The following is a 57,671-nucleotide window of genomic DNA, read 5'->3' as shown; positions in this document are numbered from 1 at the left end:
TTTTCCTTCTACAAAATAACTTGTCAGCCAGCTAACAGTTTCACCGCTGCCTCCGCCATTTTCGCGTAAATCGATAATTAGCGCATCAACGTCACTCAGCATACCCATTGCGCTCGCAATCTTTTTCTTAGTGTGAGCATTAAGCTCAGCAAAGCCCCAAAACTCTAGCACGCCAACGTTGGCCTTTTTGACAACCACCTCCCTAAAGCCCGCATTGTTACGCGCCAATCGCTGAAACCAGGGTTCTTTTTTTGTCACTTGCTCTGACTGGGATTGATTTTGTTGCTCGGATAATGGCACATACTGCACGGTAAAGTGTTTATCGAATTGCGCTAAGTGTTCAGTGAGTAACTCTGCTACTTGCTTTTTAGATGCTGCTTGAGAAATAGTTTGTTGCAAAGTAACGTTGTCTAAACTTGTGTTAATCGCTGGAATGTTTTCAGATAGCACGTAGTATTCTTGAATTGTGCTTTTGATGTTGTTTAGCAGTGCGTTGTGATTATCAGCAACAGCATGCCCTGCCATAAAGAGCAGCCATAGGCTTGACAGGTAAGTGGCTATTTTCATTGCGTAGTCCTCAAAGCTGTTGGCATGTTAAAACCAACAGAAGTATATGAAAACCTTACAATATCATGTTCGAAGTGAACAATAAGTGAATAACCAATACCGTAAGTCATCGTCTCCATCATTTGCTGCGTTTCTTTGTGCGGCTTGCTTTATTGTGGGCTTTATTATGATTTTCTATATCGAGCCCGGTATTCACCTTAATCCCCATCAACGGTTGGCATTTATTTTATCGAACGGCCGTTTTTTCCAAGCTTGGTATTTAGTTATTTTTGTGGCATTTGGTACCAGCTTACTCGTATTGGTAAATGGCATTAATAAAATAATTGCTCGCTACCAAACCTTAACCTATTACCTAAGTATGATGTTCGGTTTTATTTGGGCGTGTTACACCATTGCCTGTGGTTGCATTGCTATCTTCTCAATTGAATATTTGCTTTCGCTACCAAGCGAACAGCAAACGTCAATCTGGTTTGCTTTGTATAGTATACAAATGGGACTGGGTGACGGTGTTGAGTGGGTCGGCGGATTGTGGTTACTCACATTAAGCTTGCACGGCATTAAGCACAACCTGCCAACCCAATCACTACATCGATTTGGGGCATTTGTTGGTCTATTGGGCTGCCTAACATTGATACCCGCTCTATCTACTATTGGCGCTGCCTTTGGCATAGCAAGCATTATCTGGTTTGTATGGGCAGGCGCACTTTTTTACAGGGCTCGCCATAGCCTTAACACTTTGGGTACACCGTTACCGCGTACGTCTTAGCAGTGCTTTTAATGTCAACACGCCACTCCATTACCTGCGCAATGCGGTGCACTAAATACTGACCATGCCCTAAACCTTGATAATTGGACGACGGCGAGTTGTCGATAGCATTTTCAAACACGATTGCCTGAGAAAAGTGCTCAAGGGTATCTTGCTCTGTTTCGTCAACGCGATCACTCATCGAAACTTTTGGCGTGATTGAGTATATGCGCATTGCGACGTTAGCTGCGCTTTTGCCGCCATGGTAAAAGCCGTTATTAATTAGGTTTTGAAACAATAATGTGATGAGGTGGCCATTTCCCACGCCACTAATCTTGGCACTGACTTCCACATCAACTTCAAACTGATTATCTGGGTTTGCGCCGTAAAGCGACAACAACGTTCGCTCAATAAACGGCAACAGGGGTTGTGATTCGAAAACAAGGTTTTCTTTGCGCGCCAACGCTAACAATACTTCAACTGTGTTTTGCAGGGTATGCGCTGACATCACAAGTAATTGTTTGTCGTCGTCAGACATAGGGGTTTGATTGCCTTTTTCATCTTGGTTTAGCACCAATGTATTTTGAATAAGGGCTATTGGGGTTCTCAGTTCATGGCTTACGTCACTGGCAAAATCGTGCTCTCGTCGCCACGCTTGTTGCAAGGCGCGATAGGTCTGTTCAAACGTTCTAGCAAGCTCACCAATTTCATCTTGTCGTGAAGACTCATCAATATCGCAGGGGCTTTGTACTTCTTGTGACGCAACCTTCTCGGTTAACGAGATAATAGGGGCTGAAAGCTTACTTGCAACAAACCATGTGCTCAGTATTGTAAGCAAAATAACGCCAACCGCAGCACTAAACAAAAACACACCGAACACCGATGAGAAATTTGCCAGTGCGAGCGTGTTTTGCGTATTTAATGCTATGTATCTATCTGTTGAGATCGCGTACGCGAAGCCCCTTACACCCTGAAACTCAAATTGAAATAAAGCGCTATCAAAAAGGCTTCGATTGAGTTCACCCATAGACGTAAGCGTCGCCTCACTTAATAAAACAATGTCATTACTCAGAAAGTCCGCTGATGATGCAGGCGCTATAGCTTGATCGTTAAAGCGCTCTTTTTCTCGTTCAAGGATATAGTTCGACACCCAACTTTCTGTCACCTCAACAAACAAGCTTGTCATTCTGAAATAGAATAAGTTAATGACAACCACCAGTGCACCAAAGCCAAAAAATAGCTGGGCGCGAATGCCTTTAAGCATTGCCAAGCCCCTCTAGCTTATAACCAATATTGCCTATAGTAGCGAGAGTCAACGCTGAGCTTGATTGCGCAAGTGCCTTGCGCAAATTGTAAATGTGGGACTTCAGTGGATTACTCTCCGGTAATTCGTCATTGTATAACGTGCTTATCAAATCACTGCGTGCCACAGGATTGGGATAAGCTTTTGTCAATTCGTAAAGCAGTTGAAAGCCAACTTTAGTAAGTTTGATTACATTGTCGTTGAAGGTGGCTGTGTACGCTTTGGTATCAAGTCGTAAGGGGCCTTTTTCAAGTACCGTATTGGTGTGTAATGCAGGTCGGCGAGCCAGCGCTTGGCAACGGAAAGCCAACTCACGAAGGTCGCAGGGTTTTGTCAAATAATCGTCTGTCCCAGACATAAACCCCTTGGCTTTATCTTCAAAAGCATCCCGTGCAGTAAGCATTAAAATGGGGGTGATACGCCGCTGTGCAGCCTTTATTTGCTGGCAAACCGTAAGTCCATCGCAGTCGGGTAAATTAAGATCTAGCACAATCACGTCGTAGCTGTTTTCAGTTGCAAGGGATACGCCCAACTTGCCTTTGTCTGCAAAGTCGATATGCCAGTTAAGTCCTTCAAGAAAACGGCAAACTTGTTTTGCTAACGCCAAATTATCTTCAATGAGCAATATTGATAATGACTGCTCAGACATCCCTTCCTCCCATTACGTTATCGCGATTAATCAAACTGGTTTGATTATGTACCAAGCAGAGTGAACAAACAGTGAATTATCGGCACTTAGCGCTACACGTTACGAAAATGCACGCACGCTATTTCGACCATCCGCTTTGGCTTGATACAGCGCAATATCGGCTTGCTTGTAAAGCTCGTCATAACAGGCGCTTTGCGTATTACCTACCGCAACGCCAATGCTCACCGTAACACGAGCCTTCGCTTTGAACACACTTTCTTCTGATTTGTGTCTAATCCGCTCAGCAATTGTCATTGCCGCGCATTGGTCGGTATTAGGTAGCAAGATAACAAACTCTTCGCCTCCAATGCGTGCTAGAACATCGTCTTTGCGGCACAACGCTTTTAACATAATTGCCAGCCGCACTAATACGTCGTCGCCCACATCGTGACCGTAGTTATCGTTGAGGGTTTTGAAGTGGTCAATATCCAATAGTAAAAACGCCATTTCCATTGAGGTTTGGCGCAGTACAGCTAACTTTCTATCGAGAAAACGTCGGTTGCCCACTTGAGTAAGAGGATCAGTTTCAGAAGCCACCAGCAAAGTCTCATTGGTTTGCTCAAGCCTGAGTAACTTCTGTTGCCTTAGTCTGAGCGCTAAGAACAGTACCAAGCAGAAGAGTGATATGACAATTGACGTAAACAAGAAGAAAGTTGAGTGCTTGGCTTCTCGCTCGCGTTGCAGCAAGTCTTCTTGCAGTTGTATTAGTTCTCGCTCGGTCTTTAACTGGGTTTCTAGCTTTTTAATAATGCCGGCTTGCGTTACTGGCTGAATGGCATTTCTGCGCGCTATGTACTCAGCCTGCGTGTTCGCGGCATCTTCATAGTTTCCCAGTTTAAGCTCAAGCAGCGCTAAGCTTTCATAAAGTGCAATTTCACTTTCTACCGAGGTTTTGTTTTTCACCTTAACGATGCCGCTACGATATAAATCCAATGCTTCGTCGAATCGTTCAAGCGAGGTGCAGAGCTTGGCTAAACCAAGGTACGCCGATGCCAACGCCTGTGGATAAGAGCCACCGCGTTCATCTTCTATCACATGGCGATACATCTTTACTGCAAGTTCGTGTTTACCTAATGCTTGGTATACGTGCGCTAAATTCACGCTGGCTTCGCTGTACGTAAAATCGTAAATAAATTCGTCATTTTCTAGCACAGCTTTAAAAATATTGAGCGCCTGCTCGTATTGCTGTGAGTTTAAGAAGGTTGTGCCTAGTCCGACCGTGGCATTCATTGCCATATCAGTATTGCCAAGGCCTTGGTGAATACTTGCCGCTTGCTTAAAATAATCCGCCGCATCATCGTAGTCTCCTTGGGAATTCAGCACGTTCCCCAAGTTGTTATACACCATGGCAAGGTCGGCAGCGTTGTCACTTATGCGCGCGTATTTAATGGCTTCAATGTAGTATTTAACGGCATTATCAAAATCGACTACAAGCTCGTAGTACACGCCTATAGAACGATGACAAATAGACAGCAAGTGCGCGTCATCCGTTACTTCTGCGGCGCTAAGCGCCTGCGTTAAATACGTAAAGGCTTCGTTGTTTTTGCCTTGATATATACTCGACATACCTAAAAGGCGAAACGCTCTCGCCCGACTTAAGTCGTCTTCTTCTTGAACGCTAAAAGGCAACGCCTGCTTAGCATATTGCTCTGACAACGCTGGGTCTTGATACAAGTAGGAGTCTGCGAGTTCTAGCAATAATGGTAACTGCGCCTTATCGCTTGGAGCTAAGGCGGTTAACTGTGCCTTTAACGTGGTAATACGCGCTTCGTTTGCTACTGCCTTAACCGTTGCCACGAGCAACAGCATTAGCATCACAAGTCGTATAATCGTTAAATTGTTCGCTACCATATCACCAGAAAAATTATTGTTATTATCAAAGCATTGACGGAACAGAAGCGATCTCGTTTTTATAAACGCCCCATAGTTGGGTATATGCTTTTGCCATTTCTAAGTCAAGCAAAAGCCCGTCTTAGCGGGCTATTTTTAGTATTACTTTTGAACACTTCTGAATGTAAAAAACCCGATGAACAATTTCATCGGGCTTTTGAACGTAATCACACTATAAGACGCTGGTATAGTTATTCGTGTCTCAGTGCACTAATAGGGGCACACCGCGCAACACGAGCGGCGTTTCCACCTACCGTCAGCCAAGCAATCAGTACCGACATTAAACCCGCCCCAATACAGATAGGTATGAGCAAGAAGATATCGATACGATATGGAAATTGCTGAAGCCAACTTAGCATCAGCCATACTGCAACTGGCCAAGCAATTACGTTGGCAAGTGCAACTGGCTGAGTGAACTGCCACACTAACAACTTCACAATATCACTCACTTCAGCCCCCATCACCTTGCGAATACCAATTTCTTTGGTTCGTCGCTCTGCGCTAAATGCGGCTAATCCGTATAGACCTAAACATGCAACAACAATCGCTAACACAGCAAAGGCACTAAACAGTTTCATTTGCGCATTTTCTTGCTGGTATTGGCGCTCTAACATGTCATTTAAGTAGCGAATATTCACTGGCTCTAGCGGTACAACGCTACGCCACACTTGCTCAACTGCTTCACGCACTGCTTTGTCGTTGTTTGACGAATAGGTAATAGTCGCGACTCTAAAGCGGTTGGGATCTAGCAAATAGATTGACGGGCGAATATCAAACTTTACAGAGCGGAAATAAATATCGGGGATTACGCCCACCACCGTTAATTCAGACATACTGCCGGCATACGAGCTATGAATTGCAGCGCCAATGGCACTTTCTGGCGAATCAAAACCCAATTTAGTTACCGCAGAGCGATTAAGCACAATACTACCTTTGCCCATTGTATCGCCCTCTTGCCCTATGAAAACATCGCCACTGTTGGCCTCGTTAAACAATCGGCCAGCGATAGGGGTAACGTTATAGTCGTCAAAGAAGCCATAACCCATTGAATAGTAGTTGAGCAATGCAGTTACAGGTTCATTGTCATCATAACCAGGGCGCGTAAAGTTTGTATTATTTTCATTGTCTTGAGACGGCGCTTCAGATGAAAAACTCACGCCCTTCACCTCAGGAATTGCCTCTAGCTGACTTTTAAGGGCGTCTCTGTTGTCACGCGCAGCGCTTATATTCAGCACCAGTTTGTTATCTGATGTATAGCCCAAGTCCATGTTGTTGGCGTGCTGGGTTTGCAAGTACACCACTGACGTACTAATCAGCAAGGCAATCGAAATTGCAAACTGCCCTACCACTAAGGCCGAACGTAATTTAGATGAACCACCTGCATCACTACTTTTGCTCGCCTTTAACACACGACCTGGCATATACCGACTTAGCACTAATGCTGGGTAACTACCTGCTCCTAGGCCTACTACAAGCACAATACCCGCTAATAAAAGCAATAAATCTGGTGATGAAAACAAATCGAACGTAATACTTTTATCAAGCACTTGGTTATAGAACGGCAGAGCAACTTCCACACCCACAAGTGCCAGCAATAGCGAAATAAACACTAGGCACACGGCTTCTACTAAAAATTGCACCGCAACTTGACCACGGCTTGCCCCAAGGACTTTGCGCATCGCGACTTCGCGGGCACGCAGACCTGCTCGAGCGGTAGACAGGTTCATAAAGTTAATACAGGCAATTAGCAGTATTAACATTGCCACCAGCGAGAATGTAAAGACCATACGGTCGTTACCTAACTCAGTAAAATCGCCCATGTTACCCGCATGCTTATAGGCATGAAGATGTAAGTCTTCTAGAGGCATAAAGCGCAGCTGCACAGAATCCGTGACTTTTCTATCGCCCATCACGCCGCCCATGTCCTTGGCGTTTTGCGCGTAGGGGCTTTCATTGTTTAACCAGTAATTTAAACGCGCTTGTACTTGTTCAAGCTGCACGCCCTCGCGTAGTTTGAAGTAAGAATACACATTTACACTATTCCAAGTATTAAGGAGTCCATCAAAGGTACTAAACAGTTGCACGTCCATGTAAACCAGCATGCTAATATCAAGGTGCGTGTTCTCTGGTAAGTCTTTCAGAACACCTGAAATCGCCAGCTCAATAGGCCTGCCTGCTACGCAGCATAATGTAAGGGTTTCGCCAATTACGTCGGTGCGTCCGAAGTAACGAATGGCAGTTTCTTCAGTAACTAATAGATCGTTCGGCTTGGCAAAGCTCTGCTCAATTGAGCCGTGAACAAGGGGTAAATCGAAGATGTCGAAGAAGTACTCTTCACCCACCAGCACACTGTCTTCAAAACCTTCACCGTCTTTTCTGATAGTGGTATTCATTGAGAAGATGCGTGCGCCCACTTCAATTTCATTTGGCATAAAATCGCGTACAGCAGGCATTACCATGCCGGCACTGCGTACGGTAAGAAACGAAGGCCTACCGGGGTTAATGTACGCTGTATGCATGCGCACAACACGGCTACTGTCAGTCATCCATGCATCATAACCCGACTCTGAACGCACAAATAACATGATCAGAATGCAGCTCATTAAACCAATCGCAAGGCCTATGATATTAATCGCAGAAAACAGTGGCTTTTTGATGATATTGCGCCAGGCAATAAGAATATAATTACTAAACATAGTGCTACCCTGCCGTTATGCCGCTTTCACATTTTCGGTAACCACGTGGCCATCGAATAAGTGGATTGTGCGTCGTGCGTAGTCAGCGTGTGACGGGCTGTGTGTCACCATGACAATAGTGGTTCCTTCGTCGTTGAGTGCCTGCAGCATTTCCATTACTTCTTGACCATGGGCACTGTCTAGGTTCCCCGTTGGTTCATCGGCAAGGATCATCGACTGCCCGCCAACCACGGCGCGTGCAACTGCAACTCGCTGCTGCTGACCGCCTGAAAGTTGCCCCGGCATGTGCTTGGCACGATGGGCAATGCCAACCTTGTCCATAACCTCAGCAACGCGCTTCTTGCGCTCACTTGCACTGATGTTGTGATAGAGCAGCGCAAGCTCGATATTCTCTTGCACGGTAAGTTCATCAATCAGGTTAAAGTTTTGAAAAATAAAGCCAATGTGGTGCTTTCTGATTTTCGAAAGCTGAGATTCGTTATAGTCAGCAATGTTTTCATCATTAAACCAGTACTCGCCCGTACTTGGGTTATCCAGCATACCAATTATGTTTAACAGCGTTGATTTTCCGCAGCCCGAGGGACCCATAATGGCCACAAACTCGCCTTTTTCTATTTCGATATTGACCCCGTTGAGGGCAAGTGTTTCAACTTCGTCAGTTTGGTAAATTCGCTTAAGATCGTTCATTTTCAACATTGTTCGTCCCTCATTTCTGGTCAATATATAAAACTTGCATGTCTAGATAGTCGGCGTATGAGCTCGTTATCACTTGTTCGCCAACCGATAAGCCTTCAATAACTTCAATAGCGTTGTTGTTGCGTCTGCCCAGTCGTACACTGCGACGAGTAGCCTGTGTGCCATCGCTACTCACAACAAATACCCAGTTCCCCCCCGTGTCTTGATAAAACGCACTGTTGGGAATAAGTACGGCTTCACTGGCATCCCCCAAAGTGAGCTTCATTTGTAAGGTTTGGCCACGGCGAATATCTGATGGCTGTTGTTGGTTAAAGGTAAGGTCAACTTCAAACTGGCCGTTTTGCACCTGCGGATAAATTTTGCTGATAGTGAGCTGATAATCGTCAAACACCGCTTGCTGCCCTAAATCGATACGCGGAAGATAAAACTCGTCCACCAGCACACTCACTTTAAAGTCGTCTGGTGTATCAATTTGACCTAAGCGTTCACCGCGACCAATGCTTTGGCCCACTTCAACACTAAAACCAGACAATTTGCCGCCCACTGGCGCGCGTACATTCATGTTCTCAAGGTTTTTGCGTGATATTTCTAGATTGTGCTCTAGGCGTTCGCCTGTACTTTTTAAGAAGGCGAGTTGTGACTCTTGCATTCGCGCATCAGATGCCTGGCTTTCTTTGGTAAGTGCTAAGCGCTGTTTATACCAATACAACTCGTCTGCGGTATCGTCGTATTGAGATTGACTAATAGAGTTAGTCGCTAACAGTGACGCTTCGCGTTCTAGCTTGCGAGTAAGTAGCTTAATTTGGTATTCGATATCGACCAAATCACGCTTATGCTGCAAGCGATTTTGTTCAAGGTTTAATTCAATACTGCGAATATTGTTAAGCTGCTCGGCAACCCGCGCCTCATTGCCTAGTACATTCAGTTGTAGGCTGGCATTTGACAGTTCTACAATGAGATCGCCCGCCGCTAGCTGCGCACCGTCTTCAACTAAAATGCGCTCAACTCTACCGCCTTCAATGGCATCTAAATACAGTGTACGACTTGGCACTACTCGCCCTCTAACGGGAATAAAGTCTTCAAATGTGCCGCGTGTCACGCTAGCTACAGATAAACGCTGCCCGTCGACTGACAAGCTTTTACTTTCGAAAGTGAACGCCTTATAAAAACCAAACAATACAAACAAGGCTACGGCAATTAGCACGTATGGCGTGGTGTACCACGGCTTTGCTTTCTTCACCTTTCTGTCCATAGTTGCGCCTGAATGTGCTGACTTGGCTTTCGCGTCTATGCTGCTAAGTTGAGTCATGGCTACTCTTTTTCATTGGTTAACGGTTATATGTGTTCGTCACAACTCGTTCAGCTAGGTACAGCCTTTGCTATATCAACCTACAGTGATGGACGTTATCTTGTGATGACTAACACAAGAAGCATTCCATAATCACAAGGCACTGATTTTTAATAGATTTAATGATTAAGCACGAATATTTGAATTACATCAGGTGTACGTTTATGAACAGTTGGTGTACGTTAATGAACACTAGGACAGCTATGGGGATAACATGAAGCAACAAGGAAGCGTGTTACTGGTAGATGATGATGAAGATATCTTGGTGGCAGGAAAACTGCTGCTTAAGCGCTTTTTTTCAGACGTTAGAATTTGTAACCAACCCGAACACATCCCTGTATTACTGAGCGAACATCAATTTGATGCCATATTGCTTGATATGAATTTTGGGCCCGGCGAGAGTACTGGCGAGCAAGGGTATAATTGGTTAGATAAAATCATTGCTATCGATCCACAAGCGGTAGTTATTATGATTACGGCACATGGCGGTATTGATACCGCTGTTGAAGTTATGAAACGCGGCGCAACCGATTTTATTGCTAAGCCATGGCAGAACGAAAAGGTAATAGCGACAGTTTCTTCTGCGGTAAAATTAGGACAGTCACGCGGTGAAGCAAGCGCGCTACGCCAAACGAACCAAACGCTCACCAAGCTAACAAGCAAAAACAGTCAGCCTTTCATTGCCAGCGCAAGTGCAATGAAACCCGTAATGAATATTGTAGAGCGCTGCGCCCCTACCGATGCCAATGTGTTGATACTGGGTGAAAACGGCACGGGTAAAGAGGTTATAGCACGGGCTATTCACGATAGAAGCACGCGTAGCGACAACGTTTTTATTACGGTGGACTTAGGTGCGGTGCCAGAGTCGTTATTTGAAAGTGAATTATTCGGCCACAAAAAAGGGGCATTCACAGGCGCGATGGACGATCGCGTAGGGCGAATTTTAGCTGCCAATGGCGGTACGTTGTTTTTAGATGAAATTGGTAATTTACCAATGCATTTGCAAGCCAAACTGCTTGCAGTACTTGCCCAGCGCGAAGTTACACCCGTTGGCGCAAATAAAGCAACGCCCTTTAACGTACGGATATTGGCTGCCACCAATATGCCCATAGACCAATTACGCGACGAACGCCGTTTTCGCCAAGACTTGTTATTTAGACTCAACACCGTTGAACTTACATTACCCGCTTTGCGTCAACGACAAGAGGACATTATCCCCATTGCCACTATGTACTTGGCAGATTACGCACGAAAATATGTCAAAGACGGTATTCGTTTAAGCGCTGCGTTACAAGATGCATTTCTTGCTTACTCGTGGCCCGGCAATATACGCGAGCTTAAACACGCCATAGAGCGCGCTGTCATTTTATGTAATGGCGATGAATTGCGTGTAGAGGACTTCCAGCTTAGCCATGCTGTAACATCAGTAACATCACAAATACCTGCCTTGCAAAGCGAGCATGCAGTACAAGACATAGCATCTGCTCATTCAACGGCACCACCAGAATTAACACAACCCACCAGCGCGGCGGGCGAACAATTTAACTTAGAAGAAATTGAAAAGCAGACTATTGCCAAGGCACTCAAAGCCTACCGCTATAACATTAGTCATGCCGCAAAAGCACTTGGGCTTACACGGGCTGCCCTTTATCGACGGATGGAAAAACATGGGCTTTAATCGATTTTCGCTATTACTAAGCATACGCGTGTGCTGCTTAATGGCATCGGTAGCCTTAGCAGCATTTTTGTGGTTCACCCCAGGCTACACAGCAACATTTGTACTTACCGTAATAGTGGCTGTAGGCCTTGGCTTTGAAACCAGAAAGTTTGTTAGCAAAACCAATGCTGAACTTACCCGCTTTTTGGAATCGGTACGCCATGGCGAACTGACTCAACGCTTTGCGTACCCTGAGTTTGGAAGCGGTTTTGAAAAACTGGGCGAGACCTTTACTGGTATTTTAAGCGACCTTCAGCAAAAACGTACCGAACAAGAGCAAACACTTCGGCACTTAAAAGCACTCGTTGAACAAGTGCCTGTACCGCTGTTAAGCCTATATGAAAATGGCGAAATAGTGCTGTGGAATCACAATGCTCGTAAGTTATTTGGCACCGTTCTGGTAAAAGACAAGCATGACTTAGCACATTTTTCTTCGCACTTAGCCACCACCTTGGTCAATATTAGGCCCGGCGAAAAAGAGCTTGTTGAATTTGAAGCCGATGGCAGCACTCATAAACTGACCGTGTCGGTATCGCATATTATTATTGCCGGTAAACAAGAAAAGCTTATCAGCTTACAAGATATCAATAGCGAGTTGGGCTTAGCGCAGTTACAGGCATGGCAAGCACTGGTTCGCGTGCTTACCCACGAAATCATGAATAGTATTACGCCCGTTGCGTCGCTAGCTGATACCACATCGCACTTAGTGAAAGATATTAAGCAAAACTACCAGCACAGCGACATGCTGTTGGCCGACTTGGATGATGTAGAACATGCTGCTGATACCCTATCTCGCCGCAGTAACGGGTTAATGCAGTTTGTAGGTAGTTATAAAAAACTCACGCGTTTACCCGCCCCCAATTTGCAATCTGTGAAGGTCAACGAGTTACTAGAGCAAACGATTGCCGTGTTTGCTCAATCTTGGCAGCAAAAAGGCATAACTATTGATATGCAGCTGGGCTCAGCACCTATTTTGATAGACGCCGACAGAAGCATGATTGAGCAAATCATCGTGAACATTATGCATAACGCAGAGCATGCGCTTAGTCAAAGTAACAACCCCAAGGTAACCATTGGTGTCCACCTAACCAAGCGCAGTAGATGTGTGATTGAAATAGCCGATAACGGGCCTGGTGTAGCCGATGACATTATCAGTAAAGTGTTTGTACCGTTTTTCACTACCAAGCGTGAAGGCACAGGCGTTGGGCTTGCGCTAACTCAGCAAATAATGGTGGCGCATGGCGGTCAAGTTAACGTAAGAAACCTTGAAAGTGGCGGCGCGTGTTTTAGTTTGGTGTTTTAATTTATCGCTTTGCTTTGATATTGGGTAGAACGTGACTTGTTACGATACTGCTTACGCCATGTAGACACATTCATACCGAATGTTCGCTTGAACAACCGGTTAAAGTGACCAGGGTCTTGATACCCCACGGCCCACGCGATTTCTTCAGCACTTTTGTCACTATGCTTTAGGTATTCTTTGCCTTGTTCAATTCGCAGTTGCTGCAAGTAACCAAGTGGCGTTTCGCCCGTTGCGTCTTTAAAACGACGCTTGAAAGTTCGCTCTGTCATATTCACTTTCGCAGCCATATCCGCAACACTGATCTGCTCAGTGAAATGGATTTCTAACCATTGCTGCACAGTTAGAATATCGTCATCTTGGTGATAAGTTTGGTGATTAATTGATGCCATATCGCTGGTAACGCCTCGACGGAAGTCCACCAAGAATGTTTGCTCTATCGCTTCGCCTACTTTTTCGCTCGACATTCGAGACACCAAGTAGACAATAATTTCTATGGCTGCATTTAAGCCAGCTGAGCAATAAAGCTCACCCGTTGCGGTAATAAAGCGATCGGTTCTTACGTCTACTTTGGGGAACGATTTTGCAAAATGCGCTTGCTTATGCCAGTGCGTTGTACTCATCCGGTCATCAAGTAAGCCAGCTTTTGCGAGAAAGTATGCGCCCGTGGCAGCAGCCATAATAGGTATACCCTGTTCATGCCACAATCGAAGCTTTGGATACAATTCTTCTTGCTGAGTCAATAAAGTATCAACGTCTCCCCATACGCTGTGCAGCAGCACCAAGTCAGTTTCAGTAATATCAGCAAGTGCGCAATCGGGAATGATTGCTAGGCCGCTAAAGGTTTTCGTGGGTTTTCCGTCAATGGTTACCAGCTTAATCGCGATAGGCATTCCAAATAGTTTTTCTTGCAAATCTGAAGCGAACTTTAGTACATCGTGAGTCAGACCCATACTAAGGCCCATGGTGTTCTCGCTGGCAAATAGCGTGACGTGATTTAGCATGCTTGTCCTTTTTTGCATAACCCTTTTGCGTATGGCCGTAATAGTAACTGCGCATCTAAGTGGTATTAACCTGCCCGAAGTCACACTATTGCCAAAATCACATTAGTGGCCCGAATGGCCAATTAATTGTCCCAAGTCACACTGTTAACATTATTTTCACAAAATTACTATGAATACAGGCTCAATTTTGTGGAGACAAGGGATGCAATTTACTGAAGAGCACGATGCCTTAAGAAAAACCGTTCATGATTTTGTTAACCAAGAAATGGACCCCTTCATCGACGAGTGGGAGCACGAAGGAATAGCACCACTTCATGCCCTCTTTAAGAAAATGGGTAACTTGGGGCTATTGGGTATTCAAAAGCCTGAAGCATACGGTGGGTCAGGTTTAGATTACAGCTACAACCTTGTATTTGCTGAAGAAATTGGCCGTGCTTATGGTGGCTCTGTACCCATGGCGATTGGCGTACAAACCGATATGGCAACACCCGCATTGGCGCGTTTTGGTAGCGATGAACTCAAGCGAGATTTTTTAGCGCCGGCGATTGCAGGCGATATGGTGGCCTGTATAGGTGTCAGTGAGCCCGGAGCGGGCTCTGATGTAGCAGGGCTTAAAACCACTGCCAGAACCGAGGGCGACGACTATGTCATCAACGGTACAAAAATGTGGATAACGAATGCTACACAAGCCGATTGGATTTGTCTTCTCGCCAACACCAGTGATGGACAAGTTCACGCCAATAAATCGCTAATTGTAGTACCGCTCAACACCCCTGGCATCACTATCAGTAAACCACTCAATAAACTTGGAATGCGCGCCAGTGACACTGGGCAAATTTTCTTTGACGACGTGAGAGTGCCAAAACGTTTTCTAATTGGTGAAGAGAACAAAGGTTTCACCATGCAAATGATGCAATTTCAGGAAGAGCGAATGTACGCGGCGGCGAGCGCGCTTAAAGGCATGGAACGCATCATTACCGACACTATTGAATGGACTAAAGAGCGTCATACCTTTGGGCAGCCGGTAATTAACAATCAAACTGTTCACTTCAAGCTAGCCGAATTACAAAGCGAAGTAGAAGCACTTCGCGCGTTAACGTGGCAAGCCTGCCAAGAGCACATAGATGGTAAAGACGCCACATACTTAGCGTCTATCGCGAAATTGAAAAGCGGCCGATTGTGGCGACAAGTTACTGATGGGTGCCTGCAGTATTGGGGGGGTATGGGCTTTATGTGGGATAACCCCGTAGCACGCGCGTATCGCGACACCCGCATACTGTCGATAGCGGGCGGCAGTGACGAAATGATGCTTGGCATTATTGCTAAGTACATGGACATATTCCCTAAACGCAGATAACGCTCTGGTGCACTATGAATGCGGTAAACACGCTTTTAAACAATAATCTAAAACTCCCCGTTATTTGTGCGCCTATGTTTTTGGTGTCTACACCAAAGCTGGTGATTAGTGCCTGCAAAAATGGCGTGGTCGGGAGCTTTCCGGCATTTAACACGCGTACGCAAGCGGCACTGGATGAATGGTTAACGACTATTGCGACAGCCCTTGAAGCAGAGAAAGTTGCAAATCCCAGCGCACGTATCGCCCCCTATGCCGTCAATATGGTGGTTCATCCCTCTAATAAGCGGTTAGATGCAGATTTCGATGTGGTAAGAAAACACAAAGTTCCTTTCGTGATCACAAGTCAGGGCAACCCAAGTGCCATTACCCAAGCCGTGCATGAGTGGGGCGGTATTGTATTTCACGATGTCATTAATGTTGCCCATGCCAAAAAAGCGATAAAGGCAGGCGTAGATGGTCTTATTTTGGTGGCTTCTGGCGCAGGGGGGCACGCAGGAGAAGTGAACCCATTTGCTTTGGTGCGTGAAGTGCGCGAGTTTTGGCACGGCCCAATCGTGTTAGCGGGTTCAATAAATGATGGGTTTGGCATACGAGCGGCTGAAGTATTAGGCGCAAATTACAGCTATATGGGTACCCGCTTTATCGCAACTGAAGAAGCGGAAGTGGACCCTGACTACAAGGCAATGTTAGTTACATCGAGCGTAGATGACTTGGTATTCACTGACACGTTCACTGGCGTAAAGTGCCACTTTCTAAAGCCTTCTATTGCTCGCGCCGGCGTTGATTTAGGGGATATTGAAGGCAAAGACAGTGTTGATTTAGATCTTGGTGGCAGTAATGCATGGAAGGACATGTGGAGCGCAGGCCACGGTGTGAGTGGCATTCACAGTGTGATTTCAGTAAAGCAGCTTGTCACTCAGTTGCACGAAGAGTACCAGCGCGCGGTGGGAACTGAACCGTTTCCCCACACTCATTCAAACCATCATGTTAAGAGCGCATAAATTATGGCTGTTATCTCTTCAACAATCGATACACAAAGTCATGAGTTTCAAGCCAACTTCGCGGTAATGCTAGATGCAGTAAACGAATTTAAAGAGATAGAAAGGCGCGTTGTTGTAAAAGCTCAAAAAAAAGCACCGCGGTATGAACAAAAAGGGCTTTTGTCGCCAAGAGACAGGTTGTCACTGCTACTGGATGCAGATAAACCCTTCATGCCATTGGCAAGTCTGTGCGGCTATATGCAAGAGGGCGATAAGGATGGCAGCGCCGCGGGCGGTGGTGTAATAGCGGGTATTGGCTATGTTGCGAACACGCGCTGCATCGTTATGGTGGATGACTATCTCACTAGGGGTGGCAGTATTACTGAACTTGGTAGTAAAAAGCGTCTTCGCATGTACCACATAGCGCTTCAGCAAAAGCTACCGGTTATTGCACTTTCACAAAGCGGTGGCGGTGATTTGACATCTCTTGGTGACTGGTTTGGTTTTTCCGCTGCCGGCTTTGCCATGCAGGCGCGTTTGTCTGCAGCAGGTATTCCACAAATTACGGTAGTCCATGGAAGCGCTACTGCAGGCGGTGCTTACCAACCTGGGCTATCAGACTACGTGGTAATGATTAAAGAGCAGTCTACCGTCTATCTTGCGGGTCCGCCTTTGCTCAAAGCAGCCACTGGCGAAATTGCTACCGACGAAGAAATTGGTGGGGCACAAATGCACGGTGAAGTGTCTGGCGTAGCCGATTTTATTGCTCAAGATGATGCCGACAGTATCCGTATTGCACGCGAGATAGCAGCATCCCTTCAGTGGGAGCACAGCGTAAGTCAATCGCAAAACCAACATCACAACCCACCTATCTACGCCTCGTCAGAATTACTTGGCGTGGTGCCTAAAGACGCTAAAACCCCTTACGATGTGCGCGAAGTCATTGCTCGTGTGGCAGACAACTCAGATTTTGTCGATTTTAAACCCGAATTTGATATGGGCACAGTTTGTGGCTTCATCACCATCGAGGGACAACGCTGTGGTGTGGTTGGCAACAACGCCCCCATTACCGCCAATGGTGCTGCCAAAGCGGCTCAGTTTATTCAACTATGTGAGCAAGCGGGCACCCCCATTACATTTTTGCATAACACTACTGGCTTTTTAGTTGGTACAGAGTCGGAGCGAGCGGGCATCATCAAACATGGCGCAAAGCTTATTCAAGCTGTAACTAATTGCACAGTACCCAAGGTAAGTATTGTACTTGGTGGTTCGTTTGGTGCTGGCAACTATGCTATGGCGGGGCGAGGTATAGAGCCTGACTTCATGTTTGCTTGGCCAAGAACAGTGGTGGCGGTAATGGGGCCCGCACAAGCTGGTAGTGTGCTGCGCACCGTTGCCCACGCCAAAATGGCGCGCAGTGGCGAAGTTGACGACGCAAAGCTAACAGCGCTTGAGCAACATACTGTCAGCGTAATGGAAGCCAAATCCCGAGCACTGGCAAATTCAGCCAGATTGTGGGACGACGGTATTATCGACCCTCAAGACACACGCGCAGTACTCGCGTTTGTGCTGTCGATTTGCCGAGCAGCGAAAAACAAACACCTAAATCCAACAAGTTTTGGTATTGGTCGGCTTTAAACACTAAGCCTGATAACGGAATACGCTATATGACACAGTTTGACACGCATTCGTTTGACGAAATCACCACCGCAGTCACCAACAACGTACTGCATATTCGTTTCAACCGGCCTCACAAGAAAAATGCAATGAATTTAGCGCTAGTCAACGATGTGGTTACGTGCTTTGACATGCTTGAATCTAGCGGAATACGCGCCGTAGTGATTGAGGGTAGCGATGGCAATTTTTGTGCGGGTGGCGACATCTCTGACATGCACTTATCTGCCCTTGGCGAGCAGGAGCGCGACCATACAATATGGCAATTTAATCGCAGTTTTGGCCACATGATAACGAAAGTAAAACATGCTCCCACTGTGGTGGTGGCCGTGGTAGAAGGTGCTGTTCTAGGGGGCGGATTCGGTCTTGCCTGTGTTGCGGATATTACGCTTGCCAGTGACACCGCTTTTTTCGCATTACCTGAAACAGGATTAGGTGTAATTCCCGCCCAAATTGCGCCATTTGTCGCGATGCGCCTCGGCGTAGATCAGGCAAAGCGCTTAGCACTAACCGGAGAAAAGCTAAATGCTCAGCAAGCTCTGCAATTAGGTTTAGTGCATCAAGTAAGTTCAACGACAACATTAGGCGCAACCCTTGATGACTTGCTCAGCAAAATAAAGCGTTGCGCGCCAAAAGCGAATGCCATCACCAAAAAGCTCTTGCTGGAAGTGAATGATCAACCATTAGAACCTTTGCTTGATCACGCTGCCTCGCAATTTGTTCAGTCGCTTTCTTCTTCAGAGGGCGTGGAAGGAACCCAGGCGTTTATGCACAAACGCGCCCCCTCATGGTACGAGTAAATCAATTATGACAACGTTAATTCGAAAGATAGTAGTGGCTAACCGCGGAGAAATAGCCTGCCGCATTATTCGTACCGCCCATGAGCAAGGTTTTTTTACCGTTGCTCTTTACAGCGACGCCGATGCTAACGCACTCCATGTAAGGCAGGCAGATGAGGCCGTGCGCATAGGTGCAGCTGATGCCGCCTCTTCGTATTTGAACATTGACAGTATTATTCGTGCAGCGAAATTGACTAATGCAGATGCTGTTCATCCGGGCTATGGCTTTTTGTCGGAAAATGCCGATTTCGCAAACGCATGCGAAGCGGCGAACCTAATATTTATAGGTCCAAGTGCTAGTGCTATTGAGTTGATGGGCAGCAAGCGACTATCGAAATTAGCAATGATTAAGGCGGGTGTACCCTGCGTTCCGGGGTATCAAGGCGCTGAGCAAAGTAATGCCACACTACTTCAAAAAGCCAACGAAATAGGCTTCCCCATTATGGTAAAGGCCAGTGCTGGGGGCGGCGGAAAAGGAATGCGCTTGGTACACGATGCCGCAGACCTAGCATCGCAAATTACTATGGCACGCTCGGAGGCTCTGAATGCTTTTGGCAGTGATGAGCTTATTTTAGAGCGAGCGTTGATATCGCCACGGCATATTGAAATTCAAGTGTTTGCCGACAACAAAGGTAACACTATATACCTAGGTGAGCGTGACTGTTCTATACAACGCAGGCATCAAAAAGTTATTGAAGAGGCGCCCTCCCCCTTCATTGATACTGAACTTCGCAAGCGCATGGGCGACGCCGCTGTTAACGCAGCGAAAGCGTGTGGTTATCGGGGAGCGGGTACAGTTGAATTTTTAGTAGATGAAGACAGGCAGTTCTACTTTTTAGAAATGAACACACGCCTGCAAGTCGAACATCCGGTTACTGAAATGGTCACTGGCATTGACCTAGTAGCGTGGCAACTCAGCGTTGCCTGTGGTGAACCACTACCGCTATCACAAAACGACATAACTATAACAGGTCATGCCATCGAAGCACGCTTGTATGCTGAAGATCCTAGGGAAGATTTTATGCCCCAGACTGGAAACGTTCATTGCTGGCGCGAGGCAGACAACACTAGAACTGACCACGGCATCTATACAAATCAAAAAGTAAGCACTCACTATGATCCAATGCTCGCCAAAGTTATAGTGTGGGCGGAAAACAGAAACACAGCTGCGCGCAAACTCAGCCGCGCCCTGTATCAAACGCAACTGCTTGGGGTAAACACCAACAAACACTTCTTGCAGAATATACTTACCAGTACGGCATTTCTTAGTAGCGAGGTGACCACTGATTTTATCAGTAAATATGCTGATACCGATGAAATGCGTGGTGCCTCCTCGCCCTCTTTTGCGCTGTTAGCCATCGCAACCATACTCTTTAGTACGCAACATGAAATTCGCGCTGAAAAATGGGAGAACACCACTCCACTAGATTACCCAATAAAGCTGCTGTGTGACGGCGAAACCACGTTACTCACTGTTACACATCAATCAGGGCAGTTTGTTGTGCGCTGTAAGCAAACTAAACAACAAGCGACCATTTATTTGGTTAGCCAAACCCCAAACACCGCTGTTATAGGGTTTGATAACCGACGACACTTGATTAGCTACGCAATAAAACAAAACAGCCTGTTTATTGATGATGGAAGCGGACATTTTCACATTGAGCAAGTAACTCACCAGCCCACACAACCTTTATTAGGCGATGATCCACAGCAGTGCACCGATATTTGCGCTGTGATGGATGGCGTTATTGTTGCGCTTATGCTGGAAAATGGCGCCGACGTTAAGGCAGGCGATACGGTTGCCATTATGGAAGCGATGAAAATGGAACATCCGCTAAAAGCCAAGACTAGTGGATTAGTAAGCCTAAGTACTTTACGCGCTGGCGATCAGGTTAAATCTAAGCAGGTAATAGCAACCATTTTGCCGAATAAGGAGCCATCTGATGCGTAGTAATACTGTGCGTATTGGCGGGGCATCCGCCTTCTACGGAGATAGCCAGTTATCTGCACGACAACTGGTGGACAAGGGAAACATTGATTACCTCGTTTTTGATTACTTGGCTGAAGTAACGATGGCTATTTTGTCTCAAGCTCACAAAAAAGATCCTCGTCTAGGTTACGCCATTGATTTTGTCACCGTGGCGATGAACGACGTACTAAGAGATTGCGCAGAAAAAGGTATTAAAGTTATTGCGAATGCGGGTGGCGTGAATGTACCAGGTTGCATCGCCGCACTTAAAGCACTGTGCGCTGAAAAAAACGTAAACCTAAATATTGTGGGCATATATGGCGACAACTTACTGCCACTGCATCACGACATAGATGGCAAACAACAACGTCTTAATGCCGTTAGCACAGATACTAGTGATCTGGATTCAGGTCGCGCGCTTCCTGAACACCTTTCGTCGATGAATGCCTATCTTGGTGCCACTCCAATCGCCGATGCTTTAGCGGCGGGCGCCGACATTGTTATCACAGGGCGTGTAGTTGATAGCGCCTTGGTACTAGCGCCTTTAATTCACGAGTTTAACTGGCAAACAGACGATTATGACCTATTGGCGCAAGGTGCACTTGCAGGGCATATTATTGAATGTGGTGCGCAATGCACTGGGGGAAATTTTACTGATTGGGAAACTGTACCCAACTTTGCCAACATGAGCTACCCCATTGCAGAAGTGAATGCCTCTGGAGAATTTACCCTTTCCATTGCCCCTAATACTGGTGGCATTGCAACTACGGCGAGCGTTGCTGAGCAACTTGTTTATGAAATTGGTGATCCTGCCAACTATTTGCTGCCCGACGTGGCCTGCGACTTCACAAACGTACAGCTTACTCAAATTAGCCAAGACAACGTTATGGTGTCAGGCGCTAAGGGGCGAGCGCCGGGGAATAACTACAAGGTGTGCGCGACCTACGTTGATGGCTTCAAACTTACGGGCACTTTTTTTATTGCCGGGTTAAACGTTAAAAATAAAGCGCTCGCTAATATCAATGCCTTAGTCTCGCGCACTGAGCATGCCTTACAACAAAAAGGAATGCCCCCCTACATCGATACTTGCATTGAGATATTAGGCACCGAAGCGACTTTTGGCCCTCATGCCACGGCGCAACATGCCAAAGAAGTAGTGGCCAGATTTACACTTCACCACAACAACATTAAAGCGCTTTATTTTGCTGCTAGCGAGATGGCGTACTTGGCGACGTCGGCAGCGCCAGGAATGGCAGGATTTGGCGCTGGCCGGCCCAAACCTCAGCCGCTTATTCGTATTCATTCGTTTCTTATCGATAAAAGTGCGGTGGACGTTCAAATTCAAAAAAACGACACCGTAATCAGTAGCAAAATATACGACGCTGCACAGTTCAGTGAACCTGCCGAGGGTACCACTTATGCTTTATCTGACAGCCGCTACGGGCCTATTGATAAGAGCACTGACACTACTTCGGTGCCGCTTATTGAACTGGCTTATGCGAGAAGTGGTGACAAGGGAGACAACTTGAATATCGGTGTTATTGCGCGCCACCCTTACCTAGTGCGTTTTTTATATCACGCGTTAAGTGAATCAGTTGTTCAGGCGTTTTTCGCTTATGCCGTAAAGGGAGGCGTTAAACGCTACAGCCTTCCTGGAATAAACGGGTTCAACTTTTTCATAACCCAAGCACTTGGTGGTGGTGGCACAGCCTCGCTTCGAACGGATAGTCAAGGAAAGTCAGCGGCTCAAACTCTGCTAACTATGATGCTAGAGGTTCCCACATCGCTTATGCCTTACACCAAAAGCGGAGGTCGTTAAATGCCTTATCAATCAAGTTTAGCCGCTGATAGCTTTATCAATACAACCATTGTCATTACAGGCGGCGGTAGTGGTATTGGTAGATGCACAGCACACGAATTGGCGTCGTTGGGCGCTACTGTTGTACTTATAGGAAGAAGCGAAGACAAACTCATTTCAACTGTTGAAGAAATAAAGGAAGACGGTGGCTCTGCAAGCTACTACTGCTTAGATATTCGTGACGAAGAGGCTGTAAGCGCAACCTTAGACGCGATATTAATAGAACACCCAAGAGTGCATGGACTCGTGAATATGGCCGGCGGCCAATTTAGAGCACCACTTAGCGCCATATCACAGAAGGGCTTTGAGCGAGTAGTGCAAACCAACTTATTAGGTGGTTTTTTATTGTCAAAGAACCTATTCAATAAACACTTTGAGGCGCACGGCGGCAACATAGTGAATATTACGGCAGACAACAAGAACGGTATGCCTGGTATGGGTCATTCCGGCGCTGCACGCGCAGGAGTAGAAAATCTTACCAAAACTGCCGCATGGGAGTGGGGACCGCACGGCGTTCGCGTCAATACCGTTGCGCCAGGTTGGGTGGCCTCATCAGGTTTAGATACCTACCCAGACGACATGAAGCAGACATTGCGTAATCTAAAACACGCCGTTCCGCTTGGCAGGATTGCCAGTGAAGCAGAAATTTCAGCCACGGTGTGTTTTTTACTTAGTCGAGGCGCAAACTTTATAACCGGACAAACACTTTTTGTGGATGGTGGTGCGAGTATGGGCTCAGCCCCTGCACTGTATCCGTTAAAGCACTCTGACAAGCCCACCAGTGAAACATGGAATGGCTTTCATCGCAGCGCAATCCCACGCGTATTGCAATAACCGCAAGGACATCAGCATGAACCAACAAAAACTCGAAAAAAATTTAGTGGAACGCGTGGCAATGGGTGATCTTCTGCGACGACGAGCTAGAGACAGTGCCACCCTACCCGCGTTGGTCGATTACTATGGCGGCGCACGCCGTGAAGTAAGCTATGGCGAGTTAAACAACAAAGTAAATCAATTGGCACACGCGCTTATACAAGAGGGAGTAAAACAAGGCGATAAACTGGCCATATTAGCCATTAATCAGATAGATGTAGTGGTTACTTATTTTGCCTGTTACAAACTTGGCGTTATTGCAGTTCCTATCAACTTTATGCAAAGCGTTGACGATGTGCGCTTTAATTTGGAACACAGCGAAACTCGCGTTATTGTTTATGACCCTATGCTTGCTGATCTGGTGCACGCGAGCACACAGAACAATAACAACCTTGCTTTTACCATCGCGTTAGGCGAAGACAAAGGCCGCGCAACCTTCGCGTTTAAATCCTTTATTGCACAGCGTGACACTACTGAAGTTGAAGACAGAATCATCGCCGACAGAGATACCGCCCATATGATTTACACATCGGGCACCACTTCAAAGCCAAAAGCGGTGGAAACCTCTCACCTATCGCTGACTATCGCGGCGTTAACTGGCGCACTTGAGCTATCACTAAATGTGCAGTGCAAAATGTTGCTGGTATTACCCATGTTTCATTGCACAGCGCTTTCTATTTTATACCCCACAATAATGCGCAGCGGTTGCTGTGTATTGCACGCCGCTTTCGATCCAATGCTGATAGTAGATAGCCTTGAAAAAGAAAAGGTTGAGACATCAGTGTTGCTACCTATGATGTGGAACGCGCTGATGGCAACACCAGACTTCGATAAACGTGACTTTAGCCGTTTTGAGCTGGCCATATACGGCATGGCTCCAATGAGCCAACAGAATAGACAGCAAATTCGTGATGCGTTTGGCTGTAAAATCCACTTAGGCAGCGGTCAAACAGAATTTAGCCCAGTGTCGTGCCTGTTCAAAGACGGCAGCAGCACTGAATTTGAAGAAGGGAACTATTGGGGTGTACCACTTTGCTTCACCGAGCAAGCCGTTATAGATGAGAACGGAAATGAAGTGGCACAAGGGGAAGTGGGTGAAATTGTATGGCGTGGCCCGCAAGTGATGAACGGTTATTTCAAAAACCCGACAGCAAGCGAGTCGGCGTACAAGTATGGTTGGCATCATACAGGCGATCTGGGCTTTATTGATGCCGAAGGCCAACTTATGTTTATCGACAGAGTAAAAGACACCATAAAATCGGGCGGTGAGAATGTATCATCACAAAAAGTAGAACAGACAATGTGCTTGCTACCCGAAGTCGATGCTGCTGCAGCCATTGGCGTGCCCCACCCGCACTGGGGAGAAGCAGTATGCGCTTGTGTTGTTGGAGCCAACTTAGACGAAGAAGCGCTGCCTGCTATAGTCGCATTTTGCAAAACCAAGCTAGGCAAATTTGAAGTACCAAAACAGATTTTTATTTGCGAATCGTTGCCGATGACTAGCACAGGGAAAGTACGCAAAGTCGAACTACGTGAACAGTACAGAGAATTTTTCCAAAAAGAAGCGCTACATTCGTAGCGCTTAATTTAAAAAAACTGCGAACCCAATCTCCCCTTGCTCCGTCTTTATGTAAAAAGATAAGGGCATTCAATGTTAATACCTCTACTATTACTGATACTGACCTTTCTAATTGGTGTACTTGAGATTGTTATAAACCAATGACAAATGCAGACATAGAGCTACTGGTTATCGAGCTTCAATTTGGCAATCGAACAGCCCTTGGCACGCTTTATCAACACTTTCACATCGCCATGCGCAAGTACGCAGTATTGCGGGTAAAAGATGCCATGGTTGCTGACGACCTCGTGCAAAATGTGTGGTGTAAAGTAGCCAAGCGCGTAACCAAGCTAAACGATGTATCGCTTTTTAAAAGCTGGCTTTACAAAGCGCTGCGTTGGGAAATTATCGACTGGTACAGGGCATCGAGCAAAGAAGTGGTAATGGACAGCGATATCCCAGAAAAAGCCATTGAACTGGTATACAACGAACCTTTATCACCGTTAAAGCAACTGTTTACGCTGCCAGCTAACGAACGTGATGTGGCTGAGCTGTATTACTTAAACGATTTAAACACAAAAGAAATAAGCCTAGTAGCGGGCATTCCATTAGGCACAGTAAAGTCGCGCTTACACCGCGCTCGGGCTTTACTAAAGCAACGCATTTCAAATACGGAGTACGGTTATGACGACTAAATCAGACGATGACATTAAGCACTACTTAAAACAACAGTCGCAAGAGTTAGACAACATGTTAGGCGATGGCTTAACCGATTACTTAAAACTGGGATTTGCCAGTAACTTCTCCGGCATTATGAAACTGGGCTATGCCATAGCAATAGCACTTACTTTGGCGCTGTTTTATTGTGGGTATCAGTTCTTCACTGCACCAGAAGTAAATCAAGTATTTTGGGGGGTACTGCTGATACTGAGCTTTAACGCACAGGTAGCCACTAAGCTTTGGATATTCATGCAAACTAATCGCAACATGCTTTCAAAAGAAATGCGCATGATAGAAGTACGACAGCGCGCATGGTTTGCGGCCCAAAACGCAAAAATGCATGAATAACAGCATGGTTAGCCTGCATTGTTCTTGGTAATTGAAGGTGATAGTCTGAGCTTACTAAAAGGACTTGGTAAGTAATCTTGTTATGAAAAACCTTATTTGGATTGTGTGTGTCTTGCTTGCGTTTACCGCAGGCTATTTTGTTAATCATTTTTCTTCTGAAACGCTTTCTTTGGATGATCAGTCCCAAGCACCTATATCAGCCCCAAAAGATGCTACTGACAACAATAACGTTGTTACTTCCAATACAACCGCACTTACGTCATCGACAAATACTGTAGAAAACGAAAACGACGTTGGAGTGCCTACTACCGACGAAATTGCCCAACAGCTTAAGGCACTCATCGGTAGCAACCCTATGGCGCTTACCTTTTCTGAAATGGCTAACTTTTACAGTTTTGTAGGGGAATTATCTGAAGTGCAATTGTTGGCGGTTATTCAAGAGTTATCAAATACAGGTGTTAAAGAGAACCAATCAGCACTTATGATGTTGTTTAGTCGGTATACCGAAATTAACGCAGCCGCGGCCATCGACTTTGCCAAAACGGAAATAGGCGATGAACGGCTTCAAAGTGTCATGCTGAACATAAGCTTGATCAGTCTAGCCCAGCAGGACCCCTTAGCTTCTTATGACCACTTTATCAGGCTAACAGACGCACAACAGAACATAGCGAGGGCTAGCAACATGCACCTCACTGGTAGTTTGATGCCAATTTTCTCGAGCTTGGCAAAGCAAGATTTGTCGCTCGCGATTGATAAGTTGTACGAGCTAAACAAACTCGGACACAAACTTATGTTGCCAATGTGGGGACTAACTCAGAACCTTGAGTCGAAACAAGAGTTCGTTGATTTACTGACACTGACTAAATCTTTAGATAACCATGAAATTGAAGAAGGCATTATTAGTAATTGGACTAGGCATAACCCTGAGGAAGTGGGTGCGTGGCTTCTTGAAGATTATGATGGTGAACGCCTTGAGCAGCTAAAAGATAATTTTATTTTGACCTGGGCTTCGAACGACAGAGAGAAAAGTGGAAACTGGCTTATAGACAATACGGCGCCCGACAAGGTGCAAAGAAAAGTTGTCAACTTCCTGCGCTCTTGGGCTTGGGACGAACCTAAGGCCGCTATGCAATGGTTCTCTAAACAACCGAATGCAATTTACAACCAAAAAACGTTTGCGGAATTCATTAATGATGCAGCCTCTTCAAACCCTCAATTTGCAATGAACTACATGAGCTATCTTGATAGTAAAAAAGACCAACAACGACTTTCAGAAACTATATATCAGGGTTTAAAACGCAAAAGTACTCAGCAGGCCAAGGACTTTTTGGAGCAATCGCCGTTTAAGGATGAAATTCTTGAATTTGATGAACACTTGAAAAAATCGCTATAAGATCGAGCCTAACAAAGCTGCGAATTAGTAAACATTTTGACGAAGAATATTACCTACTATTCCGCCAATGCTTCTGAGCTGGCAAGGCAATATAACAGCCTTCCGTTTGAAGCTGTCCATAAGGATTGGCTTAACGAAATCCCTAAAGACGGAATGGTGCTTGATGTAGGTGCGGGTTCAGGCCGTGATGCTCGCTACTTAGCAGCAAAAGGCCTTGGTGTGGTAGCCGTTGAACCGTCAAATGGCATTCGCGAACTTGCCCAGCAGTATACAGTTTCTAACCCCATTCATTGGATTGCTGACTCACTACCAGAACTTACTGAAGTATTTAGGCTACAAACCAAGTTCGACCTTATTTTACTAAGTGCTGTGTGGATGCACATTGCGCCATCGTCACGAGAACGCGCCTTTAGAAAGCTATCTTCACTGTTAAAACCCAACGGCAAATTGATTATTTCTCTGCGCCACGGTATTTGTGACGATGAGCGCACCATGTACGACGTTTCAGCAGATGAGTTAGCGAAGTTTGCTAGCCAATTCGGCCTTACTTACCGACTGCTTACTAACGAACAAAGCGCAGATGTATTAGGGCGTGATGGTGTGACATGGCAAACGGTTATGCTTGCTTTGCCAGATAATGGCACGGGCGCATTTCCACTTATTAGAAACATTGTAGTAAACGACAGTAAATCATCTACCTACAAGGTTGGTTTGCTTAGAGCGTTACTGAGAATAGCTGAAGGTCACCCAGGGGCCGTTATTGAACAAACCAGTGAATATGTTGTACTGCCTGTTGGGCTTGTTGCCCTTTACTGGTTGAAGCTTTACAAGCCCCTTGTTGATCAGTTTGGTATGCAGCAAAACAGTAACTCGAGAAAAGGGCTTGGATTCATAACAGAAAACGGCTGGGAGCGCTTTGCTGGTTATTCGAGTAACGACTTTTATATCGGCGCACATTACACAGACAACGAAAGCGTGCAGGCACTGTATCAGGCGCTGAAGGATATAGCCTCAACCATCAAAACCATGCCAGCCAAATACACTACACTACCAGGCACGAAAGAAAGTGTATTTCACGTAGAGCTTAACAAAACTAAACGCCCCACAACTGACCTACGTTTAGACTTCAACTTCTTATCTTCACTGGGTAAGTTTTGTGTTCCGGTACATATTTGGGATTCGTTAACGCAATTTAGCGTATGGATAGAGCCTGCGTTAATCAATGAATGGTCTTCGTTGATGGCGGGTTACGGGCGCAACAAAGAACAGAAATTTACCAAGTTAGACTACTTAAATGCACTGAAATGGGAAGACCCTGAGCGTACTACCGCAAAAATTCGCAGGCGAGTAAGTGAGCTAATGGCCAATGAAGACGTGGCATGTTGTTGGTCTGGCAAAAAGCTGATGGCAAAAAATTACGCCGTTGACCATGCCTTCCCTTTCGCGCGATGGCCCAACAACGACCTATGGAACCTGTTGCCAACCAAGACCCAAATAAATGCCAAAAAGTCAGACAAGCTTCCTACAGGCCTAAAGCTTTCAAGTTCTAGAGAACTGATAGTGCACTGGTGGAAACAAGGCTGGCAGCACGACCAAAATGAGTTTTTCAGCCAAGCAAATTTAGCGCTACCAAACCTACGCCCAGATAACACAAACTTTGAAGATGTTTTTGAGGCATTTACGCTTCAACGCGATCGAATAAAAGCGTTGCAGCAGCTGGAGGACTGGTAGCAGTAATAGCGCGTCTTTTGCCTTACCAACTTAAGTATTCAGGTCGATCAACTCATGAAAAGCCTCAATCGCCTTTTCAAACGATTCATCATGTTCAAAATAGAGTTTGCTTAAGCGGCTCTTTTTTATCTGATAGGCGTTGCTTGCGAACGCTAACGCCTCTCTAAAACTCTCGAACTCTTGTTCAAATACTGTAAACACTTGGTGTTGCGGTGCAGCAACGCGCGTAAAGCTGCCATTCACTTCATAGTCGAAGCCTGCAAAACGAATTCTTGAAAGGGCTTCTTTACCTAAACGCATACCGCCTTTAAGGCTTATTTGAAATGCGGCATCCATTTCTTCAATTTCGTCCATGCTCCAATGGTTAAACACCCTAATTGCTTTGGCATATTTTTCTGATAGGAGCCTTTTTAAAACACTTACTCTGTGTTCCAAAATACCGTTGTTTTGATTTTTCAGAAGGTCACAACATTCATTACACGCAGGAACTGAAATAAAGTCCGCCTCTTTACTCCCCTCGCGCCAGTCGTGAATGAACTTCATCGGTGGAATAAAGTCGTTTTGAGCCGACTCGCAGCCACAATAGAAGCAGAGATAAAAGTCCGCAGAATGCACTGCGCGCAGCGGTGAATAATACTTTTCATAATTCATATGTGTTGCCTTTTAAGTGGCACAAGGAATAGATGCCACTTATTGCGCCCACTATTCTTCAATTTGAATACTGAACTCTGGCATTGCTTGAATCACTTTTTTCACTGTGCAGCTATTCGCGGCAGCTAAAAGTGGCTTTTTATATTTTTCAGGAAAGCCTTCAGGCAAGGTAACTTTAATAGAAAACGCTTTATGATATTTATCTTCACCAATCGTACTATGCTCTTGGGTTAAACTTATACCGTCTGTGCTTATGTCTCTTGCCTCACAGAATTTGCGAATATAGAACGCCGCACATAACGGCATGCTAGCTAAGAAGTAATCGAACGGTTCAGGATAAGCCTCTTCGCCTCCAGCTGATACACTTTGATCGCTTATAATTTGATGCTTACCAAAACTCGCCTGCAGCTTTTGACCTTCTAGAAGTGCGATATCAATTTTCATCTCTGCGTCCTTATATTCAATTAACGTTATAAACAATACATTCATCCTACGTGAAGTACCAACAGGCGTTAATATTATTTATGAAAGTCTATTGTCTTGGTTAGGTAGGAAGTCACATTCTATTTGTAGTTTACTTTTCTTTTGCTGCTGACATCTCAACAACTTTCATAATAGCTTGCGCTACTTCCTCCGGAGCTTCAATGTGCACCGAGTGCCCCCACTTGTTTGAGCGAATATGCTGTCCAGTTTCCACCTGCTGAAATAGTGCATTGTGTAATTGTAGCCAAAGCGCTTTGCCTTTTTGAGTTTCCTCAATAAACATTGGCTTTTCATATATTTTTGTTGAAGTGAAAAGAATAGTCGGAAGCGCGGCAGGTAATGGAATTAAAGCTTCTTGCGCCTGATCTAATGTGTCGGTTAACCGCTGATACTGCGCCTGAAGATGAGGTGGCATGTACTTCGCGATAACGACGTCGTCAGCAACAACGCGCTCCTCGTCTAATGCTTTGAAACGCAATCGATGTACTAACGTCGTCGGCTCAATAAGCACCATACCATCAATTTCTGACACGCTGTTTTTTAATGTTTGCGTTGCAACCAAGCCACCATAGGAATGCCCTACCACAATCACATTTCCGTTTTGGCTAGCTTGTTTTATTCTTTTTTGCATTGCAGCTACATCCTGAGCCAATGTTGTTGGTTCAGCATCGGGCGTCATCAAGCTGCTTCGGGTCTCGTTTATGACTTTTACGTTATTGGGTAGCAGCGCTATCACAGGGTCCCACACTTGACCTTTGGTTCCAAAGCCTGCCTCAAAAATAACGGTGGTATCAGCAGCCATTGATACTGCTACTTGAAAGAAACAGAGAATAATTGTGACTAGTTTCATTAAACGCATTGCTAGTTCCTTATGATATAGAAGCAAATTTGCAACAACGTTAACAATGGCAGGGTGAATTTAGAGTCAATATTTCTTCATAAGGCTTGAGGGGGAAAACGGCTACACATTCTCACAGCTTGCTATCAGTTCGCTTCCATTCTTCTCGGAGTAATGAGTACATCTCTAAGTCTACAAGATTACCCTTAAACCATCTTCCCTGCCTAAGCGTGCCTTCATAAACGAAGCCTTGTTTTTTGAGCATGGCTGACGACACTACGTTTTCACATACTGTAACCGCTTGAAGCCGGTTGAAGTGTGTAGACTCAAAGAAAAATTGCGTAAACAAGCAAAGTGCCTTTTTTGCATAGCCTTTTTGTCTGTGGCCAGCGAAAATGCGGTAGTAAACTTCTCTTCCGTTCATGTAATGCGCGGTTTTAAAGCTTCCAATTTCTCCCACTATATTGTGCTGACTATCTTCAATAACGAGCCTGCCACAACTGTCTTGCCAAAATCCATTTTGGTCAAATGTGTCATAAAATTCACTTTCTGAAACCAGCGACACTGGCATGAATTCACCTGCATTACTGAAGTCTTGGCTTAAGGCGTAAAGCAAGGGTAAATCCTGTCTACGTACTGTTCTTATGGCTATATTTTCTGACGCTATCATAATTTATTGCTTACTTGGTGCAGCAGCACTACCCGCTAAAATGCCACCGTCTACGTTAAGCTCGATACCCGTAACATATTGAGACTCGTCGCTGGCTAAATAGAGTGCAGCATAGGCCACATCTTCGGGCTCACCCATTCTGCCGATGGGGATATCTGCAGCAATACTTTCAATTGCCTTGGCGCGCTCCTCTCCCTGTGGAAGCATTTCCTCCCACATAGGCGTTAGTATTGCCCCTGGATGTATTGAATTACAACGAATTGGATAAGATTGCTGCGCGCAATAAAGTGCTACTGATTTGGTATGATTTCGAACCGCCGCTTTGCTAGACGCATAAGCGGCCGCACCTGGAATACCGACCAAGCCAGAACGAGATGATATGTTAACTATGCTTGCTCTGACTGCTGATTTCATAAGGCTTATAGCGTGCTTACACCCCAGCATAACGCCATCCAGATTAGTGCTATGTACTTTACGCCAGGTATCCATACTGACGTGTTCAGGATCAAAAGGCCCAGATGCCTCCATAAACCCTGTAATGCCAGCGTTGTTAATAAGAATATCAAGGTGGCCATGCGCTTTTGCGATAGCCTGCATAGCATCTATCCAATCTTGCTCGGAAGTAACATCTAAATACACGAACGAGGCATTAGCACCGATGGCCGCTGCCGCTAGCTGCCCTTTTTCACGTTCAATGTCGGATAGAATGACAAAGGCACCTTCCTTAGCGAAAACCTCTGCAATCGCTTTACCAATACCTTGCGCGGCCCCTGTTACCAGCGCGACTTTATTGTTTAACCTTGCCATTGTCTCTCCGAGGTAAGCTATCTTTTGTTTTTAACAATACTTCATTCAACACGCGGTCGTAGTTGGCTCTAGTATCCACAAGCGAGGTACAAATATTGTTTATGGAAAGCCAAACTCCTAGCGTATAGCGAGTTTTAAGTGTAGAGCATGAGAAGTGAAATTAGGGTGAAGCACTTAAAAATGGCACACCCGGCGCGATTCGAACGCGCGACCTTTGCCTCCGGAGGGCAACGCTCTATCCAGCTGAGCTACGGGTGCGTAGTTGACGTTTACAAAGATGAAAATACGCTAATAAACGTATCCTGCAAACGGGGCGTAATAATACTTAGGCCATGGGCTGTCATCAACTGATTTATGCAAAAGTCTTTTTGTTGAGCTTATCAGTTTGTTAAAAATCCTTACTTTTTATGGGTAATTGAGCGCAAATAGTTGTTCAGCCCTAATTTACCGTTATAATCTGGCCAGTTATATTTTAAACAAATTCATCATTGCCTGGAGACAGATGTGAAATTAAAGACTTGGTTAACTGTTGCTGCTACTGCGCTAACCGTTTTTGCAGCACAAGCACAAGAAATGAGTAACGATGAAATTGCTGAGCGCATTAAGCCAGCAGGTCAGGTTCACGTAGCAGGCGCAGCGGCAGCGGGTAACGCTGGTGCAGCAGGCGGTGCTAAGTCAGGTGAAGAAGTGTACAACTCTGCCTGTGTTGCATGTCACTCTGCTGGTGTACTAGGTGCGCCTAAACTACACGCTGCAGCTGATTGGCAGCCTCGCCTAGACGAGCGTGGCCTTGACGGCGTGTGGCAAAACGCGTTGAACGGTATTAACGCAATGCCTCCTCGTGGTACATGCGGCAACTGTTCAGACGACGAAATTAAAGCTGCAATTGAATATATGATCGAAGGTATCTAAACCTTTAATAATTCTTCAAATTGCTTGAAAAAGTAGCGTTTTCTCGACTAATCGGTTAATTTAACCGCTCGGGGAAACGTTCTTTTTATATTGGCGATAGGAATGTCATCAGATTCAACGCAATATGAGTTGACAGAAGAAGAACTGCGAGAGTTAATTCCGCAGCTTCAACAACTTACAGAAAAGTACAAGCGCGCTGAACGTGTTCAGAAAGCGCTTTTTGACATTTCTGAATTAGCCAGTTCTGTAAGTCACCTAAATCGCCTTTACACCGCTATTCATGAAATTATTGCTGATTTCATGAATGCTGATAACTTCTTTGTTGCCTTCTACGAACCCGAAAGTAATGTTGTCGACTTTGCCTACTTTGTTGATGAGTTCGACGAACAAGCTGTAAAGCAACTTCCTGCCGAGTCGTTAATGAACGGCATGACCGGTTACATTTTAAAAACCGGTGACCATCTATTTTATAAACGCGACGACGAACAAACCTTTGCCGAGCAGCACGAAATTGAGCTTGTTGGTTCACAGCCTTTTGAGTTATTGGGCGTACCGCTTAAGCGTGGTAGTCAGGTAATTGGGGCCATGGTTGTGCAAACTTATGATGAAGGTGTGCACTACACCCAAGAAGACTTAGAAGTTCTGTTGTTTGTGTCACAGCACATTGTGACCACGGTTGACCGCGTGAAAAACCGCGAGCTTACCGAGCGTACTATTCGCGAACGTACGCGTCAGCTTCGTAAAATTAACGACGAGCTTCAAGAAGAAATTCTTGAGCGCCAAAAAGTTGAGTCGTTACAACAAGCGCTGTTTGAAATATCAGAACTTGCCGCCAACCTAGAAGGCGACATGAATGCCTTTTACTCTAGCTTACATCAAATTCTAGAACGCCTGATTAGTGCGCCTAACTGCTACATTGCTATTTTAGATAAGGAACAAGAGCTGCTGTCGTTCCCGTATTTCAGCGATGTAATGCAAGAAAAGGTAGAAACCCGCCCATTGGGACTAGGTCTTACTGAACTGGTACTGCGCTCTGGCCAAGCTGAGCTTATAAACCCGCCGCGCGTTTTGCAATTAGCCGAAGCGGGCGAGATTGATGTATCGGTTGCGCAAACTATGCTTAATAGCGCTAACTCGTGGTTGGGTTCGCCGCTTATTGTCGAGGGTGAAATTGCTGGTGTCATTGCCGTACAAACCTACGGTAAGCACGCCAAATATACGTCGCGCGACCAAGAGCTTTTGCGCTTTGTATCGCATCATATTGCGGTGGCCATGGAGCGTAAGCGCAACACCGAGTCGATGCAACGCTACAACATAGAACTGGAAGAGCGCGTTAAAGAGCGCACTGGCGAACTAAACCGTGCCAATAAATTTCTTAAGCAGCAAATTGAAGAGCGTAAAGAGATTGAGCTTAAGCTTATTCACGACGCTCACCACGACGCCCTAACCGACTTACCAAACCGCGCCATGTTTACCAGCCGTTTAGAATTGGCGATTGCCAGTAAGCAGCGCTATAACGAGAACATGTTTGCGGTACTGTTTATCGACCTAGACCGCTTTAAAGTGATTAACGACACGTTAGGTCACCACGCTGGCGATGAGTTTTTAATTGAAGTGGCGCGCCGTATTGCCTTGTGTGTGCGCGGGCACGACTTATTAGCTCGCTTGGGTGGCGACGAATTTGTGGTGTTGCTCGATAACTTTGAAGATGCGTCAGACGTTGAGGAAGTGGCAAGCCGTATTATTGCTTCTATCTCTGAGCCGTTTTTATTAGATGGCCGCGAAATGTATTCAGGGGCCAGCGTTGGCATTGCACATTTAGAAAGCTACTACCGCAGTGCCGATGAAGTCTTGCGCGACGCCGATGCTGCTATGTATCAAGCAAAAACCTTGGGGCGCGGCAGATTTGTGATGTTTGATAAGAGCATGCGCGATCGCCTGATTGAAGAGCTTGAACTTGAAAACGAGTTTAGGCGTGCGCTACGTGAAGAAGAGTTCGACTACTTTTTACAGCCTGTAATTGATTTGAAAGATAATTCGACACTGTATAAAGAAATGTATATTCGCTGGTCGCATCCTGCCTACGGCAAGATTGCACGTGAACAGTTTAGACAAGTCGCTGAACACAGCGGGCTGACCTTAGACTTAGATTTATTCCAGCTAACTAAAGCGTGCGAACTCTTAAATTACTACAAAGACACCGATGAAAGCATAAATAAAATTGCGGTGAATGTGTCGATTAATCATTTGCTGCAAGCGTCGATGGTTAACAAGATGATTGACGTTATATCACAATCAGGTGTTGTGCCTAGCCAATTGGTGTTTGAGTTTGACGAGAATGACTTAAACCGTCGCTCACAGTTTATTCTACCTGCTATTAAAAAGCTTAAACGTGCAGGCGTTACTTTGGTGCTAGATAATTTTGGTAGCGGCTTGGCCTCGCTTAGCTATTTGTTCGCCTACCCGTTCGATTTCATTAAAATTGATCATCGCTTTGTGAAATCACTCCCCCGCTCGCAACGTAACCTTAAATTGATTCAGTCGGTTATGCTAATTTCAGAGCATCTAAAGTTTCAGGTTATTGCAGAGGGCATCGACGCACAGGCTCAACTTGACGCGCTCAATGAGATTGAGTGTCGCTATGGTCAGGGCAAGGTGATTAAGCACGCCAAGGTGCTTGATATGGCGTTACTCGCAAGCTAATTAGATTTAACAATAAGAAGTAAGTGAACACTTACACCAACCTGTAAATCGACTTATTTTTTGCCCAAAATATCACGCAAGTTCGCAATGCCCACCTGCGCTTTTTGCTGGCGTTCTTCTTTGGTGGCCTTTGGCTTTTGATTTTCCCACTGCACGTCATCAGGCGGTAGTTCGAACAAGAAACGGCTTGGCTCTGGCTGTATAACCTCACCAAACTGGCGGCGCTCTTTGGCAAGGCTAAAGATAAGTTCTCGCTGGGCACGCGTGATCCCCACATAGGCCAAGCGACGCTCTTCTTCTACGTTGTCTTCGTCTATGCTGCTTTGGTGTGGTAATAGGCCTTCTTCCATACCCACAAGAAATACAATGGGAAACTCCAAGCCTTTAGACGCGTGAAGGGTCATTAACTGTACTTGGTCCCCTTCCCCATCGTCTTCACCGCGCTCCATCATATCGCGCAGAATAAGGCGATTTACCACTTCGGTGAGAGTCATTGGTTGGTCAAGGTCGTTACCCTCTAACATGTCGTTTACCCAACCAAATAGGGTACTAACATTAGCCATGGCCATTTCAGCTGCTTTAGGGCTGGCGCTGGTTTCGTACAGCCATTCTTCGTAGCCCATGGTGCGGATCATGGCGCGTACTGCATCTACCGTATTACCGCGCTCGGCGTTGTCAGACAGCTCAACTACCCAACGTGCAAATCCAGACACCGAATGAAAGGCTTTATCTGGCAATACGCTATTTAAATTAGGGTGTGTCGCCGCTTCAAACATCGACACGCCTAAGCTATTGGCAAAATTACCCAGCTTTTCTAGTGTGGCTCGCCCTATTCCGCGCCCCGGCGTGTTAATAATGCGAAGCAATGCGTTGTCGTCGTCTTGGTTCACCAACAAGCGTAAGTACGCCATGATGTCTTTAACTTCAGCTCGGCCAAAAAACGACATACCGCCACTTATTTTGTAAGGAATGCGGTTACTCATTAGCAGTTTTTCGAAAATACGACTTTGGTGATTACCGCGGTACAAAATGGCGTAGTCTTTAAACTGCGTGCGATTCATAAACTTATGCGCCAACAATTCAGCGACAACACGTTCGCCCTCGTGCTCTTCGTTTTTTGCCTCAATAACTTTTAGTGGCTCACCGTATTGCAGTTCAGAAAACAGGGTTTTGTCGAACAAGTGCGGGTTGTTCTGAATAAGAATGTTAGCGCAATGCAGAATACGCCCTGAGGAGCGATAGTTTTGCTGAAGCTTTATTACGTTTAAGCGGGGAAAGTCTTGTTGCAGCAAATGCAGGTTCTGAGGTTTTGCGCCACGCCACGAATAAATTGACTGGTCGTCGTCACCTACCACAGTAAAACGCGCGCGCTCGCCTACCAGCAGCTTTACTAGCTCGTACTGGCTGGTGTTTGTGTCTTGATATTCGTCCACCAGCAGGTAATGTATTTTGCCTTGCCATTTCGCCCGTACCTCTTCGTTGTGCTTAAGCAGCAACGTAGGCAATAAAATCAGGTCGTCAAAGTCTAGCGCGTTATAAGCCTTTAAGTTGTCTTGATAGCGCTTGTAAGCCTCAGCAAACTCCCGCTCACCGGTGCTAGTTGCAGTCTTTAATAGTGCATCGGGCAAGATAAGGTCATTTTTCCAGTTTGAAATACAGCTTTGCAATAGCTGAAGCTGGTCTTTATCGCCGTCGATGGTGTCGGTTGTAAGGTCATTCAAAAGTGCTGTCGAGTCTTTGTCATCAAATAAAGAAAAGCCGGGTTTTAAACCCAAGTCTTTCACATGAGCTTTAATGATATTTAAGCCCAAGGTGTGAAAGGTAGAAACTTTTAGACCTCGCGCTTCGGGCTTGCCTAACGTTTGCGCGACACGTTCTTTCATTTCACGCGCGGCTTTATTGGTAAAAGTTACCGCGGCAATATAACGTGCTGGCATGTCGCAGTTTCGTACTAAATGGGCAATTTTGTTGGTAATTACTCGGGTTTTACCACTACCTGCACCCGCAAGCACCAAGCATGGGCCTGACACAAAGGTTACTGCAGATTCTTGGGCTTCATTTAGTTTCATTCGGGTCCTACAACAACGTACAAAATGGCATGGGCACACTTTTCATTGCATGTCGTGCCGATACCGATAGAATAGCTTTCATAATTTGAGCTGCGCATTATAAGGGAATTCCATGTTGGATCCGAAGAAACTCGAAGATTTAGCGAAACAAATTGCTGATGCCATTCCACCTGGCGTTAAAAACATGGCTGAAGAAGCCGAAGGCAGAGTAAAGACAGTATTGCAGTCTCAGCTGTCGAAGCTAGACCTAGTCACTCGCGAAGAGTTTGATATTCAAAGCCAAGTACTTATTCGCACCCGCGAAAAACTCGATGCCATGGAAGCAAGAATGGCAGAACTTGAAGCAAAACTTGCCGAAAAGTAATAACACATTTTGGATGATAAAAGCGCCTAAAAGGCGCTTTTTTGCGGAAAAATTTATCTGAAATGATCTGTTTTAACGCTCTCGTCTTTCAATTAGTGTACTTCACACCCTCACTAGACAAGAATTTCTAAGCCTTTTTGAGCAACTAAGTTAAGCAGTTTCAGAGAGGTTCCCCTAGGTCTTTTAGCGCCTTGCTCCCATTGCCTCACCGTAGATGGCGTAGTATTTAAATAAGCTGCAAAAACAGCTTGGCTCACACGCTCTTTCTCTCTAATTGCTTTTATTTACTACCATCATACTGTTCTATTTTAGGCAAACATAATGCGTCAAACTGTTGCATAGTTTGGATATCCATTACGCCTGCATCACTCAAGTCTTTCGCCGTGTTGTGCACCACATCTAAAATACTGTCTTTCATGTCACTTCACCTCTTCAATACCGCCAGCCTCAATTGCTTGGCTTAGCTGCACATCGTTGTAACTCAGCAATTCTTTCGCTAAATGTTTTAATGCCTTTAGCTCGTTAGCATTGACGTTCGAGCGTACACGTTTGGCAAAACCGTATATGAAAAATACCTTATCTCCCGTTTTGAAAACCAGGATAGTTCTAAAGCCACCACGTTTACCTTGGTGTTGTGCAATGCGTTTTTTGAAAATATGGCCACCTAGGTCTGCGTCAACCAGCCCTGCGTTAATCTCTTCTATCGCGACTTTTAACGCTTCGTCCTTTAACCCGTATTTATTCGCCCAACTTGAGAACCACTTTGATTTGAATATGCGCATAGGATCCATCCCATGGAAAGTATAACACTTAGTGATACACCTTTCACTTGGTGAAGCTCTCTGTTTTTGAAACATCAGAAATATGATCAGAAGGCTTTTGCTAGTTCACAAGCCTTTAATTATGCTAAAGCAGCTCGCTTTTGCTACCAAGGGGACATGAGTACAGTTTTAGAAGACTACGTACATTCTATAAACAACTATTTCGCGTTAAACCGCTATGCCAAATAAAAATGCAGTGCCGTACCAAGGGTGATGGCTAAGCCAATATAGTGATTTTCAAGGAAGGCTTTGAAGCAGCCTTCTCGTTGCCTGCGTTTTATCAGCTGGTACTGACGTACGCATAGCAACGCAGAAAATAGAATAGCGCCGTAATAGGGCCAAGTGGCGTCGATGGCGTAACCAATACACCACAGAATAATTAAGGCAATTGCTTGTAGTAGCATAACGATACGCACATCGTTTTTGCCAAACAGTATCGCCGTAGACTTAACACCTATTTGAAGGTCGTCGTCACGGTCTACCATGGCGTACATAGTATCATAGGCGACCGTCCATAAAAGGTTCGCAACAAATAACCACCACGCGTAAGCAGGCACCGTTTCTAGCACTGCCATGAAGGCCATGGGGATGGCCCAACCAAACGCTGCGCCAAGCACCACTTGAGGCAAATGAGTGTAGCGCTTCATAAAAGGGTAAGACGAGGCAAGCAACAACGCCACCACAGATAGCGCAATGGTTTGCCAATTAAGAAACAGCACCAACACAAACGCCAACGCAATAAGACCGCCAAACAAGGTAAGTGCCTGTTTTGGTGTAACTTCACCTGTAGCTAACGGGCGCGCTGCTGTGCGCTTTACGCTACCGTCGACTTTTCTATCGGCGTAGTCATTTATTACGCAGCCTGCCGAACGCATTACAACAACACCCACAACAAAGATGACTAAAATGCTTAATGGCGGTAACCCTTGCGCCGCCATAAGTAGCGCCCACATCGTAGGCCACAGCAAAAGGTAAATACCTACTGGTTTATCTAGTCGCATTAAGCGTGCGTATGCACCAAGGGTTGCTTTGCTCATAGTGATAACTCGTTACTGAAAGCATGTGTATAAGCCGGTGATTCCGGCAAGAAAACTTCCGCCACTATCATGCTTTGCCCCTCTAAGGTGAACATTGAACGGCGCCCCCACAATGCTTGCGTTTTTTTATAACCAAGCCCGGTTGCGTCAAGCGTACACACTTCAAACGCTGAGCGAATGAAACGTTTATCGTTAAACAACCGCTTGCCTAGAGGCTCACGGCCTAGGTTTGATAGTTCTGCATCAATAATGGCCTGAGGAATAATAGAGCGAGCAAATACCCAAGGCTGTTCGTCACCACACAACAAGATTTCTCGCACTTGATACGACGTATCGCCATTACTGGCCAGCATCGACAGCTCGTTTGGGTGGGGTATACGGGAGTCTTGCCCTAATAATTCAAGTGAAAAATGCTGGCAGGACGACTGCACTCGCTCGGTTAACGAGCCAGTATCAAGTAACCAGTTTTTTAAGTTGGCATCAGATAGACTGATCCCCTCTGGGCGCTGCCAGTTAACCGCTAAGCCTACGGGATAAGAGGCGTTAAAACTCACGTGAAAAGCTCGTATTATTAATCTGTTAGTATGATACCACGTATAATGTATGTGTCAGCGACAATGACGCTAAACCATAATTATGTAGCCTCTTCTCGTTGACGCTTACATTTTTTGTAGTGCTACTACTTTTGCAGTAGTGCGTTTAAGCGCAGTTTTGCTACACTACCAGTGATTTTACTTTTTTCTTTGGTCTTTTGGTTTTTACCATGCTTAAGTCTTTATTCGTACGTTGTTTTTTATTGAGTTGTTTTGTTTTAGGCGCTAGTGCACCAGCATTAGCACAGGATAAAGCAAGCTACGCTTATTTAGGTCTAGAGCCTGAAATTGTGACTAACTATATTAGTGATAGTTCGGCCAAGCTCGGTTATGTTCGCGTGTCGGTAGAGCTTATGATCCACGATGTAAGCCAGCTTGAAATTGCTGAGCACCATTTGCCATTGCTGCGCGCCACCGCAATAGAAATTTTTGGTCAACAGCCCTCTGAGAAAGTTAAGTCGCTCACGGGCCGCGAAGATATTCGTCGCGCTATTTTGAAGGCGCTGCAAGATCATATGAAGCAAGAAACTGGCGGCGAAGTGATTAAAAACGTAATTTTTACGAAATACTTGTATCAAGGCGCTTAAGCTAAAGTCGCTATAACGCTATTTTGAAGTACGCAGAAAAGCGAGCATTAGCTCGCTTTTTTTGACCCTAGGCTCAGTAACGCTGCAAGTAAACAGCCTGAGATAAGCCCCGCAGTATGAGCAGCGTTTGCCATGCTCACCCACAGAATATCGGCATAGCCTAATACCAGCCATACCAACATAAAGCCCACTATCGAGTTAGGTAGTGACAAGCCCCAATTCGGGCGTAGCCAACCAAGCCACCACACAAAACCCATAACGGCATACACAACCCCAGACAGGCCGCCAAACAGAAACATATTATTGCTCATTGGCTCGCTAAATAATGCTTGGGCACCATTTGACACAACCGCTGACACCACAAACACTATCAACAACATGCTTAGCCCAAAGGTGCGCTCTATTTTAGCCCCAAGCATCGCCCACCACAGCAAATTAAACACAATATGCAGTATGGAAAAATGAATAAAAGCCGGGCCTAGCAGTCGCCACCATTCATGATTTTCGGCCAGCACTGAAAATGGCTGCATAAGTAAATGCTTAGCTATAGGAGCAAACAATCCCAGCAGCGAGAGCCCGTAAATGACCGCACACAACAGGAAAACCACTGTTGTGAAGGGAGCACTTTTGGCATCGCTAATAATAGTAGCTGCTGAAAATCCACTTGGAGTGCGTGCCAAGCGCACGTTTTTGCCGTTATCCCAGGCGGCCTGCTGATACTTTGGATCGGTGGGATTATTTACAAAGTCTTGCGCTATTGCCTGGGCTCTTTCAGTGTGCTCGTCGTTAGCGAGTACAACAACAAACTCGTTGTTGTCGGTTGAGTTAGTGTGCTGCACTACATTCGCGGGAATTTGCTGGCTTGTTAAATAGTTTGCAAGAAGATGCGCCGGACTTTGTTGATTGAAGGCGATTAATGGCTGACCCATGAATACGTGAAATCCCTAGACGGTCGTTGATTGAAATGAATATACCTTAAGGATTGTGTTCAAAACAAAAAAATAAAGGTGCGTAATGCACCTTTATTTACTTTTTATTCCGTCACTACCGGGTTGGCTAAGCGCCACGCTTCAAAGCCACCATCCATGCTGTACACGGTTTCAAAGCCTTGCTGTGCGATAACCTGTGCAGCCTGCTGACTGCTCACTCCGTGATAGCACACCACAACCACAGGCGTATCTTTCGGGGTTTGATCGATAAACGCTGCGAAATTGTCATTGTTTAACGGTGCTGCGTTCGGCATGTGCCCATTAGCAAATGATTCGGGATCGCGGATATCAACAATGGCTACATCGCCTTGGAAATTCGCCACGTCTTGTACGCTAATGTGTGAAAATGCTGTCATTATTGCCAGTCCAAAATAACTTTGCCTGATTGTCCTGAGCCCATGGTATCAAACCCTTTCTGAAAGTCATCAATAGAAAAGGTGTGAGTGATAATAGGCGACAAATCAAGACCACTTTGTAGCAAACTTGCCATTTTGTACCAGGTTTCAAACATTTCGCGACCGTAGATACCTTTGATTACCAGCCCTTTAAAAATAACCTGGTTCCAATCTACCGCTACGTCCTGCGGGGGAATACCCAACATAGCAATCTTACCGCCGTGATTCATCTTGTTTAGCATGTCTCGGAATGCCACTGGCACGCCTGACATTTCTAAGCCGACATCGAAGCCTTCCGTCATGCCTAATTCGTTCATCACGTCTTTTAAGTCTTCTTTGCTCACATCTACGGCGCGAGTTGCCCCCATTTTCTTCGCCAATTCTAGACGATAGGGGTTGATATCGGTCACGACAACATGGCGAGCACCTACGTGTTTTGCTACCGCCGCAGCCATTATACCGATAGGGCCTGCGCCAGTAATAAGAACGTCCTCGCCGACTAAGTCGAAGCTCAGCGCAGTATGAACAGCGTTACCAAACGGGTCGAAGATAGAAGCAAGGTCGTCGCTAATATTATCTGGAATTTTAAACGCATTAAACGCTGGAATAACCAGGTATTCAGCAAAGGCGCCCGGACGATTTACCCCGACTCCTTCAGTATTACGGCACAAATGGCGGCGCCCAGCGCGACAGTTTCGGCAATGTCCACATGTAATGTGTCCTTCGCCCGACACACGGTCACCCACGTTGAAGCCTTTTACTTCTTCACCCATGCCAACCACTTCACCTACGTACTCATGCCCTACCACCATAGGCACTGGGATTGTGTTTTGTGACCACTCATCCCAGTTATAAATGTGCATGTCAGTACCGCAAATTGCCGTCTTGCGAATTTTAATGAGTAGGTCGTTGTGGCCCACTTCAGGCTTTGGCGTGTCTTGAAGCCAAATGCCTTTCTCTGCTTTCGCTTTAACTAACGACTTCATGAAATTACTCCCATTTCACGACCTACTTCAATAAACGCGTCGACCGCTTTATCAACGTGTTCTAGGCTGTGACCTGCTGACATTTGAGTACGAATACGTGCCTGACCTTTGGGTACAACTGGGTACGAGAAGCCAATGACGTAAATGCCTTTCTCAAGCAGTTTGTCAGCCATGTCACTGGCTAGACGAGCGTCACCTAACATAACAGGAATAATAGCGTGATCTTTACCTGCAAGTGTAAAGCCGGCTTCTTCCATACGCGTGCGGAAATGGTTTGCATTACGCCATAGTTGAGCACGAAGCGCGTCGCCCTCTTTCATCATTTCGAACACTTTAATTGATGCAGATACAATGGGTGGCGCAACAGAGTTTGAGAACAAGTAAGGGCGCGAACGCTGACGTAGCCATTCAACGACTTCTTTTTTGCCCGAAGTATAACCACCAGACGCACCGCCTAGGGCTTTACCTAATGTACCGGTAATGATGTCAACACGGCCCATTACACCGCAGTACTCATGGCTACCACGACCATTTTCACCCAAGAAACCCGTAGCGTGACAATCGTCTACCATTACCATGGCATCGTATTTGTCCGCTAAATCACAAATTGACGCTAGGTCGGCAATAACGCCGTCCATTGAGAAAACACCGTCTGTTGCGATAAGTTTAAAGCGAGCGCCATCGGCATCAGCTTGTTTAAGCTGCTCTTCTAATGCGGCCATGTCGTTATTGGCATAGCGATAACGTTTTGCTTTACACAAACGCACGCCATCGATAATGCTGGCGTGATTTAGCGCGTCAGAAATAATGGCATCTTCTGGGCCAAGTAACGTTTCAAACAAACCGCCGTTTGCGTCGAAGCACGATGGGTAAAGAATGGTATCTTCTGTGCCTAGAAAGTCACTAATAGCACTTTCTAGTTGCTTGTGAATGTCTTGAGTGCCGCAGATAAAGCGTACCGATGCTACACCAAAGCCATGGCTATCTAAGCCTTGTTTTGCGGCGTCGATTAAGCTGTCGTTGTTTGCTAATCCAAGGTAGTTGTTGGCACAAAAGTTAATTACGTGTTCGCCATTAGCTACGCCGATGTCAGCTTGTTGCTGAGACGTAATTACACGTTCTTTTTTGTACAAACCATCTTGTTTGGTGGCTTCAATTTGCGATTGCAAATGAGAAATAAATGCCGCAGACATGCCATTCTCCGAGTGTAGGTATATATAAAACCGCTAGTTTAATGAAAGCAGCCTTATGGGTACACACTCTTGTGCTATATTTAACGCCTTAAACGACAAACTTTGTAAATTATTTAGCACACCATCACCTCTTTTAAGGCAATGGTGTGCTTTTTATTGAGTACCTAGGCTGACTCTTTCCAAAAACCCAGTGACACTTTGTCGTGAAGTACGTCCCAAATAGCAGATTCAGGAATAGGTTTACTGATTAAGTAGCCTTGCCCAATATGGCAATCGAAATGACACAAGAGCTCGTATTGCTCACCAGACTCGATCCCTTCAGCAACGACTTCCATCCCCATGTTACTCACCATCGCGATAGTGGAATGCACAATATTTCTGTCGTCGGCACTGTTGGCAATATTGGCAACAAAAGAGCGGTCAATTTTAATGAAATCCGCTGGTAGCGCTTTTAAGTAGCTCAGCGAAGAATACCCCGTTCCGAAGTCATCAATAGCAATCATACAACCCATGTCGCGAATAGTGCGCATAATGCCTGTTGCTCTGTCTATATCAGACACCAGTACGGTTTCTGTGAGCTCTAGGCACACTTGCTCTGGTGCAATTTCGTTCTGAATAATTTGCTGTTGTAGAAACTCAGGCAAACTAGGGTCAAGAAATTGCCCTGCCGACAAGTTGATGGCTAATTTAAGATCGCGGTACCCATTATTTTTAAGCTCTCGAATGATATTGGTTGACCGTGTAACAACCCAATAATCGAGCTCTAGCATAAAAGAGGTGTTTTCAAGCAGCGGAATGAATTCAGCAGGTGATATATCACCCTTGGTAGGATGAGCCCAGCGCAGCAATGCTTCAAAACCCACTAACTTACCGGTATGCATTTCGACTTGAGGCTGTAGCGCCAAAGAGAACTGATTGTCGCGTAAGGCTTCGCGCGCCTCCGATTCTAGTTCTACCTTTTGCATTACCTTTAAATTCATGGTGGCATCGTACACCCGATACCCTGCACCTTTTTTCGCTTTTGCTTCATACATAGCAATGTCAGCGTGACGCAACAATTCTACTGGCGTAGCGCGAGCATGACTGGTGATTGCAATACCTATGCTAATAGAGACGTAAAAAGAGGTGCCGTCTACCTCGATGGGCTTATTGAACTCGTCTATGAGTTTTTGCGCAACAATATCCACCTGCTTTTTGGTTTCAATGTTAGACAGCAATACTACAAACTCGTCACCACCAAAGCGCGACGCAATGTCTGTTTCGCGTATGGGTTTGGAAATACGCATAGCCGCGGCTTTTAGCAATTTATCTCCAACGTCATGGCCGTGGCTGTCGTTTACTTTCTTAAAGTCGTCCAAATCCATAAACATAAGTGCCACTAAGCGGTCATCGCGCAAAGAACCAGCCAGTTGTTTCTCAATTTGAAACGTAAGCATATTGCGATTAGGCAACCCAGTGAGCACATCAAACATTGCCATTTTTTCTAATTTAGCAGTGTTAACCGCCATTTGGCCGTCGAAGCTTTCTAGTTGTCTAGCTAAGTTATTGGCGGCGTCTTCAACCACATCCAGTTCGTCAGTTAAGTTAAAAAACGGCTTTTTCCTGCGTTTTGCAGCAGAGGTGTAGAACTCGTTAAATTTGTGATCAGCCAGCATAGGCAAACGCTCACTTACGCCCAGAAGACGCGTGCGATACTGATTTAGAAATATATACAGCAATAATGAGAACACACAAAACAGCGCTATAGCACTTGAGATAACAATTACCTGATATTGCTTATTTTGCTGCACCATTGCTGTTATATCTTGCACAATGAGCAAGTAAGGATCATCGCCACTAGCATGGCTAAAGGGCAATAGGCTGACCAGCAATTGCTGACTACCCAATGGTACGTTCATACCTCGAATGATTAAATCATCCAATGACCAACCGGCGGGAAAAGCTAAGAGAAGATTGTTCAAATACTGCCTGTTTGCCGCAGACAATTGACTAGCAACCACTAATTGAGGATTGCCTAGAGGTGTATTTTTTTGTTGCACTATGGCCACTTTGTGTACATCTGTAGCGCGACTGAAAAGATACAGTAGCTCTCGCATAGAAGTAGACACCACAATAACAGGAATATTATCTGTACTGGCCATAACGGGAATAGAGATGTAGTGCGTGCACACTCTGGTACAAGAGAGTATTGAGCGGCTTTCGAATGACGCGCGAGTAGTACTCACAAGTTGAGACACTGCATCGCTAACCTTAATATTGTCTTTGTTAATTGCACCAGCTTGGTCAAACAGAAGCAGCTGCTCTACTTGAAAGTTAAGAATGAGATATTCACTTAAGCTGTTAAGCGTTGTGTGCAGTTCATCTAAATTGACATTGGTTGGATCGCTACGGTGGCTAATGATGTCAATCAGCGTAATCATACGGTTGTGTAGAATTTCCTCGAACAATTGCACCCGTCGTTGATGGCTAATTTGATTTTCACGTTGCTCCCGTAATACACGCGCATCTGACTCTTTGATAAGCACAGTAGAAATAACCACAGTAACGGTAAGTACCATGGCTAAAAGGATGACAATGGTCTTGGTGGTAAAAGAGACGCGAACGGTCATAGTCCTACCTTAGAACCAATACATCAATTGCACAGACCACATTTCCCACTCTTTTTGCGCATGAGATGCAACGTCTCGATTGAGTAAACTGACCACGCGCGTGGCGCCATCTACCCAGTGGTATTCTCCTTGAAGACGCCATTTAGGTGCGATGTCATAACGAAAACCCAATGTAATGGTATCTTGATAGCCAAAATAGGCGGGAATTGTGCCGCCAGACAGTGCCTCTAGTCTTTCGCCGTTCGGGTCTGATTCATCATTCACATAAGTGTCGTAACCCAAAAGACCGCTGAACTGACTGTTGAATAAGTAGCGAACCTGTATAAAGCCACCTTCTCCACGTCTTCTGTCAACAAAGTCAGGTGCAAATAAGCCTTCGCTATCTTGTATTTCTCTTACAAGTTCAGACGACACCTCCCAGTTTTCCGCAAAATATTGGGCCGATATCATCATTCTACGAATATTTGCGCTACCCGCTAAACGATTGTCCATATCTGCTGGAGAATAGGTGAAGTCAGAGTCTAATAAACTCGCGCCCACTTTCCACGCCATGGTTGCAGGCTGCCAGAACACACTTGCTTGGTGCACAAAATCTTGCTTGATAGTGCCTTTTGCTTCATCACCTAATAAAAAGTCACGCTGAGAGTCATTGATAGAAGAGCGGCCGTAACTCCAGTTAATTTCCCAAATATTATGCTTACCATAATGGGCAAAGCTAGCAAGCAGCCCATTGCTGCCAAGTGCAACATCGCGAAAACCATCGAAATAGACTGACTGCGGCAATACAGATGTATACCGGGTCTGCGGTACATCGCGCGTTACTGAGTAAAGCCAGTGGCGATTTTTAAAGCGACCCGCATGAATATTCGCTTGCCACCCGCCAATGAGGTTGGGCAACTTCCAGTCCACAAATAAGTAATCTAAACGCGTGCCCTGCTCGAAACGATTGCCACCATCGAGGTAATTTACTTGGCCAGCTATGGAAATGTTCTCTGCCAGTTGATAATAACCATTAAAACCTATTTCGGTGAGCTCACTGGTAATATCATTATCATCAGTAATGAAAGTACTGTCTTTCGACTGAGTAATACCTTGTGACAAGTAACCATGCCAAGAAAAGTTTGTATGATTTGCTTTTGCTGTCGCACTGACAAAACACAACGCGAATAACCATTTTAGTTTCATGATTCTTCCACCTCAACGCGTCGTAGATTGACTACCTCAGAAGTCTCTAAGTAGCCTATTGCGCCTTTTGTACTCTCAAGCGCTTCAATGAGTGCTTGATAAGAAGATACACGTACAGGGGTCACGCCTTGGCCTGAGTACGTAATTTGGTCCCAAAGGCGGGACAACTGATAAGGGAACATTTGTAGAACGTCTCGACAGAATTGTTTATGTAGTTCGTTATTGTCGTGCAGTACGAATACTGTGATTTTAGTGCCGTCGCTCCAGTATTGTCGATGGCCGGTGAATATCTGACGAAGATCAGTGCGATTTAGCTCAGTCACCGAAACACTCTCATTCACCATGACATAAAGCTCTGCGGCATCAGCCCGTGACACGCATGCAAAAAAGACAATACTGACAAGTATTGCTTTTGGTATGCGTTTATAGTCAAAAACCACAGACAGCCATCGCAAAGCGGGCTTTTTCATTTGGTAACGACTCCCTGTTATTTCAAAGGAACACTTCGCAATGCTAAGTGTAGATAGTAGTTGATACTTTTACCTTACAATTAAGTAAATTAACCTACAAATGGCACGATTTTTTGTTTCACCATCTCAACGGAAATTTTTTCCATTAAATCACTACCCTTGGCTCGGGTTCCCCACGCTAACTCTGTCCAAGGTTTACCCTTTTGATTTTCTACACACTCGTCATACACCGATACCACATTGTCTAAATTGTTGTATGGTCCAGTTCGACGGGGATTCGAATGTGCGTATAGCCCAATTACCGGTGTACCCACTGTAGTTGCCATATGTGCTGGGCCAGTGTCAGGCGCAATTACTAGCATAGCGTGCTGTAATAACATGAGTAATTGGTGCAAAGAGGTTTGCCCAGTGTAATCGAGAAGCTCGGTGCTAGCATGCGCTTTTATGGCATCTGCTGTTTCTCTATCTAGCTTTCCGGGGCCGCCGCACAGTATCACAGTCACGTCTTTTGATTGGATATAATCGGCTATACTTGCGTATCGTTCTGGTAACCAATTTCTTTCTGCTTTACTGGCCGCTGGTGAAATAACGACATATTTTCCTAGTGAGTTCGCTTGTTTTTCTCCCCATAGGTGATCGTCTTCAGATACAGGAATGGCCCAAGATGGCGTTAAAACTTTAGGTACACCCAAGGCATCAGCAAAGTCCATAAAGCCATCAAGCACATGGGCATGACGATTAGCTGCTATACGTTTGTTAGCGAATAACCAATGCAGCTCTTTACTGCGCGCCCAATCAAAGCCAATTCGTTGTTTCGCTTTTATTACCCGCGACGCCAAATTGGCGCGCAGTGCAACTTGCATCATGAGTAGCGCATCAAATGTTTCGCCCGCCACGGCCTGTTTTAGTGCTTCAACAGCGACTTTGCCCTGTGACTTATCAAACACAATAAAGCGGATATTTGGCATGAGCTTAAGCAGTTGATACTCAATCTTGCCAATAACCCACGTAATTTCAGCATCGGGCCACTGAGTTTGAATTCGAGTTACCATGGCAGCTGCGTGACAAACATCACCTATTGCCGATAAACGCATTAAACAAATCTTTTTTCCCACAGAAGCTCTCTCGTTGCTGAAAAACCAAAATAAATCATTAGAATGTGAAATTTACCATAAGTTGTGGGCAACATGGCGACAATACGACGAGACATAGGTGCAGGACACCACTTTATTTTCGACGATAGCTTGGTCAGTCAACCAAACGAAGATATGTTCACGCCACACTTTTGGCACCTAGAAAACAAAGTAACAGGGCAAGCAAAGGGCCGTGGTACGACCATTTTTATTGAACACGAGCACCAGCATTGGGTGCTGCGTCACTACATACGCGGCGGCCTTGTAGGTAAGTTGCTCAGTGACCAATATGTCTTTTTGGGTGTTGAACGTTCTCGTCCGTTTGAAGAGTTCAGGCTACTTGCGCATATGCGCGACAAAGGGCTTCGCGTACCAGCACCTGTTGCCGCCCGTATTCATCGTCGAGGGGTTATTTACCGCGGCGACTTGATGACGCAAACCATTCCAAACAGTCACGATTTGCATAGAATGCTATGTGAAAAGCCGCTTAACGAAAGTGACTGGCAAAATGTTGGAAAAGCCTTAGCTGAAATGCATAACTGTCAGGTTTATCATCACGACGCTAATATTCGCAATATTATGATGGATGATAAGCGTGATATTTGGCTTATCGACTTTGATCGCTGCCATTTTCGGTCCGGTGACAAGTGGAAGAAAGAAAACTTGGCTCGCCTACTTCGCTCATTGCATAAAGAGAAAGCCAAAAACCTTGTGTTTCACTGGCAAATTGAGCAATGGCAAAGCTGTATTGATGGTTACAACGCGGTAAGCAACACCGCAGTGTAATTGGTATATTCTGTCAATGTGTTACAGTAAAAACTCGTTGGCCTTCACTGTATTGTACTAACAAAAAGACTCAACCCTATGCATACCAGAGCACTTTATCCCGGCACTTTTGACCCTATTACTAACGGTCATGCAGATTTAATTGAACGTGCGTCTCAGCTATTTTCACATGTTATCGTGGCAATCGCCTCTAACCCCAGTAAAAAACCACTGTTCACGCTAGAAGAGCGTGTCGAGATGATAAAAAAGGTTACCGCTGACCTACCGAATGTTGAAGTCGTTGGCTTCACGGGCTTATTAGCGGATTTTGCTGATCAGCAAAATGCGACCATTCTTATTCGCGGGTTACGCGCGGTCTCAGACTTTGAATACGAGTTTCAACTTGCCAATATGAACCGTAGGCTAAACCCCAAACTCGAAAGCGTATTTCTTACTCCGGCTGAAGAAAATTCCTTTATCTCGTCGACATTAGTAAAAGAAGTCGCCCTTCACCGCGGTGCAGTTGACGGTTTTTGCCACCCAGTAGTAGAGCAAGCCCTTAAAGATAGATTGCACAAAAAAACGTAGATATTTGATTGGAAAGTAGCATCTTAAGCAATAACGACTTGCCAGATGCTACTTATCAGCGCTGGCACTGGGTGCAGAAAAAGGTATTACGCTGTCCAATTACCTTACTCTCTATGGCTTTTCCGCACACTTCACACGCTTCACCTTTGCGGCCATAAACATTTAAGTGCTGTGCAAAATAGCCAGGTTTACCATCGGTTTGGGCAAAATCTTTTAGCGTAGTACCACCTTGCTCAATAGCTTTTGCCAATACTTGCTTAATAGTTTGCGTAAGGCGCTTATAACGCTCTGCACTGATTTTGCCTGCAGGACGCCTAGGGTCGATACCTGCCAAAAATAAGGCTTCATTTGCGTAGATGTTGCCAACTCCAACCACAATAGCGTTGTCCATAATGAAGTTTTTCACTGGTCCCTTTCGATTTCTAGAAAGGGTAAATAAGCGTTTATCATCAAACTCATCAGTAAGAGGCTCTGGACCCAGATTTTCAAGCATACTGAGCGATGTATTGGGCGCTTGCCAAAGTAGTGCGCCGAAGCGCCTTGGATCGTTAAAACGCAAGCACTTGCCAGTCTCAAGTACAATATCTACATGGTCGTGTTTAATTACGGGAGTTTGCGCATCAATAACACGTAATTTTCCTGACATGCCCAGATGAAGGATCAAGGTGCCGACATCGGTTTCAATAAGCAGGTACTTCGCTCTTCGTTTAACGGCATTGACAATATGGCCTTCAACACATGAAACTTCTTCTGGAATTGGCCAGCGCATCCTGCGCTCTCGCACAATAACGCGGCTAATTTTATTGCCAAGCAAATGAGGAGAAACGCCTAATCGGCTTACTTCGACTTCTGGTAATTCAGGCATTTATTGTATCCATGGAAGAAGTGTATTTAATTGCGCATTGGTAAGGGTGTACCAATTGTTATCAAATTTGACAACAGTGGGGCTTGTTTGAGGATAAAAGCCGTACACAAGCCCGTTAGTTTGGCCTGCAACCCAAACCACCACAACCAATGGCTGTGACGAAGATATTTGAGTAGGTACGCCCGAAATAGGCTCTAAGGCCGCTTGCTGCCACGCAGAGAATTGTTTATCTGGCGCGATGGCTATGCCTTCACCTCTTGTTCGCTGGCGCCACAGTTGCCCGCTGCGCTCAAGCGTATTTTCATCGTGCTCTATTTTTAACACGTAAGCGTCTTGGGGCAGCAAGCTTTGATATTGCGGTACATCTTGCTTTGGTAAAAAGCTATCTATATTGAACAACGCGATCATTAAAAGCATAGCTATGATCACAACATTGTTCATTGCGCGTTGAGATATTCTTGCCACCGATGCTCCTTAAGCAATTGTCATATCACGCTATAGTAAAGCCATAGTCGCACAGATGCCATGATGAGTTGATTACCTTTTTAGCGCCACCAAACGCTAAGATCGGATCAACAGGATCTTGGCGTAGGTAGTGCGATCCCATAACGCAAAAAACCCGGCAAAGGCCGGGTTTTCGTGGAGACAAAAGCAAGTGCTCTTTCTAAAAGGGCTTTACTTGATTTTTGCCTCTTTGAACATAACGTGCTTACGCACAACAGGATCAAACTTTTTGATCTCCATTTTGCCAGGCATGTTACGCTTGTTCTTATCAGTAGTGTAGAAGAAACCTGTACCTGCTGAAGAAACTAGTTTAATTTTATCACGCATTGTCGGCTTCCTTAGATTTTCTCACCACGGGCACGGATGTCAGTTAGTACTGAATCAATACCTTTCTTATCGATGATACGCATGCCTTTCGCAGACAAACGTAGTTTAACAAAACGGCTTTCGCTCTCAACCCAAAAACGGTGTGTTTGAAGGTTTGGTAAAAAGCGACGACGAGTCGCATTTCGTGCGTGTGAACGGTTATTACCAACCGTTGGACGCTTACCTGTTACTTGACATACTCTTGACATTGTATTTGTCTCCAGAACAACGATAACTGTCGCGTCAGTCAATCCCACCACTCAAACAGTCGTTGGGTCAAATGACGTATTACTATAAATTAGAGGGCGCATTTTATACAGCAAAGGCAGGATCATTTCAATAAGAAACTACAAAAAGGTTACTTTTTAGCTGTTTTATGCTTAAAAAACTGCCACCCTCGTCGCGATGGCGACATTATATACGTAACTGCGTTTTTATTTTAGCGACATTTTAAAAAATATTAGGTGCCGCTACACAAGGTCAGTACATGCGCAAAAAAAGGCTATACGTTTTAGCATAGCCTTTTTGCATAGTGCTTGTTAATCGAAGAACGGCGACCTAACTTCCGTTGCATCTATAAGTCGAATTGGTCGACGTAACATCTGACCACCGTCACGTGAAATCGGTACCCAAGGGAACAGTCCACGCCCTTTGGTAGGCTCTAGCAAGAACAGGTCTGTGGGTATCGAAATATAGAAACCTTTGGTAAAGCTTCCTTCACCATACTCTTCTGACGAGACATCGGTAAACGCGGCAAATGCCCCTACAATGATCCCGCTGTCGAAGCGTTTGGCGAAATCAATATTTACGCCCTTGTCTTTAGCAAGAAATTGCCCTGCACTCACACTAATTTGCGTATCGTGCAGGAATTCGGGCTTCCAGTATACGCTTGCATGCCCTGTAAAGGCTTCGTACTCTTCAGTACCAAGTTGGCTGTAAGGATCGCGCTGTTTTACATAGTTAAGATCTAAACCGTAAGCTACGCGACTGTCTACTGGGCGATACAGTATTTCACCACCAGCACCCGCAAACATAGTTTCTAAATAACCAGCGTATACTTGTCCAAAAACGTTCTCGCTTATATTGTCTTTGTACTGTAAAAATGCAGTGTCTAACCACACGTCGTTTTCAGATACATATTCACGAACACGTGTTCTTACACGGGGCAACGCGACCTCTTCGTTGTCTACCAGATAATTGAATTTATCGAAGTTATCAAGCAACGTAACACGCGCACTGCTTATAAATGCTAAGTTTTCATCAACTGCATATCCACCTGTTAGCAACAAACCCGTTTGATACAGGTAAAAATCTTCCGGATTACCGAAAGATTGCGTAAAGAAAAAGTCCGCACTATAAAACGCGCCTGTCGTATTCCTCGGATTGTACTCTTCAAGTTGCTCTTTATTAGGTGCTACGCGAAAGTAGGTGTCAGTAATATCTGCATCAACAGATTCATAGCGCGCAGCCGCAATAAAAGCCTCGGCATCAACCTGCGTATCCACCATTGGTATGCCGCCACTGTTATCAACAATATGGTATGTCTCAACGCTGTCTGGCAGTTCTGACGCAATTATACGACCAGTTCGTTCGATAGCCTCGTCCTGATCGCGATAAGAAAGCTGCGTACCGTAAAATGTTGCGCTGTCTTCTTCTATTTTGGCGTCAGATAATACAAAGCCACTTTCTCTAAGTAAGTCGCTGTAGAGGCGCGCTTTGTTAACATCATCAATACTTTTTGGCGTGTTACGCACGCGCAAGTTTCTAGGCTTCTCATCAAACTTAATTTGCGACGCCGTATTCATATTGAAACGATATGTAACACCAAATCCAACTGTATTACCACGCTGATAATTCAGGCTGAAATCAAGATCTTTATAGCGATATACCGCACCAATATTCCAACGCGAATCTTGCTCCAGACGCCCCGCTCTGTCGCGCGAATAGTCATTACCTTCAAGCTCGAGTTTAAGCGTAAGTGGCTCCCAAGGGGTTTGATACTCAATACCCCCAAAAAACGCCATCGTGCCCTTAAAAAACTGATCGTAGTCGACTTTTCCACCGCGACCAGAAAAACCTTCTGGGCGCTCACAGAAGCTATCTTTTAGCTTACAAAATGGGTTAGTAATGTCATCTGCAGTACCCATATAACCCCAACCTACACCAAGGTGGAAATCAAATGGACCTACTGATTTACTGGCATTCACATACTCGCTTTCAAAAAAGCCCGTTCCGCCAAAGTCACGAAAGCCCACGCTGATGTCAGGCAAGTAATAACTTTCTTTCCACAGTCTGAACTTAACGTCTAGACCTTTGTCCTTAAGAGTTTGATCACCACTGAATGAATCAACTTGACTGTATAACTGCGTACGCACGTCAGTATAGCGGGCAGTGGCTTCCATCCAGTCGTAAAGCTGAATATTTACGGACCAAAAGCGATATTCACCATTGTCAGTATAGTTAATAGCCATACCGCCTTCGTCACGCATTCGTGCCGTTGGAGTTTGGATAAGCCCATTGCCGCCTTGTACCATTTGAGAAGGCTTAACGCGGATTTGCGTATCGGCATGAGCAGCAGAGGACAACACGCTGCCTACCACTATAGCCAGCGCTGTTTTCTTTGAAATTAATGACACATTCATTGAGGAAGAACCCTGTGTACGGCTAACGCGGCAACGCGTTTGTTCAGTACTTTAAGCTTATTACTGAAAAGTTCTGGAGAAATCGGCACGTAAACCTGACTGCCAGGCATAAGCTGAGAAAAATCGAGATTCCAGTAGGCGATACCTCGCTCTTCTACATCGCCTTGCGGCGTGATGATATAGACATAACTTCTATCAGCATCTACCGCTTTTTTAACTGTATCGACCGCGGTATACACTGACGTATCACTTTGATGCTGATAAGCACCCGGCTTAATAACAGCCCCTGAAAAATGCACTACATTGGGTCGGCCATTTAAACGAATCCAATATTTACCTGGTTGAAACATTGGATTTTCTTCGAAAAACAAACGAGCTCGATTGTACGAAACCGGCATGTCGATACGCGTTGACACTGTCCATGTCGCCACCTGCTCGTATAAATTTTCAAGCGCGATAAAGGTGTCTGAATCACTGTCAAAACGCGTCATTAAGTCGCGAATTTCAATCAAGATGGCCGCTTTTTCGTCTTCTGCATGCGTATCAGTTAAATTGAATACGGCCGCAGTTGGCCAATACCAGTCGCCATTTTCTGCAATCAATGACAACACACTCGATAATCTAAGTGGGCGCTCAAACTGATACGTTTGTTTATTTAACATTACGCTAAGTGTGCTTTCTTGAGCAACACTGCTAGTGGATAGCAAGGTTGTTAATACAGTACATGCAAAAACAAGTCGTCTAATCACTTCACTGCTCCTTGCTCTGTCATTTCACGAACAATACGGCTCAGATACACCATGTCGTAAGTGTCTCCTACAGGGCTAAATTGTTGCGTAGATGCCAACAACTGCTTGGTCGATTTATGAAGATAGTAGGTGTTTTCCCATTCAAGACCGATATCGATAAAAGGCGTGTATTCAGGAAAAGAGACGGTCTCTACAATTTTTAACAATGGAATAGAGAAACCCAAGTATTCTCGGGTGACTTCGCCTTCAATTCGCCATGATGAATTCACAGGTAAGCCGTAGCCGACCCCAGAAACATCGACTTTGCGCTGCCAGCTATACGACAAGACATCACTGGTACCAAGCGGATTATGTTGAAGGTTTCCTGTATAAAAAAGGTCGCTATCAAGGCCTTCCGTTTTCACTATAATACCGTGGTGCATAGTGAAAATAACGTTATCTCC

Annotated in this window: 55 protein-coding genes and 1 tRNA gene (2 of these 56 cut by a window edge); 21 read left to right on the top strand and 35 right to left on the bottom strand. The window is 45.4% G+C overall.

The window, feature by feature from the left end; all coding sequences use genetic code 11:
* Positions 1–567 carry the 5' portion of a S41 family peptidase gene (locus JN178_RS00530; protein WP_202263115.1) on the bottom strand. It extends 462 nt beyond the left edge of the window, so the window shows 567 of its 1,029 coding nt (coding positions 1–567); it begins with the start codon at positions 565–567; the stop codon falls past the left edge of the window.
* An 85-nt stretch (positions 568–652) separates the two neighbouring features.
* Here JN178_RS00530 and JN178_RS00525 point away from each other — a divergent pair, with 85 nt between their 5' ends.
* Positions 653–1,333 (top strand): hypothetical protein, encoded by a 681-nt coding sequence (locus JN178_RS00525; RefSeq protein WP_202263114.1) that lies wholly within the window; start codon positions 653–655, stop codon positions 1,331–1,333.
* Here the strand turns inward: JN178_RS00525 and JN178_RS00520 are convergent.
* From JN178_RS00520 to JN178_RS00495, 6 genes are all read right to left on the bottom strand, one after another.
* Positions 1,296–2,576, bottom strand: coding sequence for a sensor histidine kinase (locus tag JN178_RS00520; RefSeq protein ID WP_202263113.1), 1,281 nt, complete (start codon positions 2,574–2,576; stop codon positions 1,296–1,298). The two genes, JN178_RS00525 and JN178_RS00520, sit on opposite strands and share 38 nt — an antisense overlap.
* The gene (locus tag JN178_RS00515; RefSeq protein ID WP_202263112.1) at positions 2,569–3,264 is read right to left on the bottom strand and encodes a response regulator transcription factor; all 696 of its coding nucleotides are present in this window, start codon (positions 3,262–3,264) and stop codon (positions 2,569–2,571) included. Before JN178_RS00515 ends, JN178_RS00520 begins: the two co-directional genes overlap by 8 nt.
* Before the next feature lie 99 nt (positions 3,265–3,363).
* Positions 3,364–5,112 (bottom strand): tetratricopeptide repeat-containing diguanylate cyclase, encoded by a 1,749-nt coding sequence (locus JN178_RS00510; RefSeq protein WP_202263111.1) that lies wholly within the window; start codon positions 5,110–5,112, stop codon positions 3,364–3,366.
* A gap of 272 nt (positions 5,113–5,384) precedes the next feature.
* Positions 5,385–7,889, bottom strand: coding sequence for an ABC transporter permease (locus JN178_RS00505; RefSeq protein ID WP_202263110.1), 2,505 nt, complete (start codon positions 7,887–7,889; stop codon positions 5,385–5,387).
* A 15-nt stretch (positions 7,890–7,904) separates the two neighbouring features.
* Positions 7,905–8,585 (bottom strand): ABC transporter ATP-binding protein, encoded by a 681-nt coding sequence (locus JN178_RS00500; RefSeq protein WP_202263109.1) that lies wholly within the window; start codon positions 8,583–8,585, stop codon positions 7,905–7,907.
* 10 nt (positions 8,586–8,595) lie between these two features.
* Positions 8,596–9,894 (bottom strand): efflux RND transporter periplasmic adaptor subunit, encoded by a 1,299-nt coding sequence (locus tag JN178_RS00495; protein ID WP_202263108.1) that lies wholly within the window; start codon positions 9,892–9,894, stop codon positions 8,596–8,598.
* Positions 9,895–10,147: 253 nt separating this feature from the next.
* Between JN178_RS00495 and JN178_RS00490 the strand changes: the two genes are divergently transcribed.
* Together JN178_RS00490 and JN178_RS00485 are read left to right on the top strand one after the other, a co-directional pair.
* A complete protein-coding gene (locus JN178_RS00490; RefSeq protein ID WP_202263107.1) occupies positions 10,148–11,611 on the top strand; it encodes a sigma-54-dependent transcriptional regulator in 1,464 nt (487 codons plus the stop codon).
* Positions 11,601–12,953: a sensor histidine kinase gene (locus JN178_RS00485; protein ID WP_202263106.1), complete on the top strand. Its 1,353-nt coding sequence runs from the start codon at positions 11,601–11,603 to the stop codon at positions 12,951–12,953. Before JN178_RS00490 ends, JN178_RS00485 begins: the two co-directional genes overlap by 11 nt.
* Here the strand turns inward: JN178_RS00485 and JN178_RS00480 are convergent.
* Positions 12,950–13,954 (bottom strand): GlxA family transcriptional regulator, encoded by a 1,005-nt coding sequence (locus JN178_RS00480; protein ID WP_202263105.1) that lies wholly within the window; start codon positions 13,952–13,954, stop codon positions 12,950–12,952. The two genes, JN178_RS00485 and JN178_RS00480, sit on opposite strands and share 4 nt — an antisense overlap.
* Positions 13,955–14,156: 202 nt before the next feature.
* Here JN178_RS00480 and JN178_RS00475 point away from each other — a divergent pair, with 202 nt between their 5' ends.
* The 12 genes from JN178_RS00475 (at position 14,157) to JN178_RS00420 (ending at position 29,254) form a co-directional block, all read left to right on the top strand.
* Positions 14,157–15,311: an acyl-CoA dehydrogenase family protein gene (locus tag JN178_RS00475; protein ID WP_202263104.1), complete on the top strand. Its 1,155-nt coding sequence runs from the start codon at positions 14,157–14,159 to the stop codon at positions 15,309–15,311.
* A gap of 14 nt (positions 15,312–15,325) precedes the next feature.
* Positions 15,326–16,312, top strand: coding sequence for an NAD(P)H-dependent flavin oxidoreductase (locus tag JN178_RS00470; protein WP_202263103.1), 987 nt, complete (start codon positions 15,326–15,328; stop codon positions 16,310–16,312).
* 3 nt (positions 16,313–16,315) lie between these two features.
* Positions 16,316–17,929, top strand: a complete 1,614-nt coding sequence (locus JN178_RS00465) for an acyl-CoA carboxylase subunit beta (RefSeq protein ID WP_202263102.1) — start codon at positions 16,316–16,318, stop codon at positions 17,927–17,929.
* A 29-nt stretch (positions 17,930–17,958) separates the two neighbouring features.
* Positions 17,959–18,765: an enoyl-CoA hydratase/isomerase family protein gene (locus tag JN178_RS00460; RefSeq protein ID WP_202263101.1), complete on the top strand. Its 807-nt coding sequence runs from the start codon at positions 17,959–17,961 to the stop codon at positions 18,763–18,765.
* A 7-nt stretch (positions 18,766–18,772) separates the two neighbouring features.
* Positions 18,773–20,755, top strand: coding sequence for an acetyl/propionyl/methylcrotonyl-CoA carboxylase subunit alpha (locus tag JN178_RS00455; RefSeq protein ID WP_202263100.1), 1,983 nt, complete (start codon positions 18,773–18,775; stop codon positions 20,753–20,755).
* Positions 20,748–22,592 (top strand): acyclic terpene utilization AtuA family protein, encoded by a 1,845-nt coding sequence (locus JN178_RS00450; RefSeq protein ID WP_202263099.1) that lies wholly within the window; start codon positions 20,748–20,750, stop codon positions 22,590–22,592. The genes JN178_RS00455 and JN178_RS00450 overlap by 8 nt, the downstream gene beginning before the upstream one ends.
* The gene (locus tag JN178_RS00445; RefSeq protein ID WP_202263098.1) at positions 22,593–23,465 is read left to right on the top strand and encodes an SDR family oxidoreductase; all 873 of its coding nucleotides are present in this window, start codon (positions 22,593–22,595) and stop codon (positions 23,463–23,465) included. It begins immediately after the preceding gene.
* A 16-nt stretch (positions 23,466–23,481) separates the two neighbouring features.
* Complete coding sequence (locus JN178_RS00440; protein ID WP_202263097.1) at positions 23,482–25,083, top strand: class I adenylate-forming enzyme family protein; 1,602 nt, start codon at positions 23,482–23,484, stop codon at positions 25,081–25,083.
* Positions 25,084–25,223: 140 nt separating this feature from the next.
* On the top strand, positions 25,224–25,757 hold the full coding sequence (locus JN178_RS00435) for an RNA polymerase sigma factor (RefSeq protein WP_202263096.1): 534 nt from the start codon (positions 25,224–25,226) through the stop codon (positions 25,755–25,757).
* Positions 25,747–26,130: a DUF6768 family protein gene (locus JN178_RS00430; RefSeq protein ID WP_202263095.1), complete on the top strand. Its 384-nt coding sequence runs from the start codon at positions 25,747–25,749 to the stop codon at positions 26,128–26,130. Before JN178_RS00435 ends, JN178_RS00430 begins: the two co-directional genes overlap by 11 nt.
* Before the next feature lie 82 nt (positions 26,131–26,212).
* Positions 26,213–27,523 (top strand): hypothetical protein, encoded by a 1,311-nt coding sequence (locus JN178_RS00425; protein ID WP_202263094.1) that lies wholly within the window; start codon positions 26,213–26,215, stop codon positions 27,521–27,523.
* Between the two features lie 36 nt (positions 27,524–27,559).
* A complete protein-coding gene (locus JN178_RS00420) occupies positions 27,560–29,254 on the top strand; it encodes a class I SAM-dependent methyltransferase (protein ID WP_202263093.1) in 1,695 nt (564 codons plus the stop codon).
* Between the two features lie 30 nt (positions 29,255–29,284).
* On the opposite strand, the gene JN178_RS00415 is transcribed toward JN178_RS00420, so the two are convergent.
* From JN178_RS00415 to JN178_RS00390, 6 genes are all read right to left on the bottom strand, one after another.
* The gene (locus JN178_RS00415; protein WP_202263092.1) at positions 29,285–29,905 is read right to left on the bottom strand and encodes a hypothetical protein; all 621 of its coding nucleotides are present in this window, start codon (positions 29,903–29,905) and stop codon (positions 29,285–29,287) included.
* A 51-nt stretch (positions 29,906–29,956) separates the two neighbouring features.
* Positions 29,957–30,349: an OsmC family protein gene (locus JN178_RS00410; protein ID WP_202263091.1), complete on the bottom strand. Its 393-nt coding sequence runs from the start codon at positions 30,347–30,349 to the stop codon at positions 29,957–29,959.
* Positions 30,350–30,479: 130 nt separating this feature from the next.
* The gene (locus JN178_RS00405) at positions 30,480–31,247 is read right to left on the bottom strand and encodes an alpha/beta fold hydrolase (protein WP_202263090.1); all 768 of its coding nucleotides are present in this window, start codon (positions 31,245–31,247) and stop codon (positions 30,480–30,482) included.
* 112 nt (positions 31,248–31,359) lie between these two features.
* Positions 31,360–31,896 carry a GNAT family N-acetyltransferase gene (locus JN178_RS00400; protein WP_202263089.1) on the bottom strand — a complete coding sequence of 179 codons (537 nt, stop codon included), beginning with the start codon at positions 31,894–31,896 and terminating at the stop codon, positions 31,360–31,362.
* Positions 31,897–31,899: 3 nt separating this feature from the next.
* Positions 31,900–32,703, bottom strand: a complete 804-nt coding sequence (locus JN178_RS00395) for a glucose 1-dehydrogenase (RefSeq protein ID WP_202263088.1) — start codon at positions 32,701–32,703, stop codon at positions 31,900–31,902.
* 181 nt (positions 32,704–32,884) lie between these two features.
* Positions 32,885–32,961: transfer RNA gene (locus tag JN178_RS00390), tRNA-Arg, on the bottom strand.
* A 246-nt stretch (positions 32,962–33,207) separates the two neighbouring features.
* Here JN178_RS00390 and JN178_RS00385 point away from each other — a divergent pair.
* Together JN178_RS00385 and JN178_RS00380 are read left to right on the top strand one after the other, a co-directional pair.
* Positions 33,208–33,615, top strand: a complete 408-nt coding sequence (locus JN178_RS00385) for a c-type cytochrome (protein ID WP_202263087.1) — start codon at positions 33,208–33,210, stop codon at positions 33,613–33,615.
* Between the two features lie 102 nt (positions 33,616–33,717).
* The gene (locus tag JN178_RS00380) at positions 33,718–36,318 is read left to right on the top strand and encodes a sensor domain-containing phosphodiesterase (RefSeq protein ID WP_202263086.1); all 2,601 of its coding nucleotides are present in this window, start codon (positions 33,718–33,720) and stop codon (positions 36,316–36,318) included.
* Between the two features lie 53 nt (positions 36,319–36,371).
* Here the strand turns inward: JN178_RS00380 and rep are convergent, their stop codons facing one another.
* On the bottom strand, positions 36,372–38,387 hold the full coding sequence (rep, locus tag JN178_RS00375; RefSeq protein WP_202263085.1) for a DNA helicase Rep: 2,016 nt from the start codon (positions 38,385–38,387) through the stop codon (positions 36,372–36,374).
* A gap of 112 nt (positions 38,388–38,499) precedes the next feature.
* On the opposite strand from rep, the gene ubiK reads away from it, so the two are divergent.
* Complete coding sequence (gene ubiK / locus JN178_RS00370) at positions 38,500–38,751, top strand: ubiquinone biosynthesis accessory factor UbiK (RefSeq protein ID WP_202263084.1); 252 nt, start codon at positions 38,500–38,502, stop codon at positions 38,749–38,751.
* Positions 38,752–38,864: 113 nt separating this feature from the next.
* Here the strand turns inward: ubiK and JN178_RS20120 are convergent, their stop codons facing one another.
* From JN178_RS20120 to JN178_RS00350, 5 genes are all read right to left on the bottom strand, one after another.
* Positions 38,865–39,008: a helix-turn-helix domain-containing protein gene (locus tag JN178_RS20120; RefSeq protein ID WP_232369649.1), complete on the bottom strand. Its 144-nt coding sequence runs from the start codon at positions 39,006–39,008 to the stop codon at positions 38,865–38,867.
* A 23-nt stretch (positions 39,009–39,031) separates the two neighbouring features.
* A complete protein-coding gene (locus tag JN178_RS20115) occupies positions 39,032–39,169 on the bottom strand; it encodes a hypothetical protein (RefSeq protein ID WP_232369648.1) in 138 nt (45 codons plus the stop codon).
* Position 39,170: 1 nt separating this feature from the next.
* Positions 39,171–39,533 (bottom strand): type II toxin-antitoxin system RelE/ParE family toxin, encoded by a 363-nt coding sequence (locus tag JN178_RS00360; RefSeq protein WP_202263083.1) that lies wholly within the window; start codon positions 39,531–39,533, stop codon positions 39,171–39,173.
* A gap of 215 nt (positions 39,534–39,748) precedes the next feature.
* Entirely contained in the window at positions 39,749–40,609 is an 861-nt protein-coding gene (gene ubiA / locus JN178_RS00355) for a 4-hydroxybenzoate octaprenyltransferase (RefSeq protein WP_202263082.1), read from the bottom strand.
* Positions 40,606–41,163, bottom strand: a complete 558-nt coding sequence (locus tag JN178_RS00350) for a chorismate--pyruvate lyase family protein (RefSeq protein WP_202263081.1) — start codon at positions 41,161–41,163, stop codon at positions 40,606–40,608. The genes ubiA and JN178_RS00350 overlap by 4 nt, the downstream gene beginning before the upstream one ends.
* Before the next feature lie 209 nt (positions 41,164–41,372).
* On the opposite strand from JN178_RS00350, the gene JN178_RS00345 reads away from it, so the two are divergent.
* Positions 41,373–41,789, top strand: coding sequence for a flagellar basal body-associated protein FliL (locus JN178_RS00345; RefSeq protein WP_202263080.1), 417 nt, complete (start codon positions 41,373–41,375; stop codon positions 41,787–41,789).
* A gap of 47 nt (positions 41,790–41,836) precedes the next feature.
* Here JN178_RS00345 and glpG read toward each other — a convergent pair whose 3' ends face one another.
* From glpG to JN178_RS00305, 8 genes are all read right to left on the bottom strand, one after another.
* Complete coding sequence (gene glpG / locus JN178_RS00340; protein ID WP_202263079.1) at positions 41,837–42,718, bottom strand: rhomboid family intramembrane serine protease GlpG; 882 nt, start codon at positions 42,716–42,718, stop codon at positions 41,837–41,839.
* A 104-nt stretch (positions 42,719–42,822) separates the two neighbouring features.
* Positions 42,823–43,134 carry a thiosulfate sulfurtransferase GlpE gene (gene glpE / locus JN178_RS00335; RefSeq protein WP_202263078.1) on the bottom strand — a complete coding sequence of 104 codons (312 nt, stop codon included), beginning with the start codon at positions 43,132–43,134 and terminating at the stop codon, positions 42,823–42,825.
* Complete coding sequence (gene tdh / locus JN178_RS00330; protein ID WP_202263077.1) at positions 43,134–44,159, bottom strand: L-threonine 3-dehydrogenase; 1,026 nt, start codon at positions 44,157–44,159, stop codon at positions 43,134–43,136. The genes glpE and tdh overlap by 1 nt, the downstream gene beginning before the upstream one ends.
* Complete coding sequence (gene kbl / locus JN178_RS00325; RefSeq protein ID WP_202263076.1) at positions 44,156–45,352, bottom strand: glycine C-acetyltransferase; 1,197 nt, start codon at positions 45,350–45,352, stop codon at positions 44,156–44,158. The genes tdh and kbl overlap by 4 nt, the downstream gene beginning before the upstream one ends.
* 164 nt (positions 45,353–45,516) lie before the next feature.
* Positions 45,517–47,961, bottom strand: coding sequence for a putative bifunctional diguanylate cyclase/phosphodiesterase (locus JN178_RS00320; RefSeq protein WP_202263075.1), 2,445 nt, complete (start codon positions 47,959–47,961; stop codon positions 45,517–45,519).
* A 9-nt stretch (positions 47,962–47,970) separates the two neighbouring features.
* Positions 47,971–49,146 carry a hypothetical protein gene (locus JN178_RS00315; RefSeq protein WP_202263074.1) on the bottom strand — a complete coding sequence of 392 codons (1,176 nt, stop codon included), beginning with the start codon at positions 49,144–49,146 and terminating at the stop codon, positions 47,971–47,973.
* Positions 49,143–49,616 (bottom strand): substrate-binding domain-containing protein, encoded by a 474-nt coding sequence (locus JN178_RS00310; protein ID WP_202263073.1) that lies wholly within the window; start codon positions 49,614–49,616, stop codon positions 49,143–49,145. The genes JN178_RS00315 and JN178_RS00310 overlap by 4 nt, the downstream gene beginning before the upstream one ends.
* A gap of 89 nt (positions 49,617–49,705) precedes the next feature.
* Entirely contained in the window at positions 49,706–50,731 is a 1,026-nt protein-coding gene (locus JN178_RS00305) for a glycosyltransferase family 9 protein (RefSeq protein ID WP_332460851.1), read from the bottom strand.
* Between the two features lie 72 nt (positions 50,732–50,803).
* Between JN178_RS00305 and JN178_RS00300 the strand changes: the two genes are divergently transcribed.
* A complete protein-coding gene (locus JN178_RS00300) occupies positions 50,804–51,535 on the top strand; it encodes a 3-deoxy-D-manno-octulosonic acid kinase (RefSeq protein WP_232369647.1) in 732 nt (243 codons plus the stop codon).
* A 78-nt stretch (positions 51,536–51,613) separates the two neighbouring features.
* The gene (gene coaD, locus JN178_RS00295; protein ID WP_202263071.1) at positions 51,614–52,102 is read left to right on the top strand and encodes a pantetheine-phosphate adenylyltransferase; all 489 of its coding nucleotides are present in this window, start codon (positions 51,614–51,616) and stop codon (positions 52,100–52,102) included.
* Positions 52,103–52,157: 55 nt separating this feature from the next.
* On the opposite strand, the gene mutM is transcribed toward coaD, so the two are convergent.
* The 7 genes from mutM to JN178_RS00260 form a co-directional block, all read right to left on the bottom strand.
* The gene (gene mutM / locus JN178_RS00290) at positions 52,158–52,967 is read right to left on the bottom strand and encodes a bifunctional DNA-formamidopyrimidine glycosylase/DNA-(apurinic or apyrimidinic site) lyase (RefSeq protein ID WP_202263070.1); all 810 of its coding nucleotides are present in this window, start codon (positions 52,965–52,967) and stop codon (positions 52,158–52,160) included.
* Positions 52,968–53,432 (bottom strand): hypothetical protein, encoded by a 465-nt coding sequence (locus JN178_RS00285; RefSeq protein WP_202263069.1) that lies wholly within the window; start codon positions 53,430–53,432, stop codon positions 52,968–52,970. It abuts the gene before it with no gap.
* Positions 53,433–53,642: 210 nt separating this feature from the next.
* On the bottom strand, positions 53,643–53,798 hold the full coding sequence (rpmG, locus tag JN178_RS00280) for a 50S ribosomal protein L33 (RefSeq protein ID WP_013786148.1): 156 nt from the start codon (positions 53,796–53,798) through the stop codon (positions 53,643–53,645).
* A gap of 11 nt (positions 53,799–53,809) precedes the next feature.
* A complete protein-coding gene (gene rpmB, locus JN178_RS00275; RefSeq protein ID WP_012516576.1) occupies positions 53,810–54,046 on the bottom strand; it encodes a 50S ribosomal protein L28 in 237 nt (78 codons plus the stop codon).
* A 330-nt stretch (positions 54,047–54,376) separates the two neighbouring features.
* A complete protein-coding gene (locus tag JN178_RS00270) occupies positions 54,377–56,479 on the bottom strand; it encodes a YjbH domain-containing protein (protein WP_202263068.1) in 2,103 nt (700 codons plus the stop codon).
* Complete coding sequence (locus JN178_RS00265) at positions 56,476–57,228, bottom strand: capsule biosynthesis GfcC family protein (protein ID WP_232369646.1); 753 nt, start codon at positions 57,226–57,228, stop codon at positions 56,476–56,478. The genes JN178_RS00270 and JN178_RS00265 overlap by 4 nt, the downstream gene beginning before the upstream one ends.
* Positions 57,225–57,671, bottom strand: the 3' portion of a protein-coding gene (locus JN178_RS00260; protein ID WP_202263067.1) for a YjbF family lipoprotein. It continues 243 nt past the right edge of the window; only the last 447 of its 690 coding nucleotides appear in the window; its start codon lies beyond the right edge, outside the window — the gene reads right to left on this strand; it ends in the stop codon at positions 57,225–57,227. The genes JN178_RS00265 and JN178_RS00260 overlap by 4 nt, the downstream gene beginning before the upstream one ends.

The organism is Alteromonas sp. KC3 (genome assembly GCF_016756315.1).
In the GTDB taxonomy this organism is placed as follows: Bacteria; Pseudomonadota; Gammaproteobacteria; order Enterobacterales; family Alteromonadaceae; genus Alteromonas.
This window is presented reverse-complemented; position numbering and strand designations above follow the sequence as displayed.

What these genes read in the sequence shown, in the direction of transcription:
- JN178_RS00320 (WP_202263075.1), bottom strand. Translation starts at nt 47,961, where the DNA reads ATGACCGTTCGCGTCTCTTTTACCACCAAGACCATTGTCATCCTTTTA.
- JN178_RS00345 (WP_202263080.1), top strand. Translation starts at nt 41,373, where the DNA reads ATGCTTAAGTCTTTATTCGTACGTTGTTTTTTATTGAGTTGTTTTGTT.
- JN178_RS00500 (WP_202263109.1), bottom strand. Translation starts at nt 8,585, where the DNA reads ATGTTGAAAATGAACGATCTTAAGCGAATTTACCAAACTGACGAAGTT.
- JN178_RS00310 (WP_202263073.1), bottom strand. Translation starts at nt 49,616, where the DNA reads ATGAAAAAGCCCGCTTTGCGATGGCTGTCTGTGGTTTTTGACTATAAA.
- JN178_RS00460 (WP_202263101.1), top strand. Translation starts at nt 17,959, where the DNA reads ATGACACAGTTTGACACGCATTCGTTTGACGAAATCACCACCGCAGTC.
- JN178_RS00435 (WP_202263096.1), top strand. Translation starts at nt 25,224, where the DNA reads ATGACAAATGCAGACATAGAGCTACTGGTTATCGAGCTTCAATTTGGC.
- JN178_RS00470 (WP_202263103.1), top strand. Translation starts at nt 15,326, where the DNA reads ATGAATGCGGTAAACACGCTTTTAAACAATAATCTAAAACTCCCCGTT.
- JN178_RS00415 (WP_202263092.1), bottom strand. Translation starts at nt 29,905, where the DNA reads ATGAATTATGAAAAGTATTATTCACCGCTGCGCGCAGTGCATTCTGCG.
- JN178_RS00395 (WP_202263088.1), bottom strand. Translation starts at nt 32,703, where the DNA reads ATGGCAAGGTTAAACAATAAAGTCGCGCTGGTAACAGGGGCCGCGCAA.
- tdh (WP_202263077.1), bottom strand. Translation starts at nt 44,159, where the DNA reads ATGAAGTCGTTAGTTAAAGCGAAAGCAGAGAAAGGCATTTGGCTTCAA.
- JN178_RS00430 (WP_202263095.1), top strand. Translation starts at nt 25,747, where the DNA reads ATGACGACTAAATCAGACGATGACATTAAGCACTACTTAAAACAACAG.
- JN178_RS20115 (WP_232369648.1), bottom strand. Translation starts at nt 39,169, where the DNA reads ATGAAAGACAGTATTTTAGATGTGGTGCACAACACGGCGAAAGACTTG.
- JN178_RS00300 (WP_232369647.1), top strand. Translation starts at nt 50,804, where the DNA reads ATGGCGACAATACGACGAGACATAGGTGCAGGACACCACTTTATTTTC.
- JN178_RS00515 (WP_202263112.1), bottom strand. Translation starts at nt 3,264, where the DNA reads ATGTCTGAGCAGTCATTATCAATATTGCTCATTGAAGATAATTTGGCG.
- JN178_RS00410 (WP_202263091.1), bottom strand. Translation starts at nt 30,349, where the DNA reads ATGAAAATTGATATCGCACTTCTAGAAGGTCAAAAGCTGCAGGCGAGT.
- ubiK (WP_202263084.1), top strand. Translation starts at nt 38,500, where the DNA reads ATGTTGGATCCGAAGAAACTCGAAGATTTAGCGAAACAAATTGCTGAT.
- ubiA (WP_202263082.1), bottom strand. Translation starts at nt 40,609, where the DNA reads ATGAGCAAAGCAACCCTTGGTGCATACGCACGCTTAATGCGACTAGAT.
- JN178_RS00440 (WP_202263097.1), top strand. Translation starts at nt 23,482, where the DNA reads ATGAACCAACAAAAACTCGAAAAAAATTTAGTGGAACGCGTGGCAATG.
- JN178_RS00400 (WP_202263089.1), bottom strand. Translation starts at nt 31,896, where the DNA reads ATGATAGCGTCAGAAAATATAGCCATAAGAACAGTACGTAGACAGGAT.
- JN178_RS00425 (WP_202263094.1), top strand. Translation starts at nt 26,213, where the DNA reads ATGAAAAACCTTATTTGGATTGTGTGTGTCTTGCTTGCGTTTACCGCA.
- JN178_RS00450 (WP_202263099.1), top strand. Translation starts at nt 20,748, where the DNA reads ATGCGTAGTAATACTGTGCGTATTGGCGGGGCATCCGCCTTCTACGGA.
- JN178_RS00520 (WP_202263113.1), bottom strand. Translation starts at nt 2,576, where the DNA reads ATGCTTAAAGGCATTCGCGCCCAGCTATTTTTTGGCTTTGGTGCACTG.
- JN178_RS00455 (WP_202263100.1), top strand. Translation starts at nt 18,773, where the DNA reads ATGACAACGTTAATTCGAAAGATAGTAGTGGCTAACCGCGGAGAAATA.
- JN178_RS00505 (WP_202263110.1), bottom strand. Translation starts at nt 7,889, where the DNA reads ATGTTTAGTAATTATATTCTTATTGCCTGGCGCAATATCATCAAAAAG.
- rpmG (WP_013786148.1), bottom strand. Translation starts at nt 53,798, where the DNA reads ATGCGTGATAAAATTAAACTAGTTTCTTCAGCAGGTACAGGTTTCTTC.
- mutM (WP_202263070.1), bottom strand. Translation starts at nt 52,967, where the DNA reads ATGCCTGAATTACCAGAAGTCGAAGTAAGCCGATTAGGCGTTTCTCCT.
- JN178_RS00485 (WP_202263106.1), top strand. Translation starts at nt 11,601, where the DNA reads ATGGGCTTTAATCGATTTTCGCTATTACTAAGCATACGCGTGTGCTGC.
- JN178_RS00270 (WP_202263068.1), bottom strand. Translation starts at nt 56,479, where the DNA reads ATGAATGTGTCATTAATTTCAAAGAAAACAGCGCTGGCTATAGTGGTA.
- rpmB (WP_012516576.1), bottom strand. Translation starts at nt 54,046, where the DNA reads ATGTCAAGAGTATGTCAAGTAACAGGTAAGCGTCCAACGGTTGGTAAT.
- rep (WP_202263085.1), bottom strand. Translation starts at nt 38,387, where the DNA reads ATGAAACTAAATGAAGCCCAAGAATCTGCAGTAACCTTTGTGTCAGGC.
- JN178_RS00315 (WP_202263074.1), bottom strand. Translation starts at nt 49,146, where the DNA reads ATGAAACTAAAATGGTTATTCGCGTTGTGTTTTGTCAGTGCGACAGCA.
- coaD (WP_202263071.1), top strand. Translation starts at nt 51,614, where the DNA reads ATGCATACCAGAGCACTTTATCCCGGCACTTTTGACCCTATTACTAAC.
- JN178_RS00380 (WP_202263086.1), top strand. Translation starts at nt 33,718, where the DNA reads ATGTCATCAGATTCAACGCAATATGAGTTGACAGAAGAAGAACTGCGA.
- JN178_RS00445 (WP_202263098.1), top strand. Translation starts at nt 22,593, where the DNA reads ATGCCTTATCAATCAAGTTTAGCCGCTGATAGCTTTATCAATACAACC.
- JN178_RS00510 (WP_202263111.1), bottom strand. Translation starts at nt 5,112, where the DNA reads ATGCTGTTGCTCGTGGCAACGGTTAAGGCAGTAGCAAACGAAGCGCGT.
- JN178_RS00360 (WP_202263083.1), bottom strand. Translation starts at nt 39,533, where the DNA reads ATGCGCATATTCAAATCAAAGTGGTTCTCAAGTTGGGCGAATAAATAC.
- JN178_RS00495 (WP_202263108.1), bottom strand. Translation starts at nt 9,894, where the DNA reads ATGACTCAACTTAGCAGCATAGACGCGAAAGCCAAGTCAGCACATTCA.
- glpE (WP_202263078.1), bottom strand. Translation starts at nt 43,134, where the DNA reads ATGACAGCATTTTCACACATTAGCGTACAAGACGTGGCGAATTTCCAA.
- glpG (WP_202263079.1), bottom strand. Translation starts at nt 42,718, where the DNA reads ATGGGTCAGCCATTAATCGCCTTCAATCAACAAAGTCCGGCGCATCTT.
- JN178_RS00480 (WP_202263105.1), bottom strand. Translation starts at nt 13,954, where the DNA reads ATGCTAAATCACGTCACGCTATTTGCCAGCGAGAACACCATGGGCCTT.
- JN178_RS00475 (WP_202263104.1), top strand. Translation starts at nt 14,157, where the DNA reads ATGCAATTTACTGAAGAGCACGATGCCTTAAGAAAAACCGTTCATGAT.
- JN178_RS00405 (WP_202263090.1), bottom strand. Translation starts at nt 31,247, where the DNA reads ATGCGTTTAATGAAACTAGTCACAATTATTCTCTGTTTCTTTCAAGTA.
- JN178_RS00490 (WP_202263107.1), top strand. Translation starts at nt 10,148, where the DNA reads ATGAAGCAACAAGGAAGCGTGTTACTGGTAGATGATGATGAAGATATC.
- JN178_RS00465 (WP_202263102.1), top strand. Translation starts at nt 16,316, where the DNA reads ATGGCTGTTATCTCTTCAACAATCGATACACAAAGTCATGAGTTTCAA.
- kbl (WP_202263076.1), bottom strand. Translation starts at nt 45,352, where the DNA reads ATGTCTGCGGCATTTATTTCTCATTTGCAATCGCAAATTGAAGCCACC.